Annotated in this window: 37 protein-coding genes; 26 read left to right on the top strand and 11 right to left on the bottom strand. The window is 72.3% G+C overall.

Features of this window, described 5'->3' with window-relative positions; translation table 11 throughout:
* Positions 1-103: 103 nt before the first annotated feature.
* Positions 104-457 carry a PRC-barrel domain containing protein gene (locus tag ACZ4A5_RS24750; RefSeq protein WP_467588258.1) on the bottom strand — a complete coding sequence of 118 codons (354 nt, stop codon included), beginning with the start codon at positions 455-457 and terminating at the stop codon, positions 104-106.
* A 307-nt stretch (positions 458-764) separates the two neighbouring features.
* Between ACZ4A5_RS24750 and ACZ4A5_RS24745 the strand changes: the two genes are divergently transcribed.
* Entirely contained in the window at positions 765-935 is a 171-nt protein-coding gene (locus ACZ4A5_RS24745; protein WP_467588255.1) for a hydrophobic protein, read from the top strand.
* Positions 936-1195: 260 nt separating this feature from the next.
* Complete coding sequence (locus tag ACZ4A5_RS24740) at positions 1196-3886, top strand: hypothetical protein (protein WP_467588252.1); 2691 nt, start codon at positions 1196-1198, stop codon at positions 3884-3886.
* Positions 3887-3958: 72 nt separating this feature from the next.
* Here ACZ4A5_RS24740 and ACZ4A5_RS24735 read toward each other — a convergent pair whose 3' ends face one another.
* Together ACZ4A5_RS24735 and ACZ4A5_RS24730 are read right to left on the bottom strand one after the other, a co-directional pair.
* Positions 3959-4546 carry a hypothetical protein gene (locus ACZ4A5_RS24735; protein ID WP_467588249.1) on the bottom strand — a complete coding sequence of 196 codons (588 nt, stop codon included), beginning with the start codon at positions 4544-4546 and terminating at the stop codon, positions 3959-3961.
* A 59-nt stretch (positions 4547-4605) separates the two neighbouring features.
* Positions 4606-5511: a LysR family transcriptional regulator gene (locus ACZ4A5_RS24730; protein ID WP_467588245.1), complete on the bottom strand. Its 906-nt coding sequence runs from the start codon at positions 5509-5511 to the stop codon at positions 4606-4608.
* Between the two features lie 142 nt (positions 5512-5653).
* Here ACZ4A5_RS24730 and ACZ4A5_RS24725 point away from each other — a divergent pair, with 142 nt between their 5' ends.
* Positions 5654-6712, top strand: coding sequence for a YncE family protein (locus ACZ4A5_RS24725; RefSeq protein ID WP_467588242.1), 1059 nt, complete (start codon positions 5654-5656; stop codon positions 6710-6712).
* Positions 6713-7013: 301 nt separating this feature from the next.
* On the opposite strand, the gene ACZ4A5_RS24720 is transcribed toward ACZ4A5_RS24725, so the two are convergent.
* On the bottom strand, positions 7014-10370 hold the full coding sequence (locus ACZ4A5_RS24720; protein ID WP_467588239.1) for a BTAD domain-containing putative transcriptional regulator: 3357 nt from the start codon (positions 10368-10370) through the stop codon (positions 7014-7016).
* A gap of 434 nt (positions 10371-10804) precedes the next feature.
* Here ACZ4A5_RS24720 and ACZ4A5_RS24715 point away from each other — a divergent pair, with 434 nt between their 5' ends.
* The 3 genes from ACZ4A5_RS24715 to asnB all read left to right on the top strand — a co-directional run bounded on the left by ACZ4A5_RS24715 (position 10805) and on the right by asnB (position 13837).
* Positions 10805-11506 (top strand): hypothetical protein, encoded by a 702-nt coding sequence (locus ACZ4A5_RS24715; protein ID WP_467588236.1) that lies wholly within the window; start codon positions 10805-10807, stop codon positions 11504-11506.
* An 83-nt stretch (positions 11507-11589) separates the two neighbouring features.
* Positions 11590-11844, top strand: coding sequence for an acyl carrier protein (locus tag ACZ4A5_RS24710; RefSeq protein WP_467588232.1), 255 nt, complete (start codon positions 11590-11592; stop codon positions 11842-11844).
* Positions 11845-11848: 4 nt separating this feature from the next.
* Positions 11849-13837: an asparagine synthase (glutamine-hydrolyzing) gene (gene asnB / locus ACZ4A5_RS24705; protein ID WP_467588229.1), complete on the top strand. Its 1989-nt coding sequence runs from the start codon at positions 11849-11851 to the stop codon at positions 13835-13837.
* Positions 13838-14039: 202 nt separating this feature from the next.
* Here asnB and ACZ4A5_RS24700 read toward each other — a convergent pair whose 3' ends face one another.
* The gene (locus ACZ4A5_RS24700; protein ID WP_467588226.1) at positions 14040-14687 is read right to left on the bottom strand and encodes an HhH-GDP family DNA glycosylase; all 648 of its coding nucleotides are present in this window, start codon (positions 14685-14687) and stop codon (positions 14040-14042) included.
* A gap of 146 nt (positions 14688-14833) precedes the next feature.
* On the opposite strand from ACZ4A5_RS24700, the gene ACZ4A5_RS24695 reads away from it, so the two are divergent.
* Positions 14834-15211: an SH3 domain-containing protein gene (locus ACZ4A5_RS24695; RefSeq protein ID WP_467588223.1), complete on the top strand. Its 378-nt coding sequence runs from the start codon at positions 14834-14836 to the stop codon at positions 15209-15211.
* Positions 15212-15305: 94 nt separating this feature from the next.
* Here ACZ4A5_RS24695 and ACZ4A5_RS24690 read toward each other — a convergent pair whose 3' ends face one another.
* Positions 15306-15854, bottom strand: a complete 549-nt coding sequence (locus ACZ4A5_RS24690; protein WP_467588220.1) for an EF-hand domain-containing protein — start codon at positions 15852-15854, stop codon at positions 15306-15308.
* Between the two features lie 231 nt (positions 15855-16085).
* Between ACZ4A5_RS24690 and ACZ4A5_RS24685 the strand changes: the two genes are divergently transcribed.
* Both ACZ4A5_RS24685 and ACZ4A5_RS24680 read left to right on the top strand, forming a co-directional pair.
* On the top strand, positions 16086-16628 hold the full coding sequence (locus ACZ4A5_RS24685) for a hypothetical protein (protein WP_467588216.1): 543 nt from the start codon (positions 16086-16088) through the stop codon (positions 16626-16628).
* The gene (locus ACZ4A5_RS24680; protein WP_467588213.1) at positions 16625-17704 is read left to right on the top strand and encodes a cobalamin-independent methionine synthase II family protein; all 1080 of its coding nucleotides are present in this window, start codon (positions 16625-16627) and stop codon (positions 17702-17704) included. Before ACZ4A5_RS24685 ends, ACZ4A5_RS24680 begins: the two co-directional genes overlap by 4 nt.
* Positions 17705-17831: 127 nt before the next feature.
* Here ACZ4A5_RS24680 and ACZ4A5_RS24675 read toward each other — a convergent pair whose 3' ends face one another.
* Entirely contained in the window at positions 17832-19046 is a 1215-nt protein-coding gene (locus tag ACZ4A5_RS24675; protein WP_467588210.1) for a GDSL-type esterase/lipase family protein, read from the bottom strand.
* Positions 19047-19492: 446 nt separating this feature from the next.
* Between ACZ4A5_RS24675 and ACZ4A5_RS24670 the strand changes: the two genes are divergently transcribed.
* On the top strand, positions 19493-20365 hold the full coding sequence (locus ACZ4A5_RS24670; RefSeq protein ID WP_467588207.1) for an SAM-dependent methyltransferase: 873 nt from the start codon (positions 19493-19495) through the stop codon (positions 20363-20365).
* Between the two features lie 63 nt (positions 20366-20428).
* Here the strand turns inward: ACZ4A5_RS24670 and ACZ4A5_RS24665 are convergent, their stop codons facing one another.
* Entirely contained in the window at positions 20429-21430 is a 1002-nt protein-coding gene (locus ACZ4A5_RS24665; RefSeq protein WP_467588204.1) for a helix-turn-helix domain-containing protein, read from the bottom strand.
* A 281-nt stretch (positions 21431-21711) separates the two neighbouring features.
* Here ACZ4A5_RS24665 and ACZ4A5_RS24660 point away from each other — a divergent pair, with 281 nt between their 5' ends.
* From ACZ4A5_RS24660 to ACZ4A5_RS24615, 10 genes are all read left to right on the top strand, one after another.
* Positions 21712-21966, top strand: coding sequence for a hypothetical protein (locus ACZ4A5_RS24660; RefSeq protein ID WP_467588200.1), 255 nt, complete (start codon positions 21712-21714; stop codon positions 21964-21966).
* Between the two features lie 122 nt (positions 21967-22088).
* Complete coding sequence (locus tag ACZ4A5_RS24655) at positions 22089-23387, top strand: type III PLP-dependent enzyme (protein WP_467588197.1); 1299 nt, start codon at positions 22089-22091, stop codon at positions 23385-23387.
* Positions 23384-23839 (top strand): holo-ACP synthase, encoded by a 456-nt coding sequence (locus ACZ4A5_RS24650; RefSeq protein ID WP_467588193.1) that lies wholly within the window; start codon positions 23384-23386, stop codon positions 23837-23839. The genes ACZ4A5_RS24655 and ACZ4A5_RS24650 overlap by 4 nt, the downstream gene beginning before the upstream one ends.
* On the top strand, positions 23820-24317 hold the full coding sequence (locus tag ACZ4A5_RS24645) for a hotdog domain-containing protein (RefSeq protein WP_467588189.1): 498 nt from the start codon (positions 23820-23822) through the stop codon (positions 24315-24317). The genes ACZ4A5_RS24650 and ACZ4A5_RS24645 overlap by 20 nt, the downstream gene beginning before the upstream one ends.
* Positions 24317-25831 carry a class I adenylate-forming enzyme family protein gene (locus ACZ4A5_RS24640; protein WP_467588185.1) on the top strand — a complete coding sequence of 505 codons (1515 nt, stop codon included), beginning with the start codon at positions 24317-24319 and terminating at the stop codon, positions 25829-25831. Before ACZ4A5_RS24645 ends, ACZ4A5_RS24640 begins: the two co-directional genes overlap by 1 nt.
* 34 nt (positions 25832-25865) lie before the next feature.
* Positions 25866-26135: an acyl carrier protein gene (locus ACZ4A5_RS24635; RefSeq protein ID WP_467588183.1), complete on the top strand. Its 270-nt coding sequence runs from the start codon at positions 25866-25868 to the stop codon at positions 26133-26135.
* A gap of 52 nt (positions 26136-26187) precedes the next feature.
* Positions 26188-26592, top strand: a complete 405-nt coding sequence (locus ACZ4A5_RS24630) for an ectoine synthase (RefSeq protein WP_467588179.1) — start codon at positions 26188-26190, stop codon at positions 26590-26592.
* Between the two features lie 14 nt (positions 26593-26606).
* The gene (ectA, locus tag ACZ4A5_RS24625) at positions 26607-27125 is read left to right on the top strand and encodes a diaminobutyrate acetyltransferase (protein WP_467588176.1); all 519 of its coding nucleotides are present in this window, start codon (positions 26607-26609) and stop codon (positions 27123-27125) included.
* A 297-nt stretch (positions 27126-27422) separates the two neighbouring features.
* Positions 27423-28778 (top strand): MFS transporter, encoded by a 1356-nt coding sequence (locus ACZ4A5_RS24620; RefSeq protein WP_467588173.1) that lies wholly within the window; start codon positions 27423-27425, stop codon positions 28776-28778.
* Between the two features lie 96 nt (positions 28779-28874).
* Positions 28875-29822 (top strand): LysR family transcriptional regulator, encoded by a 948-nt coding sequence (locus ACZ4A5_RS24615; RefSeq protein WP_467588170.1) that lies wholly within the window; start codon positions 28875-28877, stop codon positions 29820-29822.
* 22 nt (positions 29823-29844) lie between these two features.
* Here ACZ4A5_RS24615 and glsA read toward each other — a convergent pair whose 3' ends face one another.
* The gene (gene glsA / locus ACZ4A5_RS24610) at positions 29845-31479 is read right to left on the bottom strand and encodes a glutaminase A (RefSeq protein WP_467588167.1); all 1635 of its coding nucleotides are present in this window, start codon (positions 31477-31479) and stop codon (positions 29845-29847) included.
* Positions 31480-32111: 632 nt separating this feature from the next.
* Here glsA and ACZ4A5_RS24605 point away from each other — a divergent pair.
* The 4 genes from ACZ4A5_RS24605 to ACZ4A5_RS24590 all read left to right on the top strand — a co-directional run bounded on the left by ACZ4A5_RS24605 (position 32112) and on the right by ACZ4A5_RS24590 (position 38459).
* Complete coding sequence (locus tag ACZ4A5_RS24605) at positions 32112-32330, top strand: hypothetical protein (RefSeq protein WP_467588164.1); 219 nt, start codon at positions 32112-32114, stop codon at positions 32328-32330.
* Between the two features lie 198 nt (positions 32331-32528).
* The gene (locus ACZ4A5_RS24600) at positions 32529-33332 is read left to right on the top strand and encodes a hypothetical protein (protein ID WP_467588161.1); all 804 of its coding nucleotides are present in this window, start codon (positions 32529-32531) and stop codon (positions 33330-33332) included.
* Positions 33329-35617: an NHLP family bacteriocin export ABC transporter peptidase/permease/ATPase subunit gene (locus ACZ4A5_RS24595; RefSeq protein ID WP_467588159.1), complete on the top strand. Its 2289-nt coding sequence runs from the start codon at positions 33329-33331 to the stop codon at positions 35615-35617. Before ACZ4A5_RS24600 ends, ACZ4A5_RS24595 begins: the two co-directional genes overlap by 4 nt.
* Position 35618: 1 nt before the next feature.
* Positions 35619-38459 carry an NHLP bacteriocin export ABC transporter permease/ATPase subunit gene (locus ACZ4A5_RS24590; RefSeq protein ID WP_467588156.1) on the top strand — a complete coding sequence of 947 codons (2841 nt, stop codon included), beginning with the start codon at positions 35619-35621 and terminating at the stop codon, positions 38457-38459.
* Here ACZ4A5_RS24590 and ACZ4A5_RS24585 read toward each other — a convergent pair.
* Complete coding sequence (locus tag ACZ4A5_RS24585; RefSeq protein WP_467588154.1) at positions 38447-39028, bottom strand: hypothetical protein; 582 nt, start codon at positions 39026-39028, stop codon at positions 38447-38449. The two genes, ACZ4A5_RS24590 and ACZ4A5_RS24585, sit on opposite strands and share 13 nt — an antisense overlap.
* A 126-nt stretch (positions 39029-39154) precedes the next feature.
* Entirely contained in the window at positions 39155-39493 is a 339-nt protein-coding gene (locus ACZ4A5_RS24580) for a MerR family transcriptional regulator (RefSeq protein ID WP_467588151.1), read from the bottom strand.
* 207 nt (positions 39494-39700) lie between these two features.
* On the opposite strand from ACZ4A5_RS24580, the gene ACZ4A5_RS24575 reads away from it, so the two are divergent.
* Together ACZ4A5_RS24575 and ACZ4A5_RS24570 are read left to right on the top strand one after the other, a co-directional pair.
* Complete coding sequence (locus ACZ4A5_RS24575; protein WP_467588145.1) at positions 39701-40075, top strand: hypothetical protein; 375 nt, start codon at positions 39701-39703, stop codon at positions 40073-40075.
* Between the two features lie 175 nt (positions 40076-40250).
* Positions 40251-42917, top strand: coding sequence for a glycosyl hydrolase (locus ACZ4A5_RS24570; protein WP_467588142.1), 2667 nt, complete (start codon positions 40251-40253; stop codon positions 42915-42917).
* Positions 42918-43048: the final 131 nt, after the last annotated feature.

The following is a 43048-nucleotide window of genomic DNA, read 5'->3' as shown; positions in this document are numbered from 1 at the left end:
GGTTCTCTGCCCATGCGGCCCCCCACCCGGCAACCCCCCCCCCCCCCCCCCCTCTCCCCCCCCCCCCCCCCCCCCCCCCCCCCCCCGCCCCGGAATTCGACTGTCAGGACATGGGGAAGCCCCCGTAATACCCGGCTGCCTGCTGCCGGTAGGCCGCGTCGGCGTCGGGGGAATCCTTCTTGAACTCCGGGGCGTTCTTGATCTCGGCTTTCGTCCGGCCCACGTGGATGGTCTCCTTCACGGGATCGATACGGACGATGGTCCCGGCAGGCAGGAGGACATGCTTACCGAAGATCCATACTCCGGTGTCCACCACGAGATAGGAGGAACCCACCTCGTCGGAGTGCCTGTCGACCTTGCCGATATGGCCGTCCGTCGCCTCGACGCGGTAACCCACGAGACTCGTGCCCGAGACGCGGTCGACAGCCGGCTGGTAGTCCCACACGTGATCGCTCATCTGCTCGCTCCTTCGTTGGCCGGGAATGCGATATCCCGTGACGTGACCGTCGAACTCCTCCCGGATCACCGGCCATTGGCGGGTGATCGTGGACCGGGCCGTTCCGGGGAGGAGCTCAACGACGGAACGTGTTCCTTGCTTTCCGCCCGGCCCGCAATCCGTCTGCCCCGGACCGGGAAGCGCAAACGCCACGAATCCGGTGCCGATCTCTTCGGGAGCGCAATCAGGGGCGAGGAAAGGGCGTCCCCGAAATGAGGGCGTGTGAAGGGCAATCGAGGGGGCACACGGTCCTGCGGAGGTGATTGATATGGTTCCCCTGCTTCTCGTCCTGCTGCTCGCTCTGATTCTTTTCGGGGCCGGTTTCGCGGTGAAGATCCTGTGGTGGGTCGCCGTCGCCGTTCTGGTGATCTGGCTTCTCGGATTCCTCGTACGCTCCACGAGCGCCGGCGGGGGCCGCGGCCGGTGGTACCGGTGGTGACCTGAACCCCTGATCCCCCGAACCGGCGTGGGCCGGGCCGACCCGAGAGGGGCCGGCCCGGCCCACGCATGTCCCTCATACCGCTCTTCTCCTCGGGAATCATGGGGCCCTGCCCGGGTACGCGATCCGTAACCGGGGGCGGTGCCGAAGGCTCGCGCTGGGAACCGCGCACCTCCAGCCGCGGTGTCCGCCCCCGGCCCTTTCGGGCAGGACGGAAAAGGATGGGGCCTGGTGCGGCCGCGTCGGTGAGAATTCCCCTCATGATCAGCGAATCCGTGGTGGCGCGTGCCGACGCATTGCTCGCCGCTCTCGACCCGATGCCGTACACCCGGCGCATACGCCACATGGCCCTGCACGCCAGGTCGTTGAGCACGGCCGGGGAACTGACCGCGCTCCTGGCCGAATTGTCGCGGCGCGGCCGCTACGAACAGGGCCTCGCGGCCGTGGCCGCCGGGGCCGCCGCGGAGACCGACTGGCTGCGGGCGCGGCTCACCGACCCCGATCCGTGCGTACGCTTCCACGCGGTGGACGCCGTGCGCAGGGGCGCCGTTCCGGACGCCGACGTGGTCGACGCCATGGACGACGCCCCCGCCGTCGTGCGCCGGGAGCTCGTACGCGCTGTCGTCGCCGGGCGGCGGACCACGGTCGCCGAGGCTCTCGTCCGGCCCGTGCGCGCACGCTGGGGCGACGCGGAGGCGGCCCGGCTGCTGCCCGCTTGTGGACCCGGCACGCTCGCCGGACTGCTGCCGGACCTCTTCCCCTCCTTCACCGCACTTCCCTCCGCGCGCAAGTGGACTCAGCTCACCTCCCGCCACGCCGACACCGTCCTCGACGAAGCGGAACGCCGGCTCGACGCCGAACCGGCATCCCGGCGGGAGCACTGGTGGCAGGAGAACGGGGCGTGCGTGGCGGCCGCGATCGGGCACGCGCCGCTGCGGGTGTTCGAGCTGCTGGAGCGCCTGTGCCACGGACCGCTGCCCCGGACCGTCCGCACCGCCCTCGGCGGACTGATGAGCGTGGACGCGGGCCGTACGCTCCGGCTGCTGCTGGCACCTGGCCGCGAACCCGCGGACCGGCTCGGCCTGACGTCATCGGCCCTGCGCGCCCTCGCCCGCCAGGACCCTCCGGAACTCGCCCGGTTCGCCGAGGCATTGAGCGGCGACGAGCGCGCCCTCGTCCGCCTGCTCCGCCGGCTGCCGCCTTCCCGCCGCGCCGCCTGCCTGGGCGCGACCGTGGCCACCCGCGCCGGGTGCGGCGACGTGCCCGAAGGCGTCCTCGGTGTTCTCCCCAGGGCGGCACGCGAGACCGAGGCGCGCCGGATGGCCGAGCGGGCCCGTCGGCACGGGGCGGGGTGGTCCACCGTCCTGGAAGCGGTGGCGTATCTGCCGCCCGCGGAAGCGGAGGCGGAACTGTGGGCCGCGACCCGGAGCGCCGAGGAACGGGAGCGGGCGCGGGGATACCGGCTGCTGTTCCGCAACGCCGCCCTCGCGGGCGCCCCTTCCGTCGTCACCGACCGGCTGGCCCGCTGCGGACGGCTGCGGGACGAACCGGAATCGGTACGGGAAGCCGCCCTGGCCGCGATCGCCGGTATCGATCCCTCGCTCCTCACCGCACAAGCGGCGCCTCACCTCGAACGCCTCACCACCGACGCGCTCCACGCCCCCGGCCACCGGCCGGGGAGCTGTTCCGGGCTGCGCACGCTGGCCAGAGGGCTGCTGCGCGGCGCGTTCGGCGATGACGAGGGCGTACGGGACGCCGCCGGCGGGGAGTTGACGGCCTGGGCCCTGCGCACGCTGGAGCGGCTGCCCGCCACCTCGCTCTGGCACGGGACCGTCGTCCCGCCGCCCGGGCGTGAGCGCGAGGGCTTCGAGATGCTCCGCCCCGGGCTGGAAGCGAGCGCACGGCAGGGGACTTTCACGGAGGTCCTCTTGCTGGCCTCCCGCCTCGGTCGCCGCGCGCACGCCGTCCGGGGCCTGCAGGACCTCCTGCGGCAGGCGATCCACGAGGGCGACCGGGACACCGCCGACAGAGCGGCCTGGCTCTGGCTGAGCGACCTGAGGGTGCGAGACGAACGGCTCGCCGATCTGCTCGCCTCCGACGTCTCCTGTGTCACCTTGCCGTCCGTCAGCCGGATCGTGGCGTCCCGCCGCACGGACCTGCTGGACCTCGTGCTCGGCGACACACCTCCGTACGGCCGCTTCCTGCCCGAGGGCAGTCACTGGCTGCCACCTGTCGGCCCGGCGTCGCGCCGGTGGCTGCCGCGTCAGCAAGCCGCGGCGGCCCGCCTGTTGGCCCGCGTCGCCGCGGGCGTCGGGGTTCCCTACGCGGTGCGCGCCCGGGCGGTCGTGTGGGCCGCGTGGCTTCCGGGAGTCGGCGCCGAGCTCCTGTCGCACCACGCGGGCAGGGGCGACACGGACGCCCTCGTCGCACTCGCCAGAACCGAGCGCCCCGACGAACAGCTGCCCCTGCTCCTGGCGCGCGTCGGATGGCCTCATGGTGTGAGCGTGCTGCTCGCGGTACGCCGTGCGAGCCGCTACGTCCCGCCGTCCCGGCTGCCCGAGGCACTGCGCCCCCTGCTGCTCGATGTGTCCAGCGCCGTGGAAACGGCCCGGACGGTGGCCGCCGTGCTCCCCGCGGAGGAAGCCGCGGCACTGCTCAACGAGGCGTACCGCGCGTTCCGGAAGCCCGCCACGGAAGCTGTCTGCCTGGCACTGTCGACAGGGCTGCTGGATCGCGAAGCGGCGTGGAGCACGCTGGAGGCGGCCGCCGCCGGGTGGCCCGAGCAGCGTGTGGCGCTGCTGAGGCTCCGGCCGCCCCACGTGCCGGAGCGCCACCGCCCCCGCTTCGCCCGGCTGATCGCGGCCCTGGGCGACACCGACGACCCTGACGTCGCCTCCTACGCGTGCGCGGCGATGGGGGAGTGGTCGCGCTGGGTCACGCCTGAGGTCTGACCGCTTCCGTGACCGGCGCGCGGGAACCGCGTGACCTGACCGGCCGCACCACGGCGGGCCGCGTACTGGCGGCTACCCCAGGGCGAAGGGCGGACGGACCTCCAGGACGGTCGCGGTGCCGACCACCGGCCGGCCCTCGTGCATGGTGATCCGTCGGCCGGGTTCCAGATGCCGCCACTGGGAGGGAACGAGGGGCGCGAGCCGGACCGTCGAGCGCCCGCCGCCTTCCAGGGAGGCCCTGCCCTCCACCCACAGCGCGGCGATGTTGACCGCCCGTCCGCCCGTCGGCGATCGGTGGCCGATGTCCCACATGGGCCTGAGGATCCCGGCGCCGGGCACGGGCGTGGTGCGCCCGGCCTCCTCGGCAGGCCGGAGTGTCAGGTCCGCCCGGATCACGCCGTTACGGGCCTCGTAGCCGCGCCAGTGGCACCACGCCGTGCTCCGCTCCAGCCGCAGTTGCCTGGCGGCGTCCGCGAGCGCCTCCCAGAACGCCGGAGGCTGCGGCTCGCCCTGGCCGAGTTCTTCGAGCAGGCCGAAGGCGATCTCCCACTCGTCGCCGACGAGGTAGTCCCAGATGTCGTCGACTGTGATGTCGTCCGCTGTGGCGGTCTCCTCGGGAACCAGCAGGGAAGCGGCTTCGAGCAGCGTGGGCACGTCCATGGGGCGATTGTCCGCGATGCCCGGTCCGGAGCGCCGGCCCCGCGTGCTCGGGGAGGCGCTCACGGCCTCGTGCTCCCCGCCGGGGAGACGACCGCCTCCGCCAGGCGGTCGCGCAACCAGCGGTGTCCCGGGTCGGCCGAGTTGCGGGGGTGCCAGGCCAGCCCGAAGTCCAGCGGGGCGAGGTCGAGGGGGATGGGGAAGGTGCGCAGCCCCAGTGCGGAGATGGTGCCGGGGAGCCAGTCGGCCACCGTGAGCGCGACGAGGTCGGTGTCCCGGGCGAGGATCATGGCGCCCGTATGGCTGGGTACGACCACCGCGGTACGGCGTCGCAGCCCGAGTTTCGCCAGCGCGCTGTCGATCGGGCCGAGGCGCTTGCCGAGCCGGGAGATGCCTATGTGGTCGGCCGCGGCGAAACGGCGGGCGTCGATCCGCCCGTCGAAGAGGGGATGACCGCTGCGGGCGATGCCGACCAGGGACATCCGGGTGAGCTGTCGGGTCTGGATCTCCGGGTCCAGGTGGCTGAGGACGCCCAGTTCGACGTCCACCCAGCCCTGCCGCAGCCCGGGTCCGCCCTCCAGGGCTTCCGGCAGGAAGACCACGTCCACATGCGGGGCCTCCGCGTGGATCCGTTCGGTCAGGGTCCCGGCCAGCCCCGCCAGCAGCAGGTCGCTCGTCTGCACGGTGAAGGTGCGCTGGAGGTGCGCGGCCTCGAAACCGGCGCCGGGGCGCAGGACGTTGTCGCAGCCGCGCAGCAGCGCTCCCACCTCCTCGCGGAGTTCCAGGGCGCGCGGGGTGGGCACCATGCCCTGGCCGGCGCGGACCAGCAGAGGGTCGCCGACGGCGCGGCGGAGCCGGGCCAGCGTACGGCTGACCGCCGCCGGTGAGGTGCCGAGCCGCTCCGCGGCCCGGGTCACGCTGTTCTCCTGGAGAAGGGCGTCCAGGGACCGCAGCAGGTTGAGATCCATCGAAGCTCCTGAGCTGCATTTTTGCGCCTGTGTCAACTATTTGGTGCCGATCTTTGCATTGTCGCGGAGTCCTTCCGTGCCGAGAGTGGAGATGTCAGCGAAGACGCGTGACACCCCCTTCGTACCTGTCAAGGAGCCCTCCATGCAGCAGTCCCCCCGTGCCGGCCGGCAAGGCGACGTCCTGGCCGTGGTCAGTGTGAGCGGGGCGGCGGTCTCATTCTTCGACGCCGCATCCGACCGGCACATCGGCTCGGTGGAAGTCCTCGCCCAGCCGCACGAGTTGTGCTTCGACCCGGCGCAGCGGCTGCTGTGGTGCACGTCGCCGTACCACTCGGGCTACTACGGCGCGACCGGCGGCCGTCGCTCCGAGGTGACCGTCATCGACCCCGACACCCGCCGTGTCGTCGAGGTGATCGACCTCGCCCCGGAACACGGGCCGCACGGCATGGCGTTGGACACCGCGCGCCGTCGCCTCTACGTCAGCGTGGAGGGTTCGGCGGACCGGCCCGGCGGCATCGTGGTGATCGACACGGCGACCCGGCGCCCCCTGGGCAGGATCGACACGGGCGCGCCCGGCCCGCACTGGTTCGCCATCGACCCCGCCGGTGCGAGGGGTTTCGCCACCAACAAGGAGGCGCCGTTCGTGTCCGTCGTCGACCTGGACAAGGGAGTCCTCACGGCCAAGGCCGAGGTGCCGGGCAGCGAGGGGCTCGCCGTCTCCGCCGACGGCACGCGGGTCTTCGTGGCCGCGCCGCACGGTGTCTTCTCCGACGGTGCCCGCGCCGAGGGGCAGCCGGCCAGGGGCATCCGGGTCGTCGACGCCCGTACGGCCTCCGTCGTCGACATCCTGCCCACGGACGACATCGTCCTGCCGGTGCACCTGACTTCGACGGGAAAGCTGCTCGCGGGGGAGACGGCCGCGGGACCCGTCCCTGCGTCCGGGCGCGGAAGTACCGGGCCGGACCGGCTCACGGTGTTCTCCGCCGACACGTACGAGCGGCTCGGCGAGCTCGAAGTGGGGCTCTTCCCGCTGACCATCACCTCCTCGCCCGACGGCCGCGTCGCCTATGTGTCCAGCGCCGTCTCGTCCACCGTCGACATCGTCGACCTGGAGACGCTGCGGCGCCTGGGCCGCCTGGACATCGCCAGGACGGGCGCGACCGGGGCCCACGGACTGGCCTACATCCCGCGCCCGGCCTGAGCGTCTTTGCGGTGCCGGGCCGCGGCCGCCGTGCGGCAGTGCGATGGGGGCGGACCAGGGCCCCAGGAGCGCGCGGTGGACCGAGGGCCCACGCTTGTACGGAGATCTCCTCGTCGACGTCGGTCCACGGCGGCGGGTAGCGGAGCGGCAAGGCCGACGGCGCCCCGGCGGTGTTCCGGGCCTCCACCGGCATGCGCGGCGGGACGTCCGTGACCGATCCCGGCTCGACGGCGTCCATGGCGAGCCGGGCGAGCCCGGCCACGTCGCGCGGGCAGCGCCACTCGTCCCGCGGGCCCCCGCCTCACATCGCCGTCACCTCGTCCGCCGCGCCGTGACCCAGGAGGTCGTGGAGGAGCGGGGTGGCGGGCAGCGACGGGTGGAGGTAGACGTGCTCGCGGCGCTGTTCGACGGCGGCGAGCAGGGTGCGGAAGGTGGCCTTCGCCTCCTCCTCGCGCCCGGCGTGGTGCTGGGCCTGGCCGAGCAGGCCCAGGTGGAGCGGGTGGCGCAGGCGGGTGCTGGATCCGCGCAGTTCGGCCAGCGAGGAGTGCATCAGGCCCAGGCCGTCCGTCTGTCGCCCCGAGTGCGTCAGGCCCCAGCCTTCGAGCAGGCCGAGCATCGCCTTCCAGTAGAGCAGCCCGTGGTCGCCCGCCAGCCGGACACCCTCGGCGGCGGAGGCGCGCGCCGTGCGGGCGTCGCCCTCCCAGGCCGCGATGACCGCGTCCACGTAAAGGGCGAAGGACCGGTCGGAGGGCCTGCTCTCGTACTCGGTCAGCCGCAGCAGCTCGCGGCGGCGCGCCCCCGCGGTCCGCCGGTCGCCCAGCAGCCAGTGGGTGAAGGCGTCGTACGAGCGGCAGGAGACACGCGGGTCGTGCTGGAACGTACGGGCCAGCGAGTGGCCCTCACGGGCGAAGTGGTCCGCCATCTCGACACCGCGCTCCAGCTCGGCCAGCGCCTGCGGCAGTTGGCCGCGGACGTGCAGCACGATGCCCTCGCCGTACGCCGCGCCGAGCACCGCCACGGGCTCCTGGGAGCGCTCCGCGATCTCCCGCAGCAGTCCGGAGAACTGCCGGGAGGCGTCATAGCGGCCGGTGACGAGATAGGCCGCGCACAGCGCCCAGAGCACCGACGGGTCCTCGGGCGCCTGGGTGTCCGCACTGAGGGCGCGGCCGCGCGAGAGCTCCGTCTCGGCCTCCGGGTGGCCGTAGCCCCGGGTGGTGGCCAGCACCTGGCCGAGCTGGATGTGCAGCCGCTGTTCCAGCCGCAGGGTCGACGGGTCGTCGACGGGCAGGGTGCCGACCAGGTGCACCGCCCGGCGCAGCCAGGTCTCCACCTGTTCGTACGCCAGCTGCTGTTCGGCGTGTTCGGCGGCGCGCAGCAGCCGGGGGAGCGCCTGCTCGGCGGGCAGCGCGTTCTTGGCGTGCCACGAGTGGTGGGCCACCCGCTCGATCTCCTCGTCCGCCACCTGGCCGGGCCTGCGGGGGCACAGGGCCCTGGCCACCCGGGCGTGCAACCGGTGCCGGTCCTCGCGCGCGAGCTCGTCGACCAGTGTCTCCCGCACCAGGGCGTGGGCGAAGTGCAGCCGCTCGGGGCAGTGCGGGTCCTCGCCGAGGAGCCCGGCGCGGATCGCCGACTCCAGCGCCTCGGCGACGGGTTCGTCCTCGGTGGCGGTGCGGTGCAGCAGATCGGAGTCGATCTCGGCACCGATGACCGCGCACAGCCGAAGGACGCGCAGGACCGGTTCGGGCAGCGCCGCGAACCGCTGGTGCAGGGCCTCGCGCACCCCGGTCGGGATACGGGCGAGGAGCACGTCCACCGCGTCCGCGCGGTGCAGGCTACGCGCGTTGTCCAGCAGCGACAGAAGCTGCATGACGAAGTACGGATTGCCCTCGCTGCGCCGGTACAGCACCTCGACGACCTCGGCGTCCACGCCCGGCCCGGCCTGCGCCCAGACCAGGGAGGCGACGGCCTGCCGGGAGAGCCCGCCGAGCCGGAGGGTCTCGGTCCTGGGGCCGCGCAGGATCTCGGTGATCATCCGGCGCACCGTGGCGTCGGTCTCGACCTCCAGCTCACGGGCCGTCAGCACGATGCCGAGCGGGTGGCCCTGGCGGCGGATGCTGAGCAGCCTGAGCAGGTCCAGGGAGGCGGTGTCGGCCCAGTGCAGGTCTTCGAGGAGCAGCACGAGTGGCCGCTGGGCGGCCAGGGTGAGCAGGACCTCGCAGACCGCGTCATGGGTGAGGAACCGCGCCTGGCCCCAGTCGGAGCCGCCGTCGGGACCCGCCGAGCGCTCGGGCATCAGGGGAGCGAGCAGGGGGCCGAAGGGTTCCGTCGCGCGGCGGAAGGCGTCCGGGCGGGTGGTGGAAAGGCGCCGCAGGACCTGGGTCCACGGCCAGTAGGGCGGCACGCCCTCGCCGGGGAAGCAGTGGCTCCAGATCACCTCCAGGCCGGCGCCCTCCGCGTTCTCGCCGGCGGCCTCCAGCCGTGGGGCGAGTTCGAGGAGCAGACGGGTCTTGCCGACACCGGCGGGGCCGAGGACACCGGCCACGTGTCCGTGGCCGACGAGCGCGCTCGTGGCCGCGGTCGTCAGGCGGTAGAGCTCCATGCCGCGGCCGGTGAACGGTGAGGGGGTGCTCGCCCGCTGGAAGTCCGCCTGGTCGGTGGCGGCCCGGGCCGTCGTGTCCTGCGCGGTGCCTCCGGCCGCGGGCTGCTCCGTAGGCTCCCGGTCGCTCCCGGCGGCGCCGGGCTCCCCGGGCCCGTCGGGCGCACCGGTCCCACCGGCCTCGCCGCTCCCCGCGGGCTCCCGTGCCGCTGGGGACGAGGGGCCGTCGCCGGCCTTCCGCTCCCCGGAGCCGTCCGTCTGCGCGGCCGTACGCCTCACCGCCCGTACGGGCCCGGGGTGTTCGGGGCGGGGCTCGCCGGTGGCCCCGCACGTCTCCGGCTCCTGGCGGAGGATCGCGGTCCGGATCCGCCGGAGCTCGGCGGCGGTGTCCACGCCGAACTCCTCGACCAGGTGGTGGCGGGTCCGTTCGTACACCTCCAGCGCCTCGGCCTGCCGTCCGAGCCGGGACAAGGCGGTCATCAAGTGGCCGACGAGGCGTTCCCGCGTGGGGTGGCGGCGTGCCTCGCGGTCCAGTTCCGCGGCCACTTCCTCGGCCGCTCCCAGGGCCAGCCGGGCCTCCGCGCAGGACTCCACGGCGGTGAGCCTGACCTGTTCCAGCCGCGTGCCCTCGTCGCTGAGCGGCGGGTGGCCGTCGAACTCCGCGTAGGGCGAGCCGCGCCACAGCCCGAGCGCCTCGGTGAACCGGTCGCGGGCCGGGAGCGGCTCGCGTCGTTCCAGGAGCCGCCGCCCGTCGGTGACCAGGCGCTCGAAGCGGTAGACGTCGATCTCTTCGGGATCGAGCTCCAGGACGTACCCCGGGGCCCGGTGGCGCAGCACCGACGGGCGGCCGGGCCCGTCCGCGGGGTGCAGGGCGCGGCGCAGGTGGGAGACGTGGCTCTGGAGGGTGGCGACGGCCTGGCGCGGTGGTTCCTCGCCCCACAGTTCCTCGATGAGCTGTTCCGTCGGCACCACGCGGCCCAGGCGGATGAGCAGCAGGGCCAGCAGCGCGCGCCTGCGGGGCGGTCCGAGAGGGAAGTCCCGCCCGCCGTGGCGTGCCGACATGGGACCCAGAACGCTCAGCAGGGGTTCCACGGAGGTCGTCGGCGGACTCGGTATCGGGGATGTGGGCATGTGGATCCCAATCGTTCTCGCACGCGCGACTGTGCTGACGGATGGTCGACGCCGGTCGGCCGCCCCCGCCGAATTGTGATCTTGGCATAGGAAACGGCGCATTCCAAGATCACAACCCAGCGGTCGGCAAGCTATCGGCAAGGATTCCGCAGGGGTTCCGTCGAGGACACCGGAATTCGGCCACAGTCGGCGGCAAGGGGCCGCCAGCGTCCGGACCAGGGGTCCGCAAGGGCGGTGACGCAGGATTCCCGGTGTCGGGAACCACCGCCGAAACAGGAGCACATGAAGCGGCTGAAAACAGCCGTCGCCGCGCCCTCCCCTGAACCGCCGGGACACCGAGAGGAATTCACCTGAAGAGCATCGCCGTGCCGTTCGCCCGCCGTGATTCCGGCGGCTCTCGCGAAATCGTGCCGCCCGGGGCCCGCGACGGGATCGAGCGCGCCCGCGCCATTCCCGACGAGCACCGGATCAGGCTCGCCCCGCCGAAGATGCCGGCCGCCTTCCGCTCGCGGTTCACGGCTCCGGCACGCGATGAGCCCGGCGCCTTCCGCAAGGGCTTCCACGTCTCCCCGCCGCGGGCCACGGTGATCGCCGGCCTCACCGCCCGGCCGTACGCGGAGCGGGACATCGCCGTGACGCCGGGCGAGCGGATCTCCGGTTCGGTGAGGTGGCCGGGAAGCATCCGCTGCCTGTCGGAGCGCACCTCCGCCGACGACTGCCGGCAGGTGGGCGAAGCGAAGGTCCTCACGCGCGTGGCCGAGCAGCTCCGCACGGCCTCCACGACCCCCGCCCGCGTGGCGGCGCGGACACGGCCCCGGCTGTTCCGCGCCGCCTTCGCGGGCGGTGACGAGCGCGCCCGCGCCGGCCTGACCGAACAGCTCCCGGACGTGCCCGTCACCGCCATGACCGGCGAGGACGAACGGTTCACCCCGGCCGGCGCCGACGCCCGGCAGCGGGAGACCGCCCGGCCCCCGACCACCCGCCGGTTCCCCGGTGACCACTTCTTCGTCCGGGCCCCGTGGCCCGCGCCGGCCCGGGCTGTCCGCTCCGGGCCCGCGGTCGCGTGACACCGCGACCCGTACGGCGCGGCGTGCACGGGCGCCAGGGCATCGGCGCGCGTCCAGACCAGCCATCCGACGGTGAGGACACCATGAAGCACGAAATCAAGAAGTACATGGAAGAGCAGCTGATGTTCGAGTTCGACTCGGAGATCACCGAGGACACCGACCTGTTCAAGGCGGGCATCCTCGACTCGTTCGGCTACCTCCAGCTGATGGCGCACATCGCGAAGGAATACGACGTCTCCTTCGGCAAGGACGAACTCCTCAGCAACATCATGGGCTCGCTGAACGGCATCGCCGAGTTCGCCGACGCCGCCCGCGCGCGGACCGTCGGGAGCCGGTGATCCGATGTGCGGCATAGCCGGCTTCCACGGAAGCTCCCTGCACCCGCAGGAATACCAGCACCTGATCCACGACATGCTCGCGCAGATCGAGCACCGCGGCCCGGACGAAGCGGGCTGCTTCCTCGACGACCGCCTGGCCATGGGCACGGTACGGCTGGGCGTCATCGACCCGGTCGGCGGCGCGCAGCCGGCCGGCAGCGCCGACGGCCGCTACTGGCTCTGCTACAACGGTGAGCTCTACAACTACCGTGAGCTGCGCGCCGAACTGACCGCCCGCGGCTTCACCTTCCGCACCGCCTCCGACACCGAGGTCGTGCTGGCCGCCTGGGCCGCCTGGGGTCACGACTGCCTGCCCCGGTTCAACGGCGCCTTCGCGTTCGCCGTCTTCGACACCACCACCGGTGAGCTGCACCTGGCGCGCGACCGGTTCGGCAAGCGGCCGCTGTTCGTCGCCCGGCACGAGGGCGCCTGGCTGTTCGCCTCCGAGATGAAGGCGTTCCTGGCCTACCCCGGCTTCACCTTCGAGTTCGACGCGCGGCAGCTGTCATCGATCTACGGCACCTGGGCACCGCTGCCCGGCCAGAGCGGCTACCGCGGGATCGAGCAGATCCCGATGGGGGAATACCTCTCCGTGCGCGGGGACACGGTCCGCCGCGGCCGCTGGGCGAGCCTCGACCTGACCGCGGGCCCCGCACCGGAGTCCGAGCAGGAGGCCGTCGAGCTGGTCCGCGCGGAGCTCGAGGCCGCGGTCGACGTGCGGCTGCGCAGCGACACCGAGGTCGGGGTCTACGCCTCCGGCGGGCTGGACTCGTCCGTCATCGCGCACATCGCGGCGCGGCGGACCGACCACCCGCTGCGCATGTTCTCGATCGAGTACGAGGACCCGGAGTTCGACGAGTCCGCCGAACAGGCCGAGCTGGCCGAGCACCTCGGCACGCGGCACTCCACGGTGCGGGTGACGGACTCCGACATCGTCGACACCTTCCCGGAAGCGGTCCGGCACGCCGAGGTGCCCGTCTTCCGTACCGCGTTCGTGCCGATGTACCTGCTGGCCCGCCATGTGCGGAGCGAGGGCATCAAGGTCGTCCTCAGCGGCGAGGGCGCGGACGAGGCCTTCCTCGGATACGGCATCTTCAAGGACACCCAGCTGCTGTCGGCGTGGCACGAGATGGACGACGACACCCGCATGCGCAGGATGGGCCAGCTCTATCCGTACCTGCGCCACTTCAACGGCGCGGACGGCCACCGCCGCATGCTGGAGCTCTACCAGCAGTTCACCGAGGAGAACCTGCCCGGCCTCTTCTCGCACCAGATGCGCTTCCAGAACGGCCGCTTCGCCGCACGCCTGCTGCGGGAGCCGGGCGACCCGTTCGCGGCCGTCACGGAGCTGGTGGCCCGGGAGCCCGGATACGCGCGGCTCTCGCCGGTGCAGAAGGCGCAGTGGCTGGAGTTCCGCACGCTGCTGGGCGGCTATCTGCTGTCGACCCAGGGCGAGCGGATGGCGCTCGCGCACGGCGTCGAGAACCGCTGCCCCTTCCTGGACCCCGCCGTCGTCCGCCGGGCGGCGTCCCTGAACCTGCGGTTCGGGGACTCCTTCGACGAGAAGTACCTGCTCAAGCGGGCCTATGCTGATGTGCTGCCCGAACGGATCGTCAAGAAGGGGAAGTTCCCCTACCGCGCCCCGGACAGCGCCGCGTTCGTCCGCTCCCGCCCGGACTACCGCGAGCTGCTGACCGACTCCGACACCCTCGACGAGATCGGTGTGCTGGACCCGCACTTCGTCGGGCGGCTCACCGACCGCGTCTTCGACAGCCCGCCGGAGGGGATCGGCACGAAGGAGAACCAGGCGTTCGTCTTCCTCGCCTCGACGGTCTGGCTGCACCACTGGTACGTGCGTGGGTACGCGCGCCGCCACGCTCCGCTCGGTGTCCCCTTGAAGGTCGTCGACCGGCGCGGCCTCGCCCTGTCGGCCAAGGCGGAGAGTGTGCTGTGAAGAAGGCGACCGGCCTCCCGCCGGGAGCCAGGACACCGCCCTCGTCGGCCTGTCCCCGCGACTGCCCGGCGCGCGCACCCGCGAACTTCGGTCTGCACGGGCCGCCGGCCACCTGGTAGGAGGCCGCGGCTCATCCCTCCCAGCGCGCGGTGCGGGTCCTCCGGGAGTTCTCCCGGCCCCCACAGGACCCGCCCCGCGTCGGTCAGCTTCCTTGCAGCACCTCGTCGGCGAGCTCCTTGTCGAGCGCGACCCGCACCAGCGCCGCCGCGAAGGCCGGGGCCTGCTCGCGCTCGACCAGGCGCGCCAGGGCGCCGGGTTCGCGCGGCAGCCCGAGGCGTTCGGCTCCCTCGCCGGCCTTGCCGTCGAAGCGCGGATACACCTCGGGCCACACGCCCTGCACCTCCCGCAGGAAGATGTCCGCGCCCGTGGGCCCGAGCCCCGGGAGCTCCTGGAGCAGCTTCCGCAGCCGCCCCGTATCGCCACCCGCCTCCTCACGCAGGCGCCGGAGGTCTCCCCGCCACCGGTCGAGCAGCAACCGCGCACCGTCCCCCAGCTGGGTGGCGGTGCGCTCGTCGTAGCGTCGGTAGCCGCCCTCGCCCAGCGCGTCCACACGCTGCTGCCAGGTCGCCTCAGCCATCCGCCGTGGATCCTTCATGCCCGCTTCCGCCAGACTGCGCGCGGTGTCGACCGCGACGGAGGCCCGGATCCGCGCGCTGAGCAGGCAGGCCAGCACGAGCAGCCGGTACAGCGGCTGCGGGGTGTCCCGCAAGCGGATGCCGGCCTCTTCGGCGTACGTCTTCCCATGCGCCCGCAGCAGCGCGGCGGCGGTCTTCCGGTTTCCGGTGCTCATGTGACGAGTGTGTCCCGGAACGTCCTCCGTCGCGCGCAACCCCGCGCTCGTGTCCTGCCCGGAGCGGGGCAACCCTTCCGTGCCCTCGTGGGCCATACGTCATGTAACTCCCGTTGAAGCCCTCGAGGATGGAAAGGGAGAAACAGATGACGTATCCGTCGATGCGCCGCATGGCCGCCGCCGGCGCGGTGGTCCTGCTGGCCGGCTCCGGGGCGCTCCTGGCCGCGGCCCCGGCCGGAGCCCAGGACACCCAGGCCGGGGCGCCCGCCGCGCCGGCCGCCGTGGCCGCGGCGCCCAAGGGCAAGGTGGTCTCCAGACTGCCCCTGTCGATCCGTGAACAGCCCATGTCCACCGCCAAGTTCCTCGGCGCGCTCAAGCCGGGCACGGTGGTCGGGCTGTCCTGCAAGAAGCACGGTCAGAACGTCGCCGGCAACGACCTGTGGTATCTGCTGGCCACCAAGCCCGGCTATGTCGCGGCACGCTATGTGGAGAACCTGTCACCGGTCCCCCTGTGCAAGAAGTGACAGGAGTCGGGTGACAGGACCCGGATGACGGGGCGGCAACCCTCGTGGGCTGTCGTCCCGGTGCGGTGGTGCCGGGCGGTCGGTGGTGCCACGGTCATGGTGCCTCCGACGGGCTCACCTGCTCCATGGCCGCCGCCGTCCCGCCGCCGTACAGAGCCTCGCCCATGGGGGAGTCCTCCCCGCTGACATGGGCACGGACCGAAGCGAGGTAGTCCTCACGGCGGATGAGCCCGTCGCCGTCCGTGTCCAGTGCGCCGAAGGCCGACGTGATACTGCTGACCGGGTTCCCCAACGCCGTGCGCAGCAAGGTGAACCCCGGCAGGTCCAGAGCACCGTCCCCGTCGGTGTCGACGAGGTCGAACAGCCCGCCGAGCACCGGCTCGCAGACGGTGTCGAACGCCTCGGCTCCCGCCCACGCCGCGTACTCGTCGAAGGTCACCTTTCCGTCGCCGTCCGCGTCCATCGCCGCCCAGGCGCCCTGCCCGGCCGCCAGCGCGGTGATGACGAGAGGGTCGTCCTTCGCGCGCCCCGAGGCCCGCGTCACCCGCTCGGCTCGCGCGGCGTACTCCTCCTGGGAGATGATCCCGTCCCCGTCCGCGTCGAGCATGGCGAAGACGAGCCGCTTGGCGGCGGTTTCGTTCACTGAAGCACCTTCTGTCGCATGGGGCCGGGAGCGAGAGCCGCGTCCCGTCCGGCCGTGCCTACCCGCCCGGCCGGACTTCAAGGCGGCCCGGGGAGCCCACGCGGAGCACGTGGTGCCGACACCGCGCGCGGGAGCGGACGCGCGCGGCCGGCCCGAGCCAACGAGCCGGGGCGGCGACGGCCTCAGGGGGGTAACTCAGGGCCGACAGCGTCAACGAGCCCTGGAGGTTGCATGATCGGCAGGCGTGGTGCGGCGGTGGCGTTGAGTTCCCTCGTCCTGGTGGGCTCGTCGTGGGCGGGGGCGCCGGCCGGGCAGGCCGACGAGGGCAGACACAGAGCGAGCGTCCTGTGCCAGGGCCCGAGCGAGAGCACGTACGACCCGCCCTTGACCTCAACGTCGCGCGAAACCCGCGTACGCACGGAGGCCCACTACGAGTGCACCGTCGCACCCGGCCGGACCGTATCGGCCACCGGCTCCTTGGACGGGGTGTCGCCGACAGCGTCCTGCGACGGACTGAGCAGCCCTCGCGTCACGGAAGTCGTGCGGTACGCCGACGGCGAAAGGTCGCTGATCGACTACGACAGCGGTACCACCATCCGTACGGCCGCAATTCTCGACGTCCGGCTGACCGGCCGGGTCGTCGAGGGGCGCGGCGAGGGACAACCGGCCGAGCGGGACGTGTTTCTCGCACCGCCCCACCAGTCGCCCACGGAATGCGCCGGCTCCGGCATCACGGGAAACAGCGGCCAGGCGCAGCTGAAGGTCCAGCCGTGACCGCGGCCCGGGCGGGGATCCCCACCGAGCCCATCGGAAGCATCCCCCGGCCCGCCGAGCTGCTCGCGGCCATGACGGCCCACGCCGACGGCCGGATCGGCGACGACGAACTCGCCGCCGCCCAGGACCACGCGGTCCGCGACACGGTCCGCCGCCTGGAGGAGGCCGGATCGCCCGTCGTCACCGACGGCGAACAGGCCAAGCCCAGCTTCGCCACCTACCCCCTCGCCGGGCTGAAGCACCTGGCACCCGACGGTGCCGTCATCCCGTTCGCCGACGGACACCAGCGGCAGCTTCCCCGCCTGACGGCCGGACCGCTGCGCTACGCCTCGCACGCCGACCGCTATCTGCGGGCCGCCGCCCGGCACGCGACCGTCCCCGTCAAACAGGCCGTCATCGCGCCCTCGGCGCTCAGCCTTCTCTACCCGGCGGACGGCATCGACGGCTACTCCCGTGACGCCTTCCTCGACGATCTCACCGCGGAGGCGGAGACCGACATCCGTGGTTGCCTGGACGCCGGCGCCCACGTCGTCCAGCTCGACTTCACCGAGGCCCGCCTCGCGCTGAAACTCGACCCCAGCGGTGGCCTGCTGGAGCAGTTCATCGCGCTCAACAACCGTGTCCTGGAGCGCTTCTCCGCAGCCGAACAGGCGAGGATCGGCGTGCACAGCTGTCCCGGCGGCGACCAGGACTCCACCCACAGCCTCGACGTGTCCTACGCCGGGTTGCTCCCCGGGCTGCTGCGGCTCAAGGCGGGGAACTTCTACGTCCAGCTGGCGAGCGAGCCGGAACCGGAGAAGGCCCTCGGGGTCCTCGCCGACCATCTGCCCGACAGCGCCCGGGTGTTCGTCGGGGTCATCGATCCGATCGACCCCCGGGTCGAGACCCCCGAGGAGGTCCGCGACCGGGTCCTGACCGCCGCCCGCCACCTGCCCGTCGACCGCCTGGGCACGTGCGACGACTGCGGCTTCGCACCGTTCGCCGACGACACCTCGACCTCCCGCGATACGGCCTTCGCCAAGATCCGCGCCCGCACCGAGGGCACGGCCCTGGCCACCCGGGACCTGTTCGGCTGACGAGACCCAGGACCCGCCCCACGCCGATGCGACAAGCCTCGGCGCGGGACGGTCACTCGGCCTGTCGGGCAGTGCGCCGGCCGTCCGGGTGACGCCGCCGGGTCCTCGGTCCCACCCCGCCGGTGTTTCAGGCGCGCTCGGCGGCGAGTGGGCCGTCGGAGGTGAAGGCCAGCGCGGCGAAGCGTCCGGCCATGCGGCGGTGGGTGGGGGCGTCCGGGTGGAGCTGGTCGGGGAGCGGCAGTTCGGCGAGGTCGGCCTCGCCGTAGAGGTCGCGGCCGTCGAGGTAGTGCAGGTGCGGGTCGTCGGCTGCCCGCTGCTTCACGAGGCGGGCCAGCTCATCGCGGATGACGTTGAGTGTGAGCTTCCCGGCGGCCCGTTCCGCGGGGTCGCCCGCGGCCCGGAACCGGAGGATTCCCGCGCTGAGGTCGCTGAAGTCCGGGGCGCTGGGGCCGGGGGTGTCCTCGTGGATGGGGCACAGGATGGGCGAGATCACCAGGAGCGGTGTGGTGGGGTGCCCCTCGCGGATGGTGTCGAGGAAGCCGTGCACCGCCGGGCCGAAGGCGCGCAGACGCATCAGATCGGTGTTGACGAGGTTGATGCCGATCTTGACGCTGATCAGGTCGGCGGGGGTGTCCCGCAGGGTCCGGGCGGTGAAGGGGTCGAGCAGGGCGCTGCCGCCCAGGCCCAGGTTGGTCAGTTCCACGCCGCCGAGGGAGGCGGCCAGCGCGGGCCAGGTCGTGGTGGGGCTCGCGGCGTTGGAGCCATGGCTGATCGAACTGCCGTGGTGCAGCCACTTCTTGCGGCCGCTGGCCGGCGCCGTCTCGACGGGAGCGTCGGTGCGCAGCGCGACCAGCTGGGTGATCTCGTTGTACGGCAGCCAGATCTCGACGTCCTTGACGCGGTCGGGCAGGCCGGGGAACCGGACGGTGCCGACGGGGCCGGGCCGGGTCTCGGCGGAGCCGGATGCCATGTCCACGGTCAGCACGTTGCCGCCGGACGCGTGGGACTGCCCGGCCAGGCGGCCGTCGACGAGCAGGTCGTACACGCCGTCGGGCCGCGGCGGGGCGCCCTTGTAGACCATCTTGGTGGGGAGCGTGTCCAGCTCGACGACGGTGGCGCGGGTGCGGAACACCAGCCGTACCCCGGAGGGCTGGGCCTCCACCATGGCCAGCTGCCCGTCGGCGCCCTGCGCGCGGGCCCGGGCCGGCAGCCGGTGCGGAAGCACCCCGTGCTCGGTGCGCTCCAGCTCCAGGGCGCCGCGCAGGAGCTCCGCGGTGATGGGTGTGGTGATCCAGTGGGCCGTCGCGGGGGCCTCGGGAATGTCGTTGAGCCGGTTGTTCATGCGCACATTCTGCCGGTGGGACGCGTGGTTCACCCAATGAATTCCGGCGCGCTCCCTGGAGACCGGCAGCTCGGCCCCGACCACATCTCCGCCCTCGGCCTCGTCCGCTTCGCGGCCTCGTCAACTTCGGTGTCGAGCGTCAGCCCTACGACACGGCGTTCGACCCGACTGCCGCCGCACACCTGCCGAGCCACACACTCCGGCGGGCAATCGGTCACAGTCCGACGCGACCTTGTCGAATCTGACAGGTTGTCCGGTCTCTCGTGAAGCGCTCCGACGGCTTGAACACACACCCGCATACAGGCCAACCCACCACACCGCCCACCGGCCCCGGCATCCTAGTAAAAGGCCCGCTGAGCGCGGCCTAGCATGGCCCACATTTCGGCGGCTGTCGCCCCGTGGCCGATGCGCGGGAAGTCGGCAGCCCGATCGTGCGGAGGCACCCGTTGAGCTCGGAACAAGAGTGGGACATCGTCTCGGGAATCGGCATCACGGCACTGGCGGTGGCCGCCGGCAGAGCTGTCGAGACGACTCGGGCCGAAGCCCTGGCGAAGGACCCGTACGCGGCCCATTTCATCGAGGAGGCCGACTCCCCGGTGCCGCTGCCGACGACCGTGGCCGAGGCGACGGCCATGGAGGGGGAGGCGGGCACGCCGGGCGTGGATACCTATGTCGCCGTGCGTACCCGTGCCTTCGACGACTACTTCCAGCGGGCCCTCGACGCCGGCGTCACACAGATCGTGTTGCTCGCGGCGGGTCTCGACACCCGGCCGTTCCGGCTGCCCTGGCCGGGAGGCGTCGTCGTCTTCGAGATCGACCAGCCTCGGGTGCTGGACTTCAAGGCGAAGGTCCTGCGGAAGTACGGTGCCACCACGGCCTGCGACCACCGGCCGGTGCCCGTGGATCTGCGGCTCGACTGGGCGGCGGCCCTGGAGAAGGCGGGCTTCGACCGCGCGCGTCCGACCGCCTGGCTCGCCGAGGGCCTCCTGCCCTACCTCCCGCCCGAGGCCGAGGAAGGTCTGTTCCACGAGATCCACCGCCTCTCCGCGCCCGGCAGCCGGCTGGCGGTGGAGTACGTGGGGGACATGCGGCAGGCCCTGGACTCCGACGTGATCCGGGACAACGCCCGCAGCACGGGCGTCGACGTCTGCGGCCTGCTCCACACGGACCAGCGGCCCACGCCGGGAGCGCGCCTGTCGGACCTGGGCTGGGAGACGCGGGACGTGCCGGCCCCGGAGGCCGCCGCGGGCTACGGGCGTCCGCTGGACCCTGACTTCATCATGAGAAGCGCGGTGTACGTCTTCGCACGCCGCCCGTGATCTTCCCGGCCGGGTGCGCCGCGGCCACCCGGCCGGCGTAGGAGAGAGCGACGTGGAGCTCCGTCACGGCGGCAGGTCCGTCCGTGGGAGGCAGCCGCGCTGTACCGCGTGGACCCCGGCCTGGAAGCGACTGCGTGCGTCGAGGTGGGTCATCACCGCGGAGGCGATGCGCCGGGCGGTGCGGGTCGAGACACCCAGTCGTTTGGCTATCGCCTCGTCGGTGTGACCCTGGGCGAGCAGGCGGAGGGCCTCCGCCTGCTGGCGGCTGAGGTCGGAGGGGGAGGGCCGGGGCGAGGTTCCCCAGGGGGCGGCGGATTCCCACACCGTCTCGAACAGGGCACCCAGCGCTTCGACGACGTCGGTCGAGGCGATGGCCACGGCGCCCGCTCCGGAGCCCTCGTCGCACCGGACGATCAGGGCGACCCGCCGGTCGCAGATGATCATCCTGAGGGGCAGGGAGGGCGCCGTGCGGACACCGGCGCCCAGGGAGGCGAGCCACTCGGCGTGGGCGGCCCTGTCGGGATCGAGCCGGACGCTGTCCATGTACACCGTCCGCGAGGGAACGCCGCGGGCGAGCAGCCGACGGTGCAGCGGGCGCAGTTCCACCGGTTCGGGGGCCGTCCGGCGGCCCGTGGGGGCGAGGACCCGGAACTCCTCCTCGGTCTCCTCGCAGACGGCCAGCGCGTAGTCGCGGATGTCCGCGGCCCCGTTGAGGTGCAGCACGGTTCTGTCGCCCAGGGCCGGGGCCGCCGGGGGAGCCTCGGAGATCAGTTCGGCGACCGCGACGCGGCTCGCCTCGACGCGCTGCTGCTGTGTCGCCAGTTCGGCCTGCTGACGGGCGAGCAGCAGGCTCAGGCCCAGCTCCGGTCTGACCGGATCCACCTGCCGGTCCTCGGGGGAGGTGCGCAACAGGCCCAGTTCGCTGAGCCTGTCGAGCGCGCCACGCAGTTCGGGCTCCGCGAGTCCCAGGCGGGCGCAGAGGGTGCGGGCACCCGCGCCCGGGGCGGCCAGCATCTCGCGGTAGACGGACTCGGTGGTGCGGTCCAGTCCGAGGATGTCGAGCACGATGCCCGTTCCCTCCCTGATCCCATCGACGTCAGAGCGTTCATAGCGTGCCCGGCGGGAGAAATTGCATGCCTGCTACAGGTGTTGCCTCGTCACGGTGCCGCTTTGCCGGACATCCGGCTCACGACCGGCATCGCGGACGCTTTAGGACATGGGCGGAACGGGCCCGGTCCTTCGCATTGCCGCCGCGCTGCCGGGCTCGTCATGGTCGGGGAATGTATCTCGTTCATCTCCACCTTCGCGCACTCGATTCGGAGGGAAGAATTCCGAATCGAGTGGCCATGGCCCTGACCGAGTCGGCGACTCCCCGGGACGGGGTCGAGCACGTCGTCGTCCACGCCGAAGCGCGGCCGGGACCGGTCGTCGGGCTCTTTCTCAGGGCGCCCGATCTCCGTACGGCCGAGGCCACGGCACAGGCGCTCTGGTTCCGTGCCCGGTCCGCCCGGTCCTGGCTCAGGAATTGGGAGTTACGGGGCGCCGAGGCGCCTTTGCTGCCGCTCGACGTCTCCTCCGAGCACGATCCGCCGCCGGACTGAACGGGCTGGACCGGAGCTGGACTGAACAGGACAGGGGCCGGATCGGTCCAGAGCCGAATGCTTGTCAATACGAAGGCACCCCGTGAAGCTCTTGTCCATCAGCGAAGCCGCATACGGAAATCATGGCTGGAGGGCGGATGGGCGCAACGGAAGTCCGCGTTCAAGGAAACCCCGTGTCCGAGCTGGCCGAACGGTTCGGCACCCCACTTTTCGTCTACGACGGCGAGGTCCTGGAGCGCACCTATCGTGAACTGCGCGACGTGCTACCGGAATCCGTGGACATATTCTTTTCCCTCAAGGCGAATCCGAACATCAGCGTCTGCGCCTTTCTGGGACGGCAGGGAGCGGGTGCCGAGGTCTCCTCCTACGTGGAGCTCCTGACGGCTCTCCGCGCCGGGATCGCGCCGGAGGACATCATCTTCCTGGGCCCCGGAAAGGACCGGCGCGAACTCGAAGCCTGCGTCGACGCGGGGATCCACGCCGTGGTCTGCGAATCCCTGGAAGAACTGCGGCAGCTCGACGAACTGGCGGGTGAGCGGGGCGCCGAAGGGCGCCGGGCCGTCCTGCGGATGAACCCCGCCTTCTACAGCAAGGGCTCCGGGCTCGCCATGGGCGGCAAGCCGCGGCAGTTCGGTATCGATCAGGAGACGCTGCGCCGTTCGAAAGGGGTCGTGTCCGGTCTGCGGCACGTGACGGTCACCGGTCTGCACGCCTATATGGGCACGCGCTTCCTGGACGCGTCGGACGTGATCCGCAACACCGAGCAGATCCTGGCGGCCTCCGAGGAGCTGGCCGGTGAACTCGGCATTCCGCTGGAGACGGTGGACTTCGGCGGCGGCCTCGGCGTCGCGTATTTCGACAACGAGACCGATCCGGATGTCGCCGCGCTGGGCCGAGGGCTGCGCGCGGCGGTGGAAGGATTCGGTGAGCGCCATCCCGGCTGCCGTCTGATCATGGAATTGGGGCGCTATCTCACGGCGCCGGCGGGCACCTACGTGGTGAAGGCCCGGTATGTGAAGGAGTCCATGGGGGACTGGTTCGTCGTCGCGGACGGCGGCACCCATCACCACATGGCCGCCGCCGGTGTGGGGAGTTTCGTCAAACGCAACTTCCCGGTCCGGCACCTGACCCGGCCTGACGCTCCGGTGACGCGCCGCTATTCCCTGACGGGCCCGCTGTGCACGCCCAACGACGTCATCGCCAAGCGTGTTTCCCTGCCGGAGGTCAGGCCAGGGGACCTGCTGGGGGTCGAGCGGTCGGGAGCGTACGGCCCCAGCGCCTCGCCGGGACTCTTCCTCAGCCACGGCTTCCCGGCCGAGGTGCTGGTCCACCGCGGCCGGGCCACGCTCGTCAGGGAACCCGACTCCGCCGAGGAACTGCTGGCCAGACAGCGGCTGGCCGACTTCGGCCCGGACACGTGAACGCCGCCGCCCCGGCCGGGGCGAAGACGGCGGAGACGGTCGGCGTCGGCCTCGACGTCCTCGACCGCGAGGAGCTGCGCAGGCTCGTCACACGCCCCTGGTTCCTCCGCTTCGCCTTCGCGCCCGAGGAGCTGACGGCGGCCGCGGCGATGGGGGAGGAGCGCAGGCTGGAGTTCCTGGCCGGCCGCTTCGCTGCCAAGGAGGCCGTGCTCAAAGCGCTGGGCACCGGCATGCTCCAGGGCATCGCCCCCCGGGAGATCTGCGTCGGCCGCGCGGACGACGGCTCCCCGCGCGTGAGCCTGCGCGGCCGCGCGGCAAGGCCCAGGGGCCTGTCCGTCGCCGTGTCCATCACCCACAAACGCGACGTCGTCGCGGCGGTCGCGATCATCCGGCCGCACCCCACGACGCCGAAGACGAGAGGAAACCCGCGCCATGCCGCCGCCCGGCGATGACGAGGAAGCGCCGACGACCGCGCTGCTGCGCGTGCGCATCGGCGAGGAAGACGCCCACTACGGAGATGGGCTGGTCGACGGAGCACGCGTCCTGCGGCTCTTCGGAGATCTCGTCACCGAGATCACGATCCGTACGGACGGCGACGAGGGCCTGCTGTCGGAGTACACCTCGATCCGCTTCAGCGCCCCCGTCCACCCCGGCGACTACATCGAAGCCACCGCCCGCCTCACCCGCACCACCAGGCTGCGCAGAGTCGTCGAACTGGAGGCGCACAAGGTCATCGCGGCCCGCCCGGAAGCCACGGCGAGCGCCGCCGAAGTGCTCCGGTCGCCCGTCCTGGTGTGCGCCGCGACGGCGACCACGGTCATCCCCGTGAGGAAAGCCGCGAGGAAGACCACAGGCAAGGCCGCAAGGAAGGCCGTGAGGAAGACCGCGGGGAAACCCGTGAGGAAAGCAGCCGCCCGCAAGGAGAAGTGATGCGCCCAGCGCCCCAGTTGTTGCACGAATTGCTGGACGAGGCGGCCCGGAGCCGGCCGGACGACCGCGCCCTGACCACCTCGGGGACGACCCTCACCTATGCCGGACTCGCCTCGGCGAGTGTGCGGGCCGCCGAGGCCCTGCGCACGCGAGGGGTCGGGCGCGGCGAGCGCGTCGTCGTGTCGGCGGACGACGGCGCGGTCGTCGCCGTCCTCGTCTACGCGGCGTCCCGCCTCGGCGCGGTCTTCAGCGTGCTGCACGAGCAGGTCCGCGGAGCACCGCTCGTCCACGTGCTCCGTGACTGCGAACCCGCCCTGATGGTCTGCGACGACCCCGCCGCCGCCCGTACCGCGGCCGAGTACGCCGTCCCCTTCCTCGCCGCCGGTGAACTGCTGGCCGCGGCCCTTGCCGACGGCGCGGCCCCGGAAGGCGGCCCGCCAACAGCCCCCGAGCCCCTGACAGTCGACCCCGCCTGCCTCATCTACACCTCGGGCACCACATCCCTGCCCAAGGCGGTGGTGAGCACCCACCAACAGATGCTCTTCGCCGCCACGGCCATCCAGGAGTGCCTCGGCTACCGCGCGGACGACGTCCTCTACAGCCCCCTCCCGCTCTCCTTCGACTACGGCCTCTACCAGCTCTTCCTGGCCGCCCTCAGCGGTGCTCACCTGCGGCTCGGCACCGCGGCCGAAGCCGGGCCGCCACTGCTGCGCAGCCTGGAGGAGACCGGGGCGACCGTGCTCGCCGCCGTCCCCTCGGTCGCCGACCGGCTCGCCTGGCTGCTCCGCCGCGGCGAGGGCAGGCTCCGGCGGCTCAGGCTCCTCACCACCACCGGCGCGGCCCTGTGCGAGAGCACGACGACCGCGCTGCGCCAGGCCCTGCCGGGCCTGCGGATCCAGGTGATGTACGGGCTCACCGAGTGCAAGCGCACCGCCATCATGCCGCCGGACGGCGACCTGGAACGGCCCGGTTCCTGCGGGCTGCCGCTGCCCGGCACCGAGGTCTACGTCCTCGATGACGAGGGCCGCCGCCTGCCGCCCGGCGAGACCGGCCAGTTCGTCGTGCGCGGCCCGAACGTCATGGCCGGCTACTGGCGCCGGCCCGAGCTCACCGCCGAGCGGTTCTTCCGCCGGGACGGGCTCTTCCCCGAACTGCGCACCGGCGACTACGGATGGCAGGACCAGGACGGCTACCTCTACTTCTGCGGACGCCGCGACGACCTCTACAAGGAACGGGGCTTCCGGGTCAGCGCGACCGAGGTGGAGGCGGCCGCCCGGCGGGTCACCGGAGTGGCCTCCGCCGCCGTGCTGCCCCCGGAGGGCGGCCGGACCGCGCTGCTCGCCGTCGTGGCCGACATCAGCCCCTCGGAAGTGCTCGACCACCTGCGCGAACACATCGAGGAGTTCAAGGTGCCCCGCCGCTGCGTGGCACTCGACACCCTGCCGACCAACGGGAACGGCAAGGTCGACCGCCGCGCGCTCGCGGCTCTCGTGGAGAGCCGGACAGCCCGGTGAACGCACACCGACCCACCCCGCACAAGGAGTTGTGATGAACCGTCAAGACGTCGTCCAGGCCCTCGAAGCCGCGCTCACCGATGTGCTGGACCGGCCCGTGTCCGGCCTGACGGGAGAGGTCCGGCTCTTCGACGACCTGCACCTGGACTCCACCACCATGCTCGAAATGCTCATGGCCCTGGAGGACTCCATCGGGCTGGAGGTGGACCCGGAGGAACTCGAGGTGGACGACTTCGAATCCGTGGCCACGTTCACCGATTTCGTCCTCGCCGGGCGCCCCGCCGGGAAAACCTCCGCGGCCTGACCCGCGCACCCGGACCGCATCACACGGACATCACACGGAAAGGAACACCACCATGATCGTGCGCTCCTTCGCCGACATCGAGAACACCGACCGGCACGTCAAGGGCAAGAGCGGCACCTGGGAGAGCAAGCGCATCGTGCTGGCCAAGGAGGGAGTGGGGTTCTCCCTCCACGAGACGACGGTCTACGCGGGCACCGAGACCGCCATGTGGTACGCCAACCACATCGAGGCCGTCCTGTGCGTGGAGGGCGAGAGCGAGCTGACCGACGAGGAGACCGGCGAGAAGTACTGGATCACCCCCGGCACGATGTATCTGCTCGATGGTCACGAGCGGCACACGCTGCGGCCCAGGACCGACTCGCGCTACGTCTGCGTCTTCAACCCACCGGTCACCGGCCGGGAGGACCACGACGAGAACGGCGTCTACCCCCTGCTCACCGAGCCGACGGGCATCTGAGGGAGGAGGGTCCTATGACCGTCACCACCGGCACACCGACACCCCGCGCCCACGTCGTCTACCGGCCGCCGGACCCCGGCGACGCGCTCACCGTATGGGACATGGTCGACCGCAGCGACGAACTCGACAACAACAGCCCGTACTACTACGCCCTGTGGTTCCGGGACTTCGCCGCGAGCTCGCTGGTCGCCACCGTCGACGGCGAGATCGTCGGGTTCCTGACCGGGTACCTCAGGCCCGAGCAGCCGGACACCTACATGGTCTGGCAGACGGCGGCCAAGCCGCGGCACGGCATCCCCTTCCTCGGCGTCAAGCTCTTCGAGGAGGCCGTCGGACGGGCGGCCGGCGCGGGCGCGCGCTATGTGGAGGCCACGGTGTCCGCCGACAACAAGGCGATCATCATGGTGCTGAGGAAGCTGGCCAGGTCCCACGCCGCGGAGATCGAGACCGAGGTGCTGTTCCCGGCAGATCAGTTCCCCGGCGAGCACCACGACGAAGTGCTCTACCGCATCGGCCCGCTGTCCGCACGGTGACCACGCGCCGGGGGGGGGGGGGGGGGGGGGGGGGGATGGGGGGGGGGGGGGGGGGGCAGGGGGGGGGGGGGGGGGGGGGGGGGGGGGGGGAGGGGGGGGGGGAGGGGGAGCGTACCCCCCCCCCCCCCCCCCCCCCCCCCCCCCCCCCCCCCCCCCCCCCCCCCCCCCCCCCCCCCCCCCCCCCCCCCCCCCCCCCCCCCCCCCGGCCGTGGTGGCCCGGCCGGCCGCGGCCGGTGTCAGTGGCACCGTGCCGGGCACGCGCGTCCGGGCAGCCACCTCACGCAAAGGAATCCCTCCATGAGCGAAAGCGTCGAAGCCCCCGGGGCCGACCGCCGACGGGGCGTGCACCGCGCCTGGTGGGTGGCCGCCGTCGCCTGCGTGGCGATCGTCGTCGCAGGCGCCTTCTCCACCATGCCGGGCCTGCTCGTCGGCCCGCTGCACGACGAATTCCACTGGTCACGCGGGTCCATCGGGTTCGCCAGCTCCGTGAACATGGTGCTCTACGGCATCACCGCGCCCTTCGCCGCGGCCCTCATGGACCGCTTCGGCCTGCGCCGGGTCGTCGCGGGCGCGCTCACCGTCGTCGCCGGCGGCGCGCTCCTGACCACCGTCATGACCGCGGCGTGGCAGCTGACCCTCTACTGGGGGCTGCTCGTCGGCCTCGGCACCGGATCGATGGCCATGGCCTTCGGAGCGACGGTCACCAACCGCTGGTTCGTCCGGCGGCGCGGCCTGGTCACCGGAGTGCTCGCCGCCGGCAGCGTCTTCGGCCAGATGGTCTTCCTGCCCGTGCTGTCCTGGATCGTCGACCACTACCAATGGCGGCCCGCCCTCGTGACGGTCGCCCTCGCCGCCTGCGCCGTGGTCCCCTTCGTCTGGTTCGTCCTGCGCGACCACCCCGCCGATGTGGGCCGGAAGCCCTACGGCGCGCGGGAGTTCGTCCCCAAGCCGCCGCCCACGCGCGGCGCCGCCCGCCGGGCCCTGACCGTGCTGCGGGACACCGCGCGGACGGGACCGTTCTGGCTGCTCGCCGGTGCCTTCGCCATCTGCGGCGCGTCGACCAACGGCATCATGTGGACGCACTTCACCCCCGCCGCCCACGATCACGGCATGGCCGTGACCACGGCGTCCTCCCTGCTCGCCGTCATCGGTGTCTTCAACGTCGCCGGCACCATCGCCTCCGGCTGGCTGACCGACCGCTACGACGCCCGCCGGCTCCTGGCGGGGTGCTTCGCGCTGCGCGGCGTGCTGCTGCTCTTCCTGCCCATGATGATGACGGCGACCGTGCAGCCGTCGATGCTGCTCTTCGTCGTCCTCTTCGGTCTCCTCGACCTGGCCACGGTGCCCCCGGTCCTGGCGCTGTGCCGGGAGTTCTACGGCGAGGACAGCGCCATCGTCTTCGGCTGGACGAACGCCGCCCACCAAGTGGGCGCCGCCACTGTCGCCTTCCTCGGCGGCGTCGCCCGCGACGCCTTCGGCTCGTACGACACGGTCTGGGTCGCCATCGGTTCGCTCTGCGGCGTGGCCGCCCTGATGTCCCTTGTCATCCGCCGCCCTGCCCAGCCCGACGGGGAAGGGGCCCGCGCCACCTGCCAGGAGCGGCCCGCCGAGCATTCCGGCGCACCGCTGCCCCAAGGCGGGGGACAGGGCTGACGACAGGCTCTGCGGGCCGGGCCGGCCAAAGGAAGGCAGCGGAGCCATGAGCAGTCCGTCCATGAATCGTTGATCGCCATTGCATAACCTCCGGCTATGACCATGACTCTCAGGCAGTTCCAGTATTTGGTGACGATCGTGGACACTGGCTCCTTCACCCGGGCGGCCGAGCTGCTGCACGTGTCCCAGCCCGCGCTGTCCCGGCAGATCCAGACGCTGGAGCGGTCCTGCGGAGGGCCGTTGATCGAGCGCGGACCGCGTCCGATCGTGCTCACGCCGCTGGGCCGTGCGGTGCTGCCGCACGCGCAGGCCGCGCTGGCCGGCGCCGACAAGGTCAAGACCGCCGCCCTGCGGGTCGCCGGCACCGCGGGAGGCGAGCTGCGGCTGGCCACCTTGCAGTCCATCAGCCTCGGGGTGCTGCCGCCCGTGCTGCGGGCGTGGCGGCGGACGCGCCCGGACGTCCGCGTCATGGTGGCCGAGCAGCCGCACGCCGCGGCGCTCCAGGCCACGATGGCGGCGGGCCGGGCGGACGTGGCGATCGGGCCCGTCCCGACGGAGTGGACCGGGCGGATGACGCCGCTGGGCACCGAGGAGTTCGTCGTGGTCATGGCCCACGACGACCCGGCCGCGCAGGGCCTTCCCGCGGCCGCGTACGGCGGCTCCCGCATCCGGCTGGCCGGTCTCGCGCACCGCGAGTGGGTCCACTACGCCTCGGACAACGGCTTGGCTAAGCTGCTGGACCAGGTCTGCGCCAGGGCGGGCTTCCAGCCGCGGGCCGCCGTCCGCACCCAGCAGACCGCCGCCGCACCCCTGTTGGCGGCCGCGGGGATAGGCCCCGCGCTGGTGCCCGCGAACATCGTGCCCGCGCACTTCGACGGCCGCGTCCTGCTGCCCGAGCCGGCGGTGCGCCGGCCGCTGACGGTGTACACCCGCCACCGGCCCGACCCCCTCACCGCCGCGTTCGTCGAAACCCTCGGCCGCCACGCGCGCATCACCCCGGCCCACCTCGCCGGGGACGCCTCCGCTCCGTACGCCGCACACTGAACGGGGCCCCGGGAGGGGGCGGCTACGGTCGCTTCGCCGCTGGGTCCGTGCCGGGCCCGCCCGCTGCGTCGGCGAGCTGCTGGGCCAGCAGCCGGTGCCCGGCCCGGTTGGCGTCGTCCAGCGGCGTGCCGCCCCAGCGGTCCACCGGTTCCGGGTCGACCCCCATCGACAGCAGGAAGTCCACGGTGTCCCGATGGCCCTCGGCCGCGGCCAGGTGCAGGGCGGTGCGGCCGTCGTAGTCGGTGGCGCCGAGGGGGACGTTGCAGGCGGCCAGGCGGCGGATCTCGTTGAGGTCGCCCTGGCTGGCGGCGAGGCACAGCCCCACGATGCCTTCGATGGCGCTCTGCTGACGCTTGAGGCGGGGATCGCGCTTGCCCGTTCCGGCACCGGTGCCGGTGAGCAGGTCGTAGGTGTGGACGTTGTAGCACTCGACCAGGCGCTGGCACACCTCGATCCCCCGCACGGAATTGCCCTGGGCGTCCAGCCGGGGCGACCAGATGGCGATGCCCATCAGCTGGGGCACGACCAGCATCAAGGCGCCGGACACCCCGCTCTTGGCGGGCAGACCGATGGTGAAGGCGAACTCGCCGGAGAAGTCGTACATGCCGCACGAGGACATCAGCGACAGGCAGTGGCGCACCGTCCGGGCGGAGAAGACGGGGTCTCCGGTGAGCGGGCAGACCCCGGCGTTCGCCAGGGAGGCGGCGGCGACGGCCAGTTGCCGCGCGTCGACCTCGATCGAGCAGCACTGGAAGTAGAACTCCAGGGTGGCCAGCAGATCCGTGCCGGGCGGGAAGGCGCCGCGTTCCCGCATCGAGTAGCCGAGGGCGAAGTTGCGGTCCGCGGTGTTGCGCTCGGAGAGATAGACGGAGTTGTTGAAGCCGACGCCGCGCCCGCCGGCCAGCCGCTTCCAGGTCTCGGCCACGAAGTCGAAGCGGTCCGCGGCGTCGAGTCCGCGCTGGATGAGGGCGCAGCTCATGATGGCCCCGGCGTTTATCATCGGGTTGTGCGGCAGCCCGGCCTTGTTGAAGGTCAGCTCGTTGAAGCCCTGGCCGCTGGGCTCCCGCCCGACGTGGCGGTGGACGGTGTCGGGCCCGTGCTCCTCCAGCGTGAGGCAGTAGTTGACGGTCTTGCAGACCGACTGCAGGCAGAAGTTCACGCCCGCGTCGCCGATGGAGAACCGCTGCCCGTCCACCGTGCACACCGAGATCGCGAACTGGTCCGCGGCCACGCGCGCGAGCTGGGGGATGTACGAGGCGACGGCGCCGGTCCGGTCGGCGCGGACCTCCTGATAGATGCGCTGGAGATCCTCCACCAGCGCGGGGAAGTCGGGGACGGCGAGCTCCCCGCGGGCGGCGCGTTCGATGAGGCCGCGGTTGCGCCGGGTGGCGGCGGAGAACTCCTCCTTGGAGAGGAGCAACGGCTCGGCGGGCACGGGGGCGGGGCGGTCCAGCGCGGCGACGGTCTCGGCGATCCTCGGGTCGTCGGGCAGGATGCCCGCCTGGCGGAGCACCTTCAGCAGCAGGTCGGGGGAGAAGCGGCCCGACGAGCCCTGCTCGAAGCAGCCGAAGACACTCGCCCGGGCCTCTCCGTCCCGGCCGGGAACGGTCCTCGGGGCGGAGGAGGGGGCCTGCTTGCCGGTCTGCGCAGCGGGCAAAGAACTCCTCCGATCGACGCGCTGTTCCCAGAAATCCCTGCCGCACCGACGATTCCCGGCCACCGGTGACGAAAACCGGCCGCACCGGAGCCGGGGCGCCCGGGCCGGTGGTGCGGTGGCGAACTCGGGGGTGCTGGGCGCCCCGTGCGCCGTACGCCCGACGGAAGCTCCGGCCGGGACGGCGCCGCGCACGGCGGTTTTGTCACCGAGAAGCGACCCTCCGGTCACCGTACGTCGCTTCGGAAAATCTTTACACAGCCCATGGGAGAAGAGTCCCCGGCCGCTCGCCGCCCTCGATATGCCGGTTATGACCGACGTGCTTGGTGATCGTGTGTCCATTTATGTTCCGCGAGCGCGGCGGACCCCCGGAATCTGTTACTCGATCTTGTGAAGGAGATGTGACGGTTCGGCAAATGAATCCGAAAGGGGGTCGGTTGGAGGGGTGCCTCGGGTGCCGGGAGACGTCAACGCGGTTGGCTGTCTCAGTCGTTCGCGTGCTTATATCTGCGCACCGCGGCAGTTCTTGGAACGGCGGTCGATTCAGACCGGGCTGCTCCGGGGGCGGTCGGGCCGTTTTGGTGCGGCCTGCCGCAATCATTGAAAAACAGACAGACAAATGAAAGGTGCGCATCATGCGTAACGACATCGAGACCCGCGAGATCGCCGACGCCGAGCTGGACGCCGTTTCCGGTGGTGTCAGCCTCTCCGGCGGCCTCGTCGGCGCCGTGACCGGCGACGTTCACACCGTGCTGGGCACCGTGACCTCCCTGCAGACGGTGCAGGCCGCCCAGGCCCTGCCCGGCCAGGTCGAGGGCATCGCCGGCGTCCACGCCGGTGTCGCCGGTCTCTGAGCGTGAATTCCGCCCCCGGACCCGGCGGTCCGGGAGGAGGCACGGCCTGACGGCTGCCCGTACGCCGCCGTGAGGTTATTCCATGAACCCCGGAACTCCCCTTTCCGGGGTTCATGGCTGCCCGTCGGCGCACGGCCGGCGGGCAGCAGGCATGCAATAAAGAAATCCATGTCACGAATGCGGTCGAAGGAATAGTTCGTGCAGTTCCGCCAGAAGGCGCTTTCCAAGCTGCAATCGCCCGAAGAACTCGATCTGCCCGTACGCTTCGCGCGCCCGCAGGGCCGTCTCGTCATGGCCGTCACGGTCGTCGTCATGGCCGTGGCGGGCATCTGGGCATTCACCGGATCCGTGGCCTCCAGGCTCGGCGCGCCCGGCATTCTCACCCACGCCGAGGGCAGCTACATGCTGCAGAGCCCGTTCGCCGGTCAGGTCACCGGAATCCTCGCCAAGGAGGGCCAGTTGCTCTCCCCGGGCGCGCCCCTGCTGGAAGTCGGTACGGACCGCGGCACCCGGGCCGTGCGCGTGGTGGCCGGCGGGCGGGTGACGAGCCTGGTCGCCAGGACTGGCTCGGTCCTGGCGACCGGCGCCGACGTGGCGGTCGTGGAACGCGTGACGAATCCGGACGAACCGCTGGTGGCCATGGTCTACGTCCCCGGCGGGAACGGCTCGGACATCCCCGTGGGCGCCCAGGTCGACCTGAACGTCCAGTCCGTGCCCCGGCAGTTCGGCGTGCTGCGCGGCCGCGTCACGGCGGTCGGCCGCGCGCCCCAGACGCCCGCGCAGATCACCGGCTTCCTCGGCGACGGCCGGCTCGCCGCGCGGTTCTCCCGGCAGGGCGACCCCGTCGCGGTGCTCGTGCGACTGGAGCGCTCCCCGGCCACCAGGTCCGGCTACCGGTGGTCCTCCGCGGACGGGCCCCCGTACCCCCTCGACTCCACGACGCCGGTCACCGCCGCCGTCCACCTCTCCGCCCAGCGCCCCGTCGATTGGCTGCTCCCGTGACCGCGACACCGCGGACCGCCCAGGACCGCTCCCGTCCCCCCGCTCCCCGGCTCCCGCCCGCCGGGCGCCGCCGCCATCGCCCGGCACCCCAGGGCGGCACGCGCCGCCGCGCGGAAAGGCCCCGGGGCAGGACGCCCCGGGCCGTACGCACCCCCACCGTGCTGCAGATGGAGGCCGTCGAGTGCGGCGCCGCCGCGCTGGCCATGGTGCTCGGCCACCACGGCCGCTTCGTCCCCCTCGAAGAGCTGCGCATCGCCTGCGGCGTCTCCCGCGACGGCTCCCGCGCGGGCAACCTCCTCAAGGCCGCGCGCGGTTACGGGCTGAAGGCCAAGGGCATGCAGATGGACCTGGCCGCGCTCGCCGGGGTGAGCCCGCCGGCCGTTCTTTTCTGGGAGTTCAACCACTACGTCGTCTACGACGGCACCTCCCGCCGCCTCGGCCGCCGCGGCGTCCACGTCAACGACCCGGCGAAGGGACGGCGGTTCGTCCCCATGGAGGAGTTCGACACCAGCTTCACGGGCGTCGTGCTCACCTTCGAACCCGACCGGGGCTTCCGCCGCACCGGCCGTCGGCCCGGCGTCATGGGCGCCATGCCCGCCCGGCTGCGCGGCACGTCGGGCACCATGCTCGCCGCCGTGCTCGCCAGCCTCCTGCTGGTGGCCGTCGGAGCGGCGGTGCCCGCGCTGAGCCGTACGTACATCGACATGTTCCTCATCGGCGACCAGACGTCCGCGCTGGGCGTGCTCTTCGCGTCGATGGCGGTCACCCTCGTGCTCACCGCCACGCTCACCGCGCTGCAACAGGCCAATCTGCTGCGCGGGCGCGTCATCTCCTCCACCCTGGGCAGCGCCCGCTTCTTCCGCCACCTGCTGCGACTGCCGGTCACCTTCTTCTCCCAGCGCAACCCGGCCGACCTGGTCCAGCGCCTGCGGTCCAACGACGCCGTCGCCGAGACCCTCGCCCGCGACCTCGCCGCAGCGGGCGTGGACGCCGTCGTGGTCGTGCTCTACGCGGTGCTGCTGTGGACCTACGACCCGCAGCTCACCGTCGTCGGCGTGCTGATCGCGCTCCTGAACGTGGTGGCCATGCGGATCGTGATCCACCTGCGCGCCACCGGCACCCAGAAGCTGCGTGCCGAGAGCGCCCGGCTGACCAACACCTCCTACAGCGGCCTCACGCTCATCGAGACGATGAAGGCCACCGGCGGCGAGAACGGCTTCTTCCGCCGCTGGGCCGGACAGCACGCGGTCACCCTCGACGTGCAGCAGCGGCTCGGCGTGCCCGGCGCGTGGCTGGCCGTCGTCGCCCCCACCCTGGCCACGCTCAACAGCGCGCTGATCCTGCTGATCGGCGGCCTGCGGGCAGTGGAGGGACATCTCTCGGCCGGCCTGCTCGTCGCCTTCCAGGCGCTGGTGACCAGCTTCACCGCGCCGATCACCCGCCTCAACGGCGTGGCCGGACGGATCCAGGAATTCGCGGCCGACGTGGCCCGCCTCAAGGACGTCGAGAACTTCCCCGCCGACCCGCTCCACTCCCGGCGCGAACCCCCCGGCGGCACCCGCCGCCTCAAGGGCCACGTCGAACTGGACCACGTCACCTTCGGCTACAGCCCCCTGGACGCCCCGCTGCTCAAGGACTTCTCCCTCACGGTCGGCCCCGGGCAGCAGGTGGCGCTCGTCGGTGGCTCCGGCAGCGGCAAGTCCACCGTCTCCCGGCTGATATCCGGCCTCCACGCGCCCTGGGAGGGTGCTGTCCGCATCGACGGAACGCGGCTGGAGGACATCCCGCGCGGCGCGCTCGCCGCCTCCGTCTCCTTCGTCGACCAGGACGTCTTCCTCTTCGAGGGCACCGTGCGCGACAACGTCACGCTGTGGGACCCCTCCATCTCCGACGAGGCCGTCGTGGCCGCCCTCCAGGACGCCGCCGTGTACGACGTGGTCGCCCGCCGCCCCGGTGGCATCCACAGCCGCGTCGAACAGGACGGCCGCAACTTCTCCGGCGGCCAGCGCCAGCGCCTGGAGATCGCCCGGGCGCTCGTGCGCCGCCCGAGCGTCATGGTCCTCGACGAGGTGACCAGCGCCCTGGACGCGGCCACCGAGCAGATCGTCATCGACAACCTGCGGCGCCGCGGCTGCGCCTGCGTGGTCATCGCCCACCGGCTGAGCACGGTGCGCGACAGCGACGAGATCGTCGTCCTCGACCGGGGCACCGTGGTCGAACGCGGACGGCACGAGCACCTGGTCACCGCCCAAGGCCCGTACGCGGAACTGGTCAAGGAGCACTGACGTGACGTTCCCGCACCCGGCCCACGTCGCACCGGACCCGGTCGTGGCGGCCCTGGGCGCGCTCGGCTCGGAGACCGACTGCACGGGCCTGCGCAGCCTGTCCCTGGAGAACCCGCTCGTGCTGTGGCTCGTCGTCGACGGCGAACTCGACCTGTTCGCCGTCGACGCGGCCCAGGCGGGGCCCTGGCACTTCCTGGGGCGGCTGGCCGCGGGCACGCTGCTGCTGGGCCCGGCCGAGGGCCCCGCGCACACCCTGGTCGGCAGGCCCCTGCAAGGCTGCCGGCTGCGCCGCATCGAACTGCGCGAGCTGTACCGCTTGGAGCACGGCGACCCGTGGGTCACCGGCCCGACCGCCCCGGACCAGTGGGGGTACGAAGCGCCCCCGAGCCCCCTGGAGGACGCCTTCGCGCGCGGCGTCGGCCGTGGCCTGCGCGTGCTCTGCCAGGCACCGCTGGAGAGCCGCGCCACCACCGGCCAGGGCGGGACCGACGACGACATCCTGTGGATGCGGATCACCCCGGGCAGCGTGCGGTACGGCGCCGCCTACGAAGCGGAAGCGGTCGGCACCCTCCTCGTCGACCCGGCGATGTGGCAGGGAATGGTCGACCAGCAGTACCGCCTGCTGTACGCCCTGGACCGCTGGATCGAACAGTTGGAGCGCGCCCACGAGGACCGCGCGGCAGCCGGCATCGAGGCCGGCGAGGCCGCCCGCACCCAGGCGGACCGGGAACTCCTGGCCTCCATCGACCGCTCCGGTAAAGCCGCCCAGGGCCGCGCGAACGACGACGCGACCTTCGCCGCCTGCCGCCTGGTCGCCGACGAGGCCCGCATCACCCTGACCCGGCCCGGCGAGGCGGCCACCGCCTCAGGCCGGACCGACCCCGTCGAACGCGTCGCCCTCGCCTCGCGTATCCGCACCCGCACCGTCCGGCTCGGCGGGCGCTGGTGGCGGGAGAACAGCGGACCCCTGGTGGGCAGGCGCGAGGAAGACGGCGCACCGGTCGCCCTGCTGTGGCGGCGCGGCCGGTACGAGGCCGTCGACCCCGCCACGGGCACCCGGGAGCGCGTCGACAAGACCGCCGCGGCCGGCTTCGAACCGAGCGCCGTCATGCTCTACCGCCCGCTGCCCGACGGGAAGCCGACCCTGCCACGGCTGCTGCGCTTCAGCCTGCGCGGCACCCGGGGAGAGCTCGGCGGCCTCGTTCTGGGCGGCCTGGTCGCCGTCGGCCTGGGCGCGCTCGTCCCCATCGCCACCGGCAAGGTCCTCGGCCAGTACGTCCCCGACGCCGAGAACGGCCTCATCGTGCAGAGCGCCCTCGCGCTCATCGCGACCGGCGTCGTCTCGGCCGCCTTCATGCTGCTGCAGAACATCTGCGTCCTGCGCCTGGAAGGCCGCATCGAGGCCACCCTGCAACCAGCCGTATGGGACCGGCTGCTGCGCCTGCCCACGACCTTCTTCGCCGGCCGCTCCACCGGCGAACTGGCCGGCGCCGCCATGGGCATCAGCTCCATCCGCCGCGTGCTCTCCGGCATCGGCTCCGTGACCCTGCAGGCGGGCACCGTCGGCACGATGAACCTCGCCCTGCTGCTCTGCTACAGCGTCCCTCTGGCCATGGCGGCGGTCGCCATGCTGCTCGTCATCGCCGCCGTGTTCCTGGGACTGGGCCTGTGGCAGCTGCGCTATCAGCGCCGGCTGATCGAACTCGGCAACAAGCTCGACAACCAGGCATTCCAGACCCTGCGCGGACTGCCCAAGCTGCGCGTCGCCGCGGCCGAGAGCTTCGCGTACGCCGCCTGGGCACGGGAGTTCGCCCGCACCCGCGAACTGCACCAGCGCATCGGCCGGATCAAGAACGTCGTCACCGTGCTCAACGCCGTCCATCTGCCGCTGTGCACCCTGGTGATGTTCATGCTGCTGGCCGGCCCGGCCCGGGGCAGCATGTCCGCCGCCGACTTCCTCACCTTCAGCACCGCCGTGACGATGATGCTCTCCTCGGCCACCCAGCTGACCGGCGCGCTCCTCTCCGCCGCGGCCGTGCAGCCGATGTTCGAGCAGCTCGCGCCGGTGCTCCGGGAGACCCCCGAGGTACGCGGCTCCAGCACCCAGCCGGGCGTACTGACCGGGGCCGTCGAGGCCAGGAACCTCTCCTACCGCTACACCGACGACGGCCCGACGGTGCTCGACGACGTGTCGTTCCGGGCGCGGCCGGGCGAGTTCGTCGCGATCGTCGGCGCCAGCGGCTGCGGCAAGTCGACCCTGCTGCGCCTGCTCATCGGCTTCGACAAGCCGGCGTCCGGCAGCGTGCTCTACGACGGGCAGGACCTGGCGGCGCTCGACCAGGCGGCCGTGCGCCGCCAGTGCGGCGTCGTCCTGCAGCACGCCCAGCCCTTCAGCGGCTCGATCCGCGACTGCATCTGCGGGGCCGAGGCGTACTCGCTCGAAGAGGCGTGGGAGGCCGCCGCGATGGCCGGCCTGGCCGAGGACATCAAGGCCATGCCCATGGGTATGCACACGGTGCTCTCCGACGGCGGTGGCACCGTCTCCGGCGGCCAGCGCCAGCGGCTGATGATCGCCCAGGCCCTCGTCCGCAAGCCGCGCGTCCTCTTCTTCGACGAGGCCACCAGCGCGCTGGACAACGAGGCCCAGCGCGTGGTCATCGAATCCACCCGCGCCCTGCGCTGCACGCGCGTGGTGATTGCCCACCGGCTGTCCACGGTCATGGGCGCGGACCGGGTGATCGCCATGGCGGACGGGCGGATCGTCCAGCAGGGGTCACCCGCCGAACTGCTCGCCGACACGAGCGGCTTGTTCCACGAGCTGGTCCGCCGTCAGCTCGCCTGACCACCGGCGGTGGGGACGGCGGCGCGGAACTTCTTCGTCAGGTCCGCGCCCCGGATGACGCCGTTGGTGTGGTACGTCAGCCCCCAGGCGTCGAGGGCGGAGCCGTCGGCGAAGACGCACAGGGTGTGCAGATGGTCGCCGTCGACCGGTTCGCCGTCCTTGATCCAACCGCCCGTGTCGCTCTTGCGGTTGCCGAACTGGGTCGTCCCGCCGATGGCCGCGCAGTAGGCGGCCGAGGGGTTGCCCTGGGAGTGCCCGGGCAGCGGGGGCTTGCGCACATAGGCGAGGGCGGCGAGGGTCGGCAGGTCCGCCGCGAGGGTGTCGGTCGCCACCGCGATGCGCGAGTGGTCCCCGGCCTCGAACGAGCACAGTTCGCGCTGCCCGCCGAGCGGGGTGAGCTTGCCGCCCGCGTCGTAGAACGGCCGGTAGACGGCGGCGTCGCCGCCCTGCCCGGCGCACCAGCTCGCGGGGGTCGTGGGCCGGGGCCCGGCCGGTCGAGCGGTGGCCTGGGCCGCCGCGGCGGCGAGGGCGGCGGTGACGAGGGTGACGGCAAGGACGCGTACTCGCATGAGTGCCTCCCGTGAAGTCATGGGGCCGCCAGTCTCAACGAGCCGTGTGTACGCGTCAATGACGTGTGTGGCGTATGCGCCACCCCGGCGGGGGAGACCTCCGCCCGCTGCCGCCCCGGGGCCCGCTCAGCGCGTACTGTCGTGCGACTCGGCCGCGGCACGCCGGTATTCGGCGTTGAGCCGCTGCGCCTCCTCGAGTTGATCCTCGAGGATGATGATGCGGCAGGCGGCCTCGATCGGGGTGCCCTGGTCGACGAGTTCGCGGGCGCGGGCCGCGATCCGCAGCTGGTAGCGGGAGTATCTGCGGTGCCCGCCCTCCGAGCGGAGCGGGGTGATGAGACGGGCCTCGCCGATGGCCCGGAGGAATCCGGGCGTCGTGCCGAGCATCTCTGCGGCCCGCCCCATGGTGTACGCGGGGTAGTCGTCGTCATCCAGACGACCACTGAGCGGGGTGTCTGCCGTCATCCTCACCTCGTTGTGCAGCGCGTCAAGGCCCCGGAGAAACGTTAACCACGTGATTGCCCGACGTCTACCACGGTGAGCGCAGATTGTGGAGTGTTCGAGACAGAGGTAATCTGCGCTCCGCACCGGCGTGTACGCCCCGTTGACCACTCGCGGGTCCGGGACCCTGCGCGGCCCGGCGGGCCGGTCCGGCGCATAGAATCGGGTCCCATGTCGAACCCTGACGAGCTGCTCGTCGACATCGCCACCATGGTGGAGTCCGAGCGCAGCAATCAGATGTCCCTGACCGTGGTCACCTCCGGCGCTGTCATCACCGGACGACTGGCTCCCGAAGCGGTGTGGCGGGAACGCGTGTCGGAGGTCCTGACGGACTCGGCCCACCTCGGCCCGTTCTCCGGCATCTTCACCGGCGAACAGGCGCGGGAGCGCGCCGGCCACCGCGAACGGCCCACGCATCTGCACTTCCACGTCGCCCGGATCCTGCAAGGCAGCATCGGGATCCCCGAGACGGGCGGGATGTACCGCGTGGCGATCGAGGACGTCAGCGCCTGGACCGTGGGCGACTTCAGCTACTCCGACCACTGAGCCGAGGACATCGCCCGTCACCGGTGTGACCGCGACACGGGTCGGCCGGTGACGGGCCGGAATGGCAAACTCCTTGCCATCTTTCCCTGCTTCATCTTCCGTTCTGTCGCGAGCACGCCAAGCTCTCCCCGCGTCGGGCCGCATCCGGCGCGCCCGATCGTAGGGAGGAGAGCACATGATGCCCCCACGGCATCGGCGGTTCATGACCTGCGCCGTCGTCGCCACCGCCTTCGGACTCGCCGGCGCGCAGTCGTACGCCGCGTCCGGTGACACCAGACCCCGGCCCTGGAACGCGCGCCATCAGGCCGACATCGGCCGCCGGCACATCCAGTCCCTCGAGTCCGGCAGGCCCGCCCTCGCGGCGCCGGGGCGCGACGACCGCGGTTCTGACGAGGCGGAGAACTCCGCCGAGGGAACCGCCCAGTACACCGAGGCCCGCACCGCCCCCGGCGTGGTCGCGCCGGGGGCATACGGAGCGGCCTGGTCCCAGGCGCAGTCGATGCGGCACACGAGCGGAGGCTGGGACCACGTCACCAAGAAGCCCTACGACTCCGACGATCCGCGCTACCGCGATGTGAACTCCAACTCCAGCGGCGGCTCCGGAAACGTGACCGGCCGGATCACCGGCATCGCCGCCGACGACCAGGGATACGTCTACGCGGGCGGCGCCAACGGCGGTGTCTTCCGCTCACGGACCGGCGGCGGACACTGGGAACCCATCGCCGAGAAGCTGCCGTCGCTGTCGACGGGCACGCTCGCGCTGGACGGCTCCCAACGGCTCTGGTACGCCACCGGCGAGTCCAACACCGGCGCGACCTCCTTCGTCGGTACAGGTGTGTATGTGCTGGCCGACCCCCGGAACGGCCGGTTCCAGCCCGGCGGGCGCGTGGGCGGCGCCGAACTGGAGAGCACGGTCATCCACGCGCTGCGCTTCGCCGGCACCACGGTGTGGGCGGCGACCAGCCGCGGCGTGTGGACGCACTCCACCACCACACTCTCAGGGCCGTGGAAACTGGAGTTCGCGCCCAACCCCGACTATCTGCCGGGTGGTTCGAAGCAGGCCGACCCGAGCGCGCCGTACAAGAACATCGCCAACGACATCGCCCTGGATCCGAAGGACCCGGACCGGGCGCTGCTCGCCATCGGCTGGCGCAGCGGGGACACCTACAACGGCCTGTACAGCAAGCAGGGCGGCACCTGGAAGCCCGTGACCGGGCTCGGTGACCTGCCGTCCGGCAGCGCCGACGTCGGCAACATGACCTTCGGGGCGGCCGCCGACGGGTCGCGGCTCTACGCCGTGCTCCAGTCTCCGGCGCAGACGGCGTCCAACCCGGACAGCGGTCTCAAAGGCGTGTACGTCTCGCGGAACGGCTCGCCGTTCGGGCCGTGGACACAGATCGCCGACTACACCAAGCTGCGCAACTCGGGATCGGCGCTCCAGAGCGCCGGGTACATGCCGGGCATCCAGTCCTGGTACAACCAGTTCCTCCAGGTCGACCCGGGCAACCCCGACCATGTCTACCTGGGTCTCGAGGAAGTCTTCGAGACCAAGAACGGCGGGGCGAGCTGGATCACCCCCGGCCCGTACTGGAATTTCCCCTTCCCCTGCTGGAGCGTCGACCCCGCGAAGCAGACCGGCGACTGCTCGCCGACCACGCACTCCGATCAGCACGCCGTCGCCGTCGGCACTCACAAGGGCAGGACCTGGGTGTACGTGGGGAACGACGGGGGTGTCTACCGGCGTCCGTTGAACGGCGCGGTCGACTCCGGCGGGCACGCCAAGGACTGGCAGCCGCTGAACGACGGCACCATCGACGTCCTTCAGTACTACTCGGTCGGTGTCGGCAAGGACCGCGTCCACGGCGGGACCTCGGTCACCGGCGGGCTGCAGGACAACGGCCAGTCGATCCTGCGCGGCGGCGACAAGGTCATGGGCTCGAACTTCGGCGGTGACGGCGGCGACACCATCGCCGATCCGGGCGACGGCTGCGACATCGCCGCGGAATACGTCTACCTCGACATGTGGGTCACCCAGGACTGCGGCGAGAACAACGGCGCCTGGGCCACGGACCCGGCCAAGGCCACCGAATACGAGGTCGCGCCGCCGGACAAGGACCTGGGCGGCGCGGGCGCCCGCTTCATCGCGCCCATCACCTCGGACGCCAAGGACATCAATACCTGGGTGGCCGGCGGCCGGCACGTATGGGTGCAGAACAAGGGCTTCGCGATCCGCTCCGGCGCGGAGTGGAAGAACGCCTACGACCTCGGCGAGGGCCATGTGGCCACCGCCGTCGCAGCCTCGGGCGGCACCGTCTACGTCGGCTGGTGCGGCCCCTGCGACAGTGTCGGTTTCAGCCGCGGCATCGCCGTCGGCAACGCCGACGGCACCGGCTGGCACCAGCTCGGCCTCCCCGTCGACGGCACGCTCCCGAACCGCTACATCTCCGGCTTCGACGTCGACCCGGCCGACGCCCAGCACGTCTACGTCGCAGTCAACGGCTTCTCCCGCAAGTGGACCGAAGGCCCGGGCGCCGGCGTCGGCCACCTCTTCGAGTCCCGTGACGGCGGAGGCCACTGGACGGACCTCTCGGCGAACCTGCCCGACGTCCCCGCCAACACGGTCAAGGTCCTGCCGAACGGCGCCCTCGCCCTCGGCACCGACCTCGCCACCTTCTACCGCCCGGCAGGCGCGCGCCAGTGGCAGGTCCTCGGCACCGGCCTCCCCACCACCGCCGTCCTCCAGCTCAAAGCGGGCCCTGACGGCAAGCTCTACGCCGCGACCCACGGGCGCGGCATCTGGTCCTTCGACGTACGACGACTCAAGGGCTCGACGAACGACTGAGCCGACGACGCGGGGGGGGGGGGGGGGGGGGGGGGGGGGTGCCCCTTTCCTTTTTTTCTGGCGACCGCCCCCCGGCCCTCGCGAGGGGGGGTGGTTCCCCCCCCCCCCCCCCCACCCAAGCAACCCACCCC

Source organism: Streptomyces sp. NPDC025618 (genome assembly GCF_055558795.1).
This window is presented reverse-complemented; position numbering and strand designations above follow the sequence as displayed.

Bases quoted from the DNA above. Each gene is read 5' to 3' on its own strand.
- ACZ4A5_RS24750 (WP_467588258.1), bottom strand. From the start codon at position 457: ATGAGCGATCACGTGTGGGACTACCAGCCGGCTGTCGACCGCGTCTCG.
- ACZ4A5_RS24710 (WP_467588232.1), top strand. From the start codon at position 11,590: ATGAAGCACGAAATCAAGAAGTACATGGAAGAGCAGCTGATGTTCGAG.
- ACZ4A5_RS24655 (WP_467588197.1), top strand. From the start codon at position 22,089: ATGGCTGGAGGGCGGATGGGCGCAACGGAAGTCCGCGTTCAAGGAAAC.
- ACZ4A5_RS24735 (WP_467588249.1), bottom strand. From the start codon at position 4,546: ATGGACGTGCCCACGCTGCTCGAAGCCGCTTCCCTGCTGGTTCCCGAG.
- ACZ4A5_RS24630 (WP_467588179.1), top strand. From the start codon at position 26,188: ATGATCGTGCGCTCCTTCGCCGACATCGAGAACACCGACCGGCACGTC.
- ACZ4A5_RS24605 (WP_467588164.1), top strand. From the start codon at position 32,112: ATGCGTAACGACATCGAGACCCGCGAGATCGCCGACGCCGAGCTGGAC.
- ACZ4A5_RS24570 (WP_467588142.1), top strand. From the start codon at position 40,251: ATGATGCCCCCACGGCATCGGCGGTTCATGACCTGCGCCGTCGTCGCC.
- ectA (WP_467588176.1), top strand. From the start codon at position 26,607: ATGACCGTCACCACCGGCACACCGACACCCCGCGCCCACGTCGTCTAC.
- ACZ4A5_RS24615 (WP_467588170.1), top strand. From the start codon at position 28,875: ATGACCATGACTCTCAGGCAGTTCCAGTATTTGGTGACGATCGTGGAC.
- ACZ4A5_RS24675 (WP_467588210.1), bottom strand. From the start codon at position 19,046: ATGAACAACCGGCTCAACGACATTCCCGAGGCCCCCGCGACGGCCCAC.
- ACZ4A5_RS24640 (WP_467588185.1), top strand. From the start codon at position 24,317: ATGCGCCCAGCGCCCCAGTTGTTGCACGAATTGCTGGACGAGGCGGCC.
- ACZ4A5_RS24695 (WP_467588223.1), top strand. From the start codon at position 14,834: ATGACGTATCCGTCGATGCGCCGCATGGCCGCCGCCGGCGCGGTGGTC.
- ACZ4A5_RS24700 (WP_467588226.1), bottom strand. From the start codon at position 14,687: ATGAGCACCGGAAACCGGAAGACCGCCGCCGCGCTGCTGCGGGCGCAT.
- ACZ4A5_RS24620 (WP_467588173.1), top strand. From the start codon at position 27,423: ATGAGCGAAAGCGTCGAAGCCCCCGGGGCCGACCGCCGACGGGGCGTG.
- ACZ4A5_RS24720 (WP_467588239.1), bottom strand. From the start codon at position 10,370: ATGTCGGCACGCCACGGCGGGCGGGACTTCCCTCTCGGACCGCCCCGC.
- ACZ4A5_RS24740 (WP_467588252.1), top strand. From the start codon at position 1,196: ATGATCAGCGAATCCGTGGTGGCGCGTGCCGACGCATTGCTCGCCGCT.
- ACZ4A5_RS24660 (WP_467588200.1), top strand. From the start codon at position 21,712: ATGGCCCTGACCGAGTCGGCGACTCCCCGGGACGGGGTCGAGCACGTC.
- ACZ4A5_RS24635 (WP_467588183.1), top strand. From the start codon at position 25,866: ATGAACCGTCAAGACGTCGTCCAGGCCCTCGAAGCCGCGCTCACCGAT.
- ACZ4A5_RS24580 (WP_467588151.1), bottom strand. From the start codon at position 39,493: ATGACGGCAGACACCCCGCTCAGTGGTCGTCTGGATGACGACGACTAC.
- ACZ4A5_RS24575 (WP_467588145.1), top strand. From the start codon at position 39,701: ATGTCGAACCCTGACGAGCTGCTCGTCGACATCGCCACCATGGTGGAG.
- ACZ4A5_RS24730 (WP_467588245.1), bottom strand. From the start codon at position 5,511: ATGGATCTCAACCTGCTGCGGTCCCTGGACGCCCTTCTCCAGGAGAAC.
- ACZ4A5_RS24725 (WP_467588242.1), top strand. From the start codon at position 5,654: ATGCAGCAGTCCCCCCGTGCCGGCCGGCAAGGCGACGTCCTGGCCGTG.
- ACZ4A5_RS24585 (WP_467588154.1), bottom strand. From the start codon at position 39,028: ATGCGAGTACGCGTCCTTGCCGTCACCCTCGTCACCGCCGCCCTCGCC.
- ACZ4A5_RS24645 (WP_467588189.1), top strand. From the start codon at position 23,820: ATGCCGCCGCCCGGCGATGACGAGGAAGCGCCGACGACCGCGCTGCTG.
- asnB (WP_467588229.1), top strand. From the start codon at position 11,849: ATGTGCGGCATAGCCGGCTTCCACGGAAGCTCCCTGCACCCGCAGGAA.
- ACZ4A5_RS24745 (WP_467588255.1), top strand. From the start codon at position 765: ATGGTTCCCCTGCTTCTCGTCCTGCTGCTCGCTCTGATTCTTTTCGGG.
- ACZ4A5_RS24685 (WP_467588216.1), top strand. From the start codon at position 16,086: ATGATCGGCAGGCGTGGTGCGGCGGTGGCGTTGAGTTCCCTCGTCCTG.